We start from the raw sequence: 57671 nt of genomic DNA, 5'->3' as shown, positions 1-57671 counted from the left end.
TTTATTGGGTGCAGGTGATTATGAGCTGGCCAAGCAAGTACAGGAATATTTTTCAAAAATAGAACAAGGTGAGCAGCAAAGAATAGCTCAATATGAACGTTATAAGCCGCATATTGAAGGCATGCTGACACAAAAACCCTATGATTTATCACCATTGATTGAATTGATTAAAAAAGCAACGCCTGAGCAAGTAGCGGCATTGCTCAAGAAAGACATGACCGGCGACAATGAACTTTGTAAGGCACTTAGCCAGTTTCGCAAAGATTGGGCGCCTAAAGTTCTTACCAAACCCGGCATGCATTATAACTATGCGAGTCCTCAACATGCTTTCGAACTACTTGACCGTGAGTGGGCCAATTTATACAAGGCAAGCAATGATAATTATGACAAGATTCGTTTAGTGTGGAGGCACTTAATCGGTTTTGAAATGAGACGTTTACCGGGTATTGATAGGTGTGTGATGGCGCAGGGGCTCTATTATGTGATAGACGGAAAAGAGGCTGTGGGTCGGTCATATACACTTCGAGAGGCCGGGATGGCTGGGTCATTTCCTGTTACCACTTCTGATGATTCTATTGATGGGTTGGGGGCAGATTTTTCAGTCGATATATTTGGGGGGGCAGCCGCATCGCCGATGGCGTTGGCGGGGCGGTGGCGCACGCGGTCGGTATTGTTGGAAAACTTATGTCGAACAAAAACTTCAAACTTGCGGAACTTATACCCTTTCCCCAACTCATCAGCCGAGCCCGTGTGTAATAATCTAAGCTGATGTCGACAAGATAAGGCGGTCGCGTAACCGGTCACTTGTCCGTGCCAGCTCACATTAATAAAGTGCTGCAAAAGTTCTTGGTATTGCCAAGTGGTTGAAGTGTTTGTCCACCACATAGTCCAACGATGAAGATAATTTCTGATTCGGCAGGAAGAAATCCCATCAATCACCATATATTTAACTTGCTCTCGCGCTTTACACAGGGTTCTCGGATGAGGGACCATGCGTATCGGCTCACACCTTTGATGCTCAAAATTTGTCTTACCACCCCCCCATTTTCGTTCAAATTATAAACATTATTGGTGGTGGTTATTGCAACATCATTGATGTGAGATATGTTGGTGTTACCTTCCGTTCGTGTCGGAAGATAGTTAATACCGAGAAAATGAAAGCCACCACTGATGCAGCCCATGCGTGATTTTTTGCGCGAGAGGCTTAAGCGTCTTTCGTGTAATACGTCCATCATGCGCCGCCGGCAACGGCTCAGTTGGCGTTTTGTTTTTGCAAAAATAAGAATATCATCTTGAAAGCGGAGATAGTGCACGTCCATTTTGCTTAGTGCATCATCAAGTGGCTTAAGATAAATACCGCTAAAAAATTGGGATAGTGGTCCACGTAACGCAATGCCCTGTGAAGGATTTTTATATCCCCTGGGGGTATCAATAGGCTTTGTGATGATGTTTTCAAGCATCACATGCAACTTGGGGTCGTAATAATATTTTTTGACATCCTGTACCAACTGAAAATGCGGTATGGAAGCATAAAAAGATTTTATATCTGCGCGTAATACGTAATTAGGTTTTTCATCTCGCAGCACTAGTTTTATATGTTGCGTCGCATACTTGACGCCTGTAGGCCCGTCCAAATGGTAGCAATTTGGATTCATTACATACTTAAACGTAGGTTTCAATTGTTTCAGCAAAATATGCTGAAGGATTCTATCGGAGGGGTGTAGCTGGTCGACTACTTCATCAGAAAAATAATAACGTTTTAAACAACGAGGGTTATAGCTGCCATCCACAATGGACTGAATACCTTGCGGCAGTCAGTCATTGATTTCTCGTGCCATAAAGTGAATTTCATGGTTATGATGGGCATGATATTTTTGCTTGTGAATTTTTGCGAAAAGCTTCTTACCAATGCCCATCATTTGCCCATCATTTCCGCTACATTCCAACGCTTCATTTTGACCCTCGGTAGCGTTTACTGCTTCAGTCAAATATAGACTGTCAGATAATATCAACCTGATGCAACCTTGTAACTGTATTTATTGTGTGATTCGCAAGGTACCTTGTGAAGAGTAGTATAACAAGTTGGTGACAAGCCAAGGAGCACTAATATTTTATTTTGAACTGTTGTTAATGGTGTTATTTCAAGGTGTTTTACGCCATTAACGATCAACGCGACCAGTGAAATGCCCCGAAAAACCTTCAGCATCATTTCAGCTGTTGGCCTGACTGTTGCACGCTTTGGATTGCCTTTATAAATCCCGGACAATTTCTCTTGTTTTTGTTGTAGCGCCTCCCTGACAGAAAATTCAAGAAGACACAGTATCCGCAATCCAATACTGAGCAAGCGAATAAGTCCTTTGATGCGTGTTGTCGAGCTCAGGTATATCGGGGTGAGACCCAGTGTCTTTCCTTTGTAACGAGCAAATCCATGTTCGATTAAATATTCTTGCCGATAGGCCAATACTGCCTCCTCAATGCTTAATGCAGGGTCATTGCACGCATAAACCCGCCAGCCTAAATGGCGCACCTGTTTTTCCAAAGCATCCTGATTCAGGGTGGAGTGGACAGTAATGCGTGTTTCAACCAGGATATAAGCCTCGCGTTTGCGAGTTGCTTTGTGTAGGGTTTTCTTTTCTTCTCTACGATACTCAATTTGCAACAAGTTTTGAAGCTTGTGCTTTTTCAAAATAGCATCAACTGCCGCATGCAACTCTTTTTCATCGAGCATTTTGATGCCACGTCCTCGCTGATTAAGCTTGGCAATGGCTGTCTGCCCTTCATTGATATGTCCATGTAGCGTATGCTCTTGTTTTCTTGCATGATTAAGTGAGCGAACCACAAGCCGCTGTTCCTCCCATGAAAAATTATCACCGGCTTCATCTGATTCCAAGTGGATTGTATAACCGTAACCTTCTGCAATTTGTTCAGGACTATCACCTTCACCAACTGCCGGACGATAAATACTGGTTAGGACTTGTTCGTTATTCCATATTTTGTCCAGTAGTAATGACAGTTCTGATTCAGGCATTTGAACTGCAGATAAGGGACACAAATAAAAGTCATCACTTTTGGCTACGTAAGCACGAGTTGCAAGGGAAGCCATTTTGCTGTCACCCACTAAAGAACGCCATGTTCAATCAAGCTGTTTTGTACTTTGCGTATCTCGGTGATATACAATGGATCATCGGCCTTTTCACCACTGACAATGGTAGTCGTGAGCGGTATACCTAAAGGATCTAACGCAGACTGATTTATTTTTAACTGGGGTAAATCCGGGCGAGGATCTTTACTGTGACCAAATTGAAAAAGGCCATTCTCCATTACCGTCATATAACCTGATGCACTAGTGCTATCAACCCGAACGCGTTTTGCCCTTAAATCATAAACGCGTATGATGCCTTGATTAAGATTGCTCTCAAATGCCTCAAAATCATCATCATGGCCCAAGGAATCCAGCACTATCGCGAGGCGATCGTCAGTGAAATCCAAAGATCGCACTGGCCTTGCAAGACATTTTTCAAGTGTTATCAGTAAGCTGTCAGCCCAGCTTTCAACATGGTTCAGACGATGATCGCCTTCACTAAGTATATGGGCAAGCCAGACTTGGACAATATGACCTAAACCAAGTCCTTTCCAATGCCCATGCATGGGGAAGTGTTTGTCCAGTAATGTTGCCAATTGAATTTTTTCCATCTGCGCTAGCAACAGAGGTATATCGTCGATCCGCTCAACTGTACTGATAAGTCCGTTTGTCATTGTAGATAAATCTTTTCCGGCAATAAAAAATACCCGGATTATGATGGGATTATTGAAAATAGCAAAATTAATTTTTTTTGATTGGTTTGTTTTGAAGTGCACAGAGCGCTTTGGGGGAGTAAAATGGATATTGTCTGAACTCTAAATAAATTTAAGCGAACGGTGAGAATGAACTTAAAAATACTATATCGTTAGTGCATGGTGATGAGGGAAAACAATGGTGGCAGCGGTTGTCTCGATTTCTTGGGCATCTTGCTCATACACAGGAGCTTACTTTATTGGATCCGTTTGATCATTTAAGTTTCAACTACATGCTTCCAGTTTTAGGTTCAAAAGGTGAAAAATGGGTATTAAAAGTCAGCATTCTCCATGATGAATTTTCGAGAGAAATTCATGCATTAAAGTATTTTAACGGTAGAGGTTCCACTCGCTTGATTTCTGCAAATCATGAAGAAGGTTGGATGCTTATTGAGCGCTTTTTGCCTGGAACACGATTAGTTGATGTTCTGTATGAAAAACAAGCTATCCCCATCGAAGTCAGTGTCATGCAGCGCTTGTAGTCACCAGTTATTGAACCAAATAAAAAAGAGAATAGAGGAGGGGTTGGTGAATCATGTAGATGATTAATGCATGTCTGCCCATCATGGCGAAAACAGTTTTCCCGGGGAAATTGACCTGGTAATACAGATGAAGTTTTTTGCTGGATAAATAGATGCCAAAAAAAACAAAGGCAATATTAGGAAAAATGGGCTGAAAATCAAGCGTATGGATCATATGCTCATGATACCAATACACCCAATCATGCCAAATGAAAGCAAAAAGAATAAGCAGTAAGATCCCCATGGTTAAACTGTGCCTGGGGTATCGAGCAAAGGGATAGGTAATCACCATACAGACGGCTATACAATGCAGTATACCGAAGTAAATCCAATAATTGGGATAAATAAAATAAGTAGAAACACTGAGTAGTGCTGCGCAGACTCCAACCCTGAAAATTCGTTTTAAAAATTTTTTTGGCGATAAATCAGCCAATCCCATGGAATAACCCACTAATAATAAAAATGAAGAGGAAATGACGTTATTAAATACTATCCAGCCCAGGGTCTTGCCTATTTGAAATGAGGCATAGCCAAAAAGAGTGAGATCGAAAAAAAAATGAAAAATAATCATCCCGAAAACGGCTAAACCTCTTACTATATCAATCAATTCAAAACGATTTTTTTCTGGAGAAGCCATCTCTTATCACCGTTATTAATGACGCTCATTTAATGCAGTAACTGGCTGTATTTTGGTGGTTCTATAAGCAGGAAAAACACCCGATATTAAACCAATAAAAAGTGAGACCAAGCAGCAAGGTAATAAATAAAAATAAGAATTAATAAAACTGATAGCAATATAAGTACTGAAAATATAGACTGCAATAACGCCCAGTATACTGCCAAATACCCCTCCAATAAGCGCTAAAAAAGCAGTTTCCAGTAAAATTTGGATTAAAATACTTTCATCAGTGGCGCCTATTGCTTTGCGTAAACCAATTTCACTTTTTCGCTCTGAAACAGACATCAGCATCAGGGTCGAAATGCCAATACCACTTATCACTAAAGATACAATGCCAATGAGCATCAGCGCCCCGCCTATAGTCGCGAAAATAAAACGCAATGAGTTTACTTCTTTAACTCTATCCAGCACTTTAAAATCTAGTTTATTTTTATCTTTTATGCGGTGATTATTAGTTAATAAATCAACTATTTTAGTCGATATACTGTTGATTTCTGCAGGGTTTTTTACCGATAAGATAATGTAGTCTACTGCATTATTAGCCTGATAATTATTAAAAAAATTTTCTCGGGCGGTCGAAATGGGGATGACGATTACATTATCCCTATCTTTGCCATCAACACTTTGCCCCTGTGTTTCAATGACACCAATGATACGATAAGGTACATTATTTAGCTTAACGAACTGACTTAAGGGATCAGCTTGCGGGAAGAGTTTTTGCCTTATAGTACTGCCTATGACGGCTATTTTCCGATGATTTTTAATATCATCCAGGCTAAAGCTCACCCCATAAATAATATTTAAATTCATGACCGGAAAATAATCAGGAGAGGAACCCATCACTATGGTATCAATATTGCTGAAACTCGATATAGCGTGCGTTTTCTCGACAATCAGTGGCGCAGTATGATTCACCCCGTTGAGCTGGCTGATTTTATCGCCATCTTCCTCAGTTAACAGGGAAGTGTATCTGGAGGTGGTATTAACCCCATTAACTCTGGTCGTTTGAGGAGTAATGATTAACATGCGACTAATTGGCGACAGTTCTTTTTCCAGAGTGTGATTGATATAATTACTGATATTCAAGGTAAGGAAAACAGAACAAATTCCTATACTAATACCCAGTATGTTTAACAAGCTTCTTAGGCGGTAGTTATTTAAGGAAATAATAATTTCGAGTAGAAGGACATGCCATAGCATCAAAAATCCCTCCTGTTAATTAATTTTCCCCTGGCGTATGGTGAGAATGCGATCAGCATATTGGTTTACTATATCATCATGCGTAGCAATTAATAGTGTTGCGTTATAAACCTTATTAATTTGTTTTAGCACATCGAGAATAATAAACGTATTTTCCTCATCAAGATTCCCGGTGGGTTCGTCTGCAAGAATAAGCTGTGGTGAATTACTTAAGGCTCGGGCAATAGCAACGCGCTGTTGTTGGCCACCTGATAGTTTTTTGGCGGGCTTATAAAGCTGCTGAGTTAAATGCATGGACTCAATAAACAGGCTGGCTTTTTTATGGGCTTCTTTCAAGGTTAATCCCTTATACAACAGGGGCAAAGCGACATTGTCAAGCACACTGCGATCCCACATCAAATGGAACGATTGAAAGATTAAACCGATATGATTTAACCTGAATTTTGATAATTCGCTGGCGTTCATGCCAGTGACTTCAAAACCACAAAAATTATAGCTTCCAGAAGTAGCGCTATCAATACAGCCTAATATATTTAATAAAGTACTTTTTCCCGAGCCAGATTGTCCCCTGAGGGCCAAAAATTCCCCTTTTTTTATATCCAGACATACATCACTGATCCCCGTTTCATAATTGTTATTATCATAGCTATAATGTTTGCAAAGAGAAGTGGTTTTAATGAGGCTCATGGTCATCAATTCCTAAAATTATTTTTTGGTTTTTATTGATATTTCCACCCAATATTTGCGTATACTCGTCATTTTCAATCCCTGTTTCTATTTCGACAGGAACAATTTGTCCCTTTTCTAAAAGGTAAATGTATTTTTTGTGGAGATCTCTTTTTTTAAATTCAGGTGGGGTAAAGCGCAATGCATCACTGGAAACGTATTGTGCGTTGTCTATTCGTGCTAATTCAATCGAGATGTCAGCCGACATCCCTGGTCTCAGCAGATTATCTTTATTGTTCACTTTCATTAACACATCATAAGTAACAACGCCTTGTTCAATATTTGGATTCAGCATGATTTTTTCTATATAGGCTTGAAAAGTCTTCCCGGGGAATGAACTGACCGTAAATGTAGCTTTTTGATTTATTGAGGTTAAAGGGATGTCTAATTCAGATATTTTCACTCTAATTTGCATATCGGTCATGTTTTCGGCGATTTTAAATAAAACAGGGGTGGTAAAAGATGCCGCAACAGTTTGACCAGGCTCTACAAGCCGTTCCATCACTACGCCATCAATCGGCGATAGAATATCGGCGTACTTGATTTGAATTAGAGCTTGCTCAAAATTAGCCTGGGCTAAGGCGTAATCGGATTCTTCAATTTTCTGTTCGGCTATTTTTATATCCAGATCCTCAGCAGATATAAATTTGTTTTTGATAAGTTTTTGCATTCGTTCCAGGCGAATTTTAGTCAATTCCAGGCGGGCTTTCATTTTGTCGAGCACGGCTCTACGTTTTTGAACATCATTACTAAAGATTTTTTTATCCAACACCGCAAGCACCATATTTTTTTTAACGACACTATTTTCATCAACAAATACATCTTCGACGATTCCTGAGACCTGAGTTCCGACAGAAATCACTTTTTTGGGATTTATAGTACCAGTCGCGGTAATTTTTTTAATCAGTAGACCTTGCTTTAAAGTAGAAAGAATATAATTGTTTTCATCGACTTCTGTACGTTTATTATAATAAAACAGGACGGTAATAAGTATTGCAGTAGTTACACTAGCTAACCAAAAAGTCTGTTTGGTCTGGAGTTTTATCAATTTCTCGTTCCGTTAAATTGAATGAGATTTAGAAGCTCACTATTGCTTTGAGCTTCTAAAGTTTAAATACCCTATTTCATGCTCTGACTTGCAGTACTACCTGTGGGAACTGGACCACCACAACCTACAAGAGCGATTGAAGACAAACTAATCATTAAAAAACAAACAACTGATAATAAAGTTTTCATTATCTGTACCTCTATTAAGTAAAACCTACTTATGTTTAACCCATAATAATTATAGACTGCATTTGTAAAACTGTACAAATAAAATCCATTAATATCTGTTTTTTTCGTATTTGACTTATATTGTAACAAATGGTTCATTATAAATTCATTTTTCTAGGTGAGTGAGTAAGGTTGATGAAAGGCTTTGTTTCTTAGCTCATTAATATCCCATTAGCGTGTCCTGATTTCAGGGTCTTAAGCAAGCGACTTGGTGAGTTAGGTATCAAGGTTCCGCGGTACAAGAAAACAGGGGAGTATGGTCGACGAAATTACTCTGAATTAGGAGAGCATCGTTACCAACGAACTTTTGGTGATACAACATGCGCGTGATTTTTCCCGTCAACAGCAAGAGACTATGTTGGCTAGTGGAGTGCTCAATAAAATGACATCACTGAAAATGCCTCAAAGCCGTCGATCTGCCTAAGTTTTGTGGAAGAAGACTCTGCGTGGGATTAAGAAACAAAGTCATCATCGATTATTAATTGTATTCTGATTGAAATGCAATTAACATTTGTTTATATAAAATAATATGGAATTTGAATGAAGTTAAAAATAAAATTTTGTTTTTATCTTTTTTTGATATTGATAGGACTATCAGAAGCGAGTATAGCTAGCAATCTAATAAATCATCCTAACCTCAACTTATCAGAAAAGACAACAGAGTCAACAAAAAATATTCCTCATTTTTCTTCCTTAAAAGATAAATCTAAATCGAAAAATTATTACTTATCATTGCAATTAGGTGGGTTTATAGGTCATCAAGGAACTAACCAGGTTATTGAGATCAATGGAACACGTGGGGATTATTTTTCTATTTCTCGTCAAAATAACAGCAACGCTCTTGTTGGACTTGGCTATTATTTCAATACAAAAGAGTTGGAGTATGTTAGTTTCACATATGGCCTCAATGCTTTTTATTTGGCACGATCTAAAATTATAGGTACGGTTACCCAGGAGCAATTATTCACTAACCTTTCATACAATTATTTTATAACAAATTGGCCTATCTATTTTGCAATTAAGACTCTTGTTAAAAATCGGAACAATAATAACCACAATCTAACATTAGACATTGGTATTGGACCTAATATCATTCGTACCAGCAAATTTAATGAGCAGCCACTTCTTGGAAGTATAATTCCTGATAGTATTGTCGCAGGGCAAACAACTACAAACTTTACTGCTATGGCGGGGATAGGTTATAGAGTAAACCATTTCTTTGGGCCTGCTCCACTCGAGTGCGGGTATCGATTTTTTTACTTAGGTCAAACTAATTTACGCAATATTAATACTCAGATAATGAATCATTTCTCAACCGGACAAAGTTATGCTAATGCGCTGTTATGCACTCTAACAATATAATTTTTTAAATAGGATGAAGATGAAAGCCATCAAATTTTTACATGCCTGTTTAATTACGGGCTTATTATTAAGCAGCACAACCACTTTTTCAAATAGCCCAGGAAGTGTTATTGCGGTCACTTATTCAGGTATCCCTCTCGTTGTTGATATTGTTGTGTGTACAAATGTTAACGATCCCATCACCTGTGAAATACATAAATCAACACATAACGAGGTTATTCTTACACCAGTAGTAACAAATTTTTATTATAAATACATGGGGTTCAAAATAATGACCCCTGGATATCTTGCTCAAAATTCTCAAGGGACCTTAATCCCAAATAGTTTTGGTTATGTGCTCACACCAGGATCAGCTTCAGCTCCTGCAGTATCTCAAATAGGAGAAAGTGTCCCCTCATGCAATGGATTGACGGCGATTAACCTAGATGGTGTAAATTGGCGATGTTATGATTTGGCAGCAAACTCTAGGACAAGCTGTATGCTTCCCCCCAAAAATAACTGTGTAGCTGTTGCAGCTACAGTACCAACCAACAATCAAATAAACGACCTATATACAAGATTTAACGTGAACAACAGTCAGAGTATCTTTGCGCAACCTACTAATGCTCTTATCGCAAACCAGCCGAATAATATATTTTTGGGTAATGTTTTACAAATAAATACTCCTGCCACAATAAGTGCAGCAAGCTGGTCAACTGATTGGGGTACTCAAAATTTAATTTTTAGCGCACAGCAGCTTTGTCCTTGCACAATTTAAAATTATTTGGGCGGATCCAACTAGTTAACACAACTTTCGGTATGGTAATGGAGCACTTCTTTCTTTAAACGCTCTTTAACTCGTTGATGTTTATTTATTCCAGGAAATTGTTGATTACCCTAGCGCTCACAATCATGACAATAAAGTTTATAGGTTTATATCGTATCATCGGTACAAAGCCGGTAGAAAATTCTTATGTGATTTTTGCCCAGATGATAGGCAAACCTTCAGAGTAGCCAAAAACAGCGGCTATATAGACCATGGTCTTCATTTTAATGAATATGGCTATCTAATGAAAAAAGTGGTTGCCGTATCAGGCGATATCCTCTCTGTGACAAAAATTGGGATTTAGAGCTATAAAGAGCGAAATTAAACCAAAGATTGAAAAAATTGGGTTATGATAAACCCCTAATAAATCGGTTATAACATCAGTAACCCCTCAGGCCCATGACCAGTACCCAATTCATCAAAAACATTGTCAGTACTTATCTATTGCAATATAAACTATGGTTTTGGCATTGAGTTATTAACTATTGTTCTTGAATGGGTAGGCTTCTCTTTTGAGTTATCAAAAAAGCACATTGTGCGCTTCATATCTATGGCTTGGGATAATTCACTGTTTTTATCTTTTAGTAATTTATCTACATCCAAGTCATTATCTATAGCTTTTACAAGAGCATCAATAATTCTACTTAATTTTTTGCTACTGTTCACCCAACGAGGATTGTAGCTATTTGCACCTATTTCTAACCGATTTATGATTTCGAGCAATTTTTGATTTTTATTAAAATGTTCTTTAATTTGATCAATACCAGGAACTTCAGAAACCAACGTACTTAAATCATCCATAGATTTCTTAAAATCGTAGCCTCTGGATTGTTCTGGTATATGGCTGACTTGCATCTCACGCAAGTCATCAACTAGCTTTTTAAGCTTGTCTTTCTGATGCATGGGGCCTTCAAATACAAACCGAGCTAATCCATAATATCTGTCAATAAAATCGTTCGACCTCCATTTACTTGTCACACGCTCTTTCCAGACCCGATCATCTCCAAAAGCAGTTGCACAGCAAAATAGTTTTCGATTTTCAATCAAATACAAACAGAGTTCTGCTTGCTTTTTTGACATTCCCTCATGAACTAATTTTTCTAAGTTTATGGCTGGCTTTTCTACATAACGATTGTTAAGCCAATTGTTTTTCTTCAAAAGTCCTACTGAAGTCGAGTTAAGATATTCTTGGGGATAAAAGCTAAAGTGTGTAAAAGCATTAGCATCAAATATATATTGTTTTACCTTATCGATACTTAGTGTTAAATTAGGTTTTGGCATTGTTTACCCCATTTTGAACCATTAATACACAGAATTAATATAACTATATCAAATATAAATTAAGCTAATATTAAGACAATTTAATCGTTAATGATGGTTTTTTTAGGTCATTTAGTGCAATTTGACCACGAATTACCAATGATGAGTATCCAAAGAATTTAATACGACCACTTAAGAGTTGGCTGATACAATCGGTGTTAAAATGTGACTTTCAAGAATTTTCTATTTCTAATATTTACATAGCCTTATTTAATTTGATCTCTTAAAAGATTAAACACGTTTTGATGTGAGAGCTTCGCAGTTCTTATCGGGTAACAATTTACTGGTGGAAGATAACTCCAATTCTTGAACGGTTTTTTTTAAAAGATTTAGGCAGTCTTGAAACATCACCTGATGCTCAGTGCCCTGGCTTTTCAAAAGAGAATTGGTATCAACATTAGGACTTGAAAATTTTGAACCAGCAATATAACTTGGGTCTTTCAAAACCAACTCCATCTCTTTTTCAGCTCGAATATACTCGTTGACAAGTTGCTCAACAGAAAGTCCTGGAATCATATTAGAATCTTCAAATATCACAGGCATTAAATTTTCACGCATAAGCAAATATTGCATCAAGAGCATGGAATAGGTCCGTCCAACCCCATCATCAAATGGATGAAATAAAACCACGTGTTTTAAAAAAGTGAAAATTGAAACTAGTTTTTCCTGTTTGCCTATGGCTTTTTTTAGGGAATTTTCAAGTTGTTGAATGCAATCTTCATGTACTCTATCTAATAGACCTCCTCCATTTTCTGAAGTGACGTATTGAATATGCATGCCTTCTTTTGCAGCCATCCAAATCTTCTTTGCCAGCTCCCCAGGATCGTGGTTTTTAAATGAGGAATAGGTCGTATAAGAACGTTTTCCTTTCTCCTTCTGAACCCATATTTCGATTTCACTGCTGTTTTCTTTTGGGGACGATAGTTCTATAAACAAAGGGTCCTCCTCGAACATTCGGTTCTTATCAGTCAGGTATTTTCCTTGAATAGATTTCAAATAAACAATGTTTTCTAATAGTCCTTCAAAGGAGTCACATCGTTCAGGGATCAAATCCCAAGCCGCAACATTTTCACTCTCTCGAAAGCACCCTGGTTTAGTGCAGTTCCTTGTTTTTTTCACATTTTTAAGGCACGTGCCATGCAATTTTTTAATAAATTCCACATTAAATTGACTGTTTTGCCTGATGCCATCAAGTAGAAAACATAACCCTTTAGTCATTCCTAACAAATAACCAGGTTCTTTAGACTCAAAACCCACCCACCCCCTATGCATGTCTAAAAAATCTTTTAATTTTTTCTCTTCTTGTCCTTCTGAGTCTAGATTAAGAAAATCAAATACTGATGAGCTGCCGCGGCTAATTTCCCACAGAGTATCCTCATAATCTTCTAGAGTAAGCTCTTTAAATAACTCATGTTCCAATATCGTTTCTAAAGACGTTTTTATTAACTCATCCTCACTAATCCCCATCAGTTGTTTATACACAAAGCGGTACAATGATTCTCGGTAATCATAACGAGAGCGTTCAACAAAAAAACGCCAAAACTCTTGTACGGGAAATGCTTTTATAAATTTCACCGTATCGCTGCTCTTAATTTCATGATCCTTTGAGAAAAACATGATTATTTTCCGTCGTACTCTTATGTTAAAAATATATACCGTTAATTATGCATTTTATGTGGCCTTGAAAGTCCTTCGTTAACATGTTTTTTTTGATGCAAGCTTTTTGTGTGGGGCTTCTGTAGCTTCATCGTATTCATAGTCAGTGAAAGGGTCCTCATCCTCTAAGGCGGTTTCCTTAATGCCTTCAGCAAATGGGACGTCCATTCTTTCATTTGTCCATGCGCCGTGAGTATAGCTTACGTACTTGCCGAGTTTTCTATTGGAAGTGGGGGAAATATCAGTAGATGTTCTAATCCCTGCTTTTTTGAAACGCTCCTCAATTTTAACAAAAACGTCTATCCATTTTTCAGCATCGAACTCCGGGTTTGCGTTACCATAAATGACAAGCTCTCGCCCTATCATGGTTTTTACGTCATTATTTTGCACACGATTTGCTTGTGCTTGAGTCATGATTTTAAATGTCCCCAAACTCATTTGATTAGCCACCTCTGCAATGATAGGAAAAGCTTTTGAGACGTCGTCCTTATGAATGGATAAATTGAATTTCCAATCAAATTCGTCTATTTTCTTAACTGGCGGCTTGGTGCGTTCATAACGTATCCAACGGTCGCCTTCTCCAGAAAACGCATGAAATATCGAAAGTTTGAAACCGAGGGCTTCGTGATTTTCTTGTCTATAACCTTTTTCTCCACATTGCTCTTCAGGTTCTTTGGAGAAGTAGCTACTTACGATGTCCTGGATATTAGCGGATTTAAAAAATGAAAGGCTTTTCTCTAAAACGCTTTTTGTAACACTGTTTGCAGAACTTGAAAATTTTTGAAAGAATGTATTACTCTGACGTTGATGCTCTAAGTGTTCTTTTTCTGCTGCATCAAGCTTTACAATTGCTTCACGCGCTGAGGGAGAAAGAGGGCAATCTTTTTGCACCACATCTAAAATATCCAACAGTGTCCTTTTAAATGAGCCCCATTCTCTTGCAGCCAACATCTTGTCTTTTGACAATATTTTAGACAGATATTGGATATAAATTTCTCTTAAAACGAGTAAATTCATTTTGTTATTTAATTCTTCTGGCGAATAGGGAGCATATCCAGCTAGGGTGCACAGGCTATTTAAGGTCTCTGAATGCAAATTGTAACAGACTCGCTTCATTTGCTCATTATCTAAAAAAAGCTCTAACTCGGGGTTATCACCTTCTTTCTTAATTTGCCACATAACCGTTTCTATTATTTTTTTAAAATTTGTTTCATTGATAGGAATTTCTTTGAGCTTTGGATTAGTGTCTTCATGATAAAAATACAGTTTATTGTCTTCAGTAATAACGTAAGCTCGTGCTATTCTCCACTTTTCTGTTGATTCAATCAACCTAAGCATGGTCGCCTCATCCAGTCCTGATTTGACTTTCATTAAACTAGTGGAGGGCTCATGATGAATGCACTTGTTAAGACCTTTTCCTAGAAAATCAAGTATTTGCGAGTGAATAAATAGGTTTAAATCAACAGTGCCTCCATATTCTTTTTCGAGGGCAGTTAATTTTTCCATGATTTCAGCAGATTTAAGGCGATTATTTTCTTTAAACAATACAGCAAGCGGGTTTTTTATTTTTAAATCTTCGCATGAGTCATGTTGTTGATAATATCCTGCCACAAAATCCTTAGGAAAGAATTCTTTAAAGACGCTGGATAATGATTTTAAACCCTTTACGGAGGGAATTTTTTCACAATGCGTTTCGAGTTTGTAGTATAAGGGGGTGCCATAAAGACTCTTTTTAAAAAATTCCTCGTATTCAGTTCTTGGTTTTGATGCTACAAGTAGTAGATATTCGTTCCTTAATAAGAGTAAAGATTTTAAATAATGAGCAGGCACGCTTGAAATTGCTTCAAAAGAGTCAAAAGCTCCTCCAATTTTATACTTTTTAGTGATGACAAAAAATAATTTTTCAATGTAATCCATTTTTTCATCGACGCTCATGGCCTCATTATCAGTTATTTCTTTTTCAAAGTCAGGAACCGTACCCTCATCGATTAATCTCAGTAAAGGTAATCCCTTTAAAAGTTTTTCGTAGGACTTTTCCAGCATTGGTTTTATTGAGGCATCCAGTTTATCCACTATGTTTTTGCGTCTTTGATTGATGTATTTAGTTGATTGCTCCTTGGACTGGTCGAAATGGTATTTCTTTTTATGTAATTGAATAAATACATCCGGGTCAAGGTCAAAATCTTTGGATTTTTTAAGGGCCACTTTCATGGCCTCATAAGATTGCCCCATCGCGATAACTTTGGTAGGCATATCACATAACATCACCCAACTGATTTTATCCATATTATCCAGTTTGACTTTTCTCTTTTTTGTGTAACCTTCTTCTATTTCGATTTCTTTGGTTGACTTAAAGGACATCTCTTCTTCGTACTGCGCTGGCAAATAATCAAAAGCATGGTCGTATTTACTGAGTTCGCTAAGAACCGCCAGAGTGTATACCGAGCAGTTGAATTCGTCCTTTTGCAGTCGAGACTGACAAGATTTGATTTCGAATTTCAACCCTTTTTTAGTTAGTTCTTTATACAACAACTCCAGAGCCTCCATGTGTTTGGGGTCGGCTGCAGATTCAAAACAAAAAACTCTATAGACACCTGAGCTGTCTCTTTCTACATCAAAGCCAATCGTGTGAGCGCCATTCAAGTGACTGTACAAATACTGTTTCCTATCCCCCAAAGCCAAACCCGTGATGGCTTTTGCAAGTTTTCTTGCCGTGGCCTGTGAGGCATAATCAGTACATCGAATGGATATCAGTTGCCCAGAGCGTCCTATTTCTCGCAAGCGACGGTTTTTGGCTTTCAATATGGGTGTTATTTCTTGGGCTTCAAAAGGTTGTCTATCTCGTTTATATCGCACTGAATCATAAACCTTGCATAAGAACATATACTCATCGCTTGAAAAATCACCCGACTCATAGGTCGTCAATTTTTTCTTGTCCTGCAGCTCCCTTAAGTGTTTTGTTAAAATAAGATGGACGTTTTTGACCAATTCCTTAGAGAAATCGTTGTTGGTGTTGCATGATTGAATTGCTTTGCGTAATTGATATTTGATAGATGAGTTAAAATGTAGCCAATAAGCCAGACCCTTTTCGTCTTTTTTACTGATTAAACTAGCCAACTCTGACTCTGGTGGCTCTGTGAATAGTGCTTTTCTTTCATGGCATCCAATAATTAATTTTGCTAGCTCAATGGAAGATACCTCATTATCCGATGGTGCTGTAGATAGTATGAACTCTGTTTTTCCTGTACCCATGATCTTCAACCTTAAATTAAGTTATTAAGTTATTGTTTATTTATATAGCACATAAATAGTCATTTGTGTACAAAAAACACCCTTTCTTTGGAAGTATCCCAAGGAGGTGAAGAGGTCGGCAATGAGGTCCGTTCGTTTATATCCTCAGGATCATCGACGCCCTCGGCTGTTCAGTTCATTTGTTTGTTAATAGAGAGGTTCTGCATATGCGTTGGTGCACCCTGTCTTTACTTTAGGTTTCAGCTTCTTGTGATAGTCACTCGATTCAAATCATTCTTCCAGCATAATGCCTTTTTCACCCTTGTATGCTGCTCGGTAACGTTTAGACAAATTTTTAAGTAAAGCCCCATCGATAACTTCCCCACAACAATTGTCCGGTTTATTTTTTGTTTCGGTAACATTGCTTATGAGGCAATTCGTTAGGTAGGTCATGGCTTGATATTTTCTGAACATAATGTATACTGTATGTATAATTTGTTTGTATTAGTATTAAAATGCCTCTAATCCTAAGTGCATTTTCAGCCGTTAAAGAAGCCAACTTGGTAAAACTAAGTCCGAAGCAGAAAGAGATTGTTGATAAATACTCCGAAAAGTTACTGCGCGCTCAATACAAAGCTCATCAACCACGTACATTTGAGTTAGCAGTAAAAACCATGAAAGTGCAACTCGAACAACTATCTGTTTCGTTGAAAGAAATAAATTTAGAGAAGATGCCAGATAAAGACAATCGTCGCCGTGAAATGATTCAAAAAATCGAGAACGATATAAAATTCATTGAGAATTGTACTAAGGGAGATTTTGCAAAGAATTATCAAGATCTAAAGAAAGAGTTTTTGAAATATTTACAACACCCAGAAAGTAATAGCTCGCTTGATAAAACTGGAAAACTTTTAGAAAAAGATGATCCATTTACCCTGGCATATATTGAAGACGCATTGGAACACCACTACTTGGACAGTGGAGACCCTGAACAATTAGCCAACTTGTTTTTGTTGATGAAATTAAAAGTTGCTTATACATCAAGTCCAGTGGTTATTCCAAGTTTGCCACAGGACGTATCCCTGCTTCAATTACATGGAGAAGTTGAAAAACAACGCTTGTTAGCGATAATTGATGGACAAGAGGACTTGGCTCGTGCGTTAAAGTACTTATCGATTGGATGCACTACAGTAACCGCGAAAACAGAAGAATTACGGGAAGGGATCATTAAGCATGGAACAAGGTTACAGGCCTATCGACATCAAGAAAAATGCTGTGAACTAGGCGGTCGGGTTGTTCTACATTGTAGTCAAGCAATGCTTCCCGGAATGGGTTTAGAAAAAGGAATGTGTTATGGCTTAGCCTGTCGTTGGGCAGAGGATGTTATAAAGAAAGATAGTTTTATGGGCTTTCGAGGTAATCAAGAGGTATTTATTCAGCCAACCAAAGCAACGGATAGAATTCTACAGGCAATACCGAGTTTTAATGATCTTGTTCGTTTTGATCCTAAAATCTATGAAACTCATCGGTCTCAAAAAGAACATGTCGATCAGAGTTATGAGGATAATGTAGAACTCAACCCAGAAAAGCAATTCGAAAAATTCACCGATCGTATAATGCTTGAAGTAGGCAAATATACTAATACAGCCACCTTTGTTAGTTATTATAACAGCAAAGGTGCGGGACATGTTGTTGCTATTCATAAACGAACAAAACCGACGCCCCAAGGCTTCCTAATCGACTATTTCGATGCTAATTCAGGTTGGATGCAATTTAAAGACGATGAGAGTTTTAAAACATTTTTTATCTATTATTTAAATGATCGACATGAAAAAGAGAAACTTACGAGCATAGCTTTTGAAAACAAGTTTTATAAATCTTCCTACTCGCATATTTTCGATTCGCTCTCTGAAAAAGCACCACAAAGTACTCCTCAGAGACAAAGAGCACACAGCTTGTCAGCAAAAATGGAAAAAAGCACTAGCCAAACAAAGTCTGAAATAAGCGAAAAAGTTGAAAGCGTCAAAACAACTGAGAAAATCGAAAAAAACGATGAAGAGCAAAACAACGTTATTGTCAAACGCAGTTTATGACATTAATTGGGTGTGTCCATTTAATTACGCTATTTCAGTCTAATGTTAATTATTTAAATATTTTACTTTCCAAGATAAGGACTCAGATTCATTCAGCGACAGTGTTAATGAATAGAATATTTTTTTGGAAAGTCATATTCTTTGACAGTGATGCCGCCTCGGCAAAGGCGGCATCAGACTTTTATTTTGGATTAATTGTTACAATTTGCTCTTGGGCATCTTGGATAGACATTGGTTCAGTAAATCCATCATGGTCTTTTTTCATTTTGGCAAGAGTTACTTCTTTTAAGGTAACATATCCAAGATGAGGTTTTTCCATAACCAGTTCATAATCATTGGTTTTGGTTTCTTTTTGGATATAGCGTTGAGCATCCCCTTTTTTGCTAAAAAACTTAGTGTTTGAGTTGAATGACTTCTTAATATCATCGTCAGATACTTTTACTTCTTTGCCGTAAAAGACAGCGGCTCCATCAAAAAAAAGAGATGTAGCGGGCTTTTGATACACTACATTATCACCAACAGTAAAAAAATTGCTTCCCTTAGAAAGAGCCAAAACACCTAAATCTTTTGCCTTAGGATTATTCCCTAGGAAGTGAGTGACTAGGCTAAACAATTCTGTAGAGCTGAGTCGCAAGTTCAAAAGTGACTTTAAATCAAGAAACGGCAATAGTTCTTTTTGAAAAATGTCTGGGCTAATGTTTGACGTTAAGCCACCGTTATTAGATTGACTTACTGAAATTATTTGTTTGCTCTTTTTACTTTCTCCCGTTTTACCGTTTTCTGGATTGCTAATCGACTTCAAAAATTTCCACATATTTCACCTATTAATTTAACAAAAACACTAACTGGATTTATATTGTACATTAATTGCACTATAATTACAATAAGTATCTATATAAGCAAATTGCCTCATAACCAACCTCACTGAAGAATAAAAATAAACGGAACCATTGTCATGAGGAAGTTATCGATGGAGCTTTACTTAAAAATTTGTCTAAACGCTACCGAGCATCATAACAAGCGTGAAAAAGGCATGACTCTGGAAGAATGATTTGAGTCGAGTGGCTATCACAAGAGACATGCTATTCGATTGCTCAGTGCAGTTCTGTAGTATTCCAAAGTTATCAATGTTACAAAGAAGCCCCAGTGAAACTTTAATCGGCCGTAGGTAAACTCATTTTTTCAGATTGAGAACTAACACTTATACAACTTGAATATTGCGGCTGCCCCTGCTCAGGGTGAAGTTAGTTTGACAGTTCATTGAACTTTTTCGAAAAGAGGTATTTCAAATATTTTCCATCCGTCTTGTTTGAGGATTTGACTCGGGAAAACTTCTGCAAAAGTTGCTTGTGTACAAGCTTTCTTTGTCAGGATTTGGCGTAAAAAAATACTATGTCTATTATTATAAATAAGTAAACAACTATTATTTATTGTATGAATAATAAAGAAACCATCTCTGATGAGCTACGAAAAAAATTTTGTGAGAATATTGTTCCTGTATTATCGGTTATTCATGAAGTTAATGGAAGAACAATAAGGGATTGCTGTTTAGACACTGAAAAATTTGAAGATAGAATTAAAAGTTATTTCTCAAGTATTTCACCTGTTATGATTGATAAGACAGTAGAAAGAGTACAAGATTTATTTGAAGGGTCATTTATCATTGGTGAGTCCCATTCGCATATCAGCCCCAAACGAGTACTAATTGAAAACATGAAAAAAATGAAGGAGTACGGGTATGAAATCTTATTCATGGAACACTTGTTTTACGATACTGACCAAAGCGATCTAGATAAATTCTTCGAGACTGGTGAGATATCCACCTACTTAATGTCTCGTCTTTATGAGATGAATCGGAGTGGAATGAGACATTCTTTTGGTCCAGCTTCAGGAATTACATCTCCATTGTGGCAGCAAAATGATTATACATCAGTATTAAGAGCTGCTCGTGAAGCGGGTATTCGGGTTGTTGGAATTGATATAAGTACAGTCTATTACAGCCAAAAAATCGGCATTGATGATCAGCATCTAGACAATACTAGGGTCAGGTATATGAATTATACTGCTGCTCAAATCATGGAGCGTGAAAGTCACTCTCTATCTAAAGGTAAAAAATGGTGTTGTTTAATGGGAAATGTACATGTTAGAACCTTTGAAAATACGCTAGGTGTTTCAGAGTTATTGGGTGTACGCAATGTCTACATTTTTGATCTCCCCGACTGGAAAAACTCTACTAAACCTCTCAAAGGTGAAATAGAACTTGAGAGTGAGTTTATTCACTCTAATGGACAGCAGATATTTATAGGGGATGTGATTTATCAAACGGATCCGCGATTTAAAACATCATTATTTGATGCTCAACTTGAGCACCCCAGCTCAGTGTACAAGGAAAAATTAGCCAATATGTCGCAAGAAAAATTACAACTCACTGAAAAAGACGTTGAATTGGCAATCAGATATCTAGCCAATCTGGATATTATTGAATTAGGGAAAATATTTGGACTAAATGAGAAGGAATTAGATAAATCATATCATTTTGTAGAAAAAATAACACCCGTTAATCCCAAAAAGAAGATTGAACAAAATACTTCATTTAGTATCCTTCTGGAGAGTAACTATTCTACTCAAAAATCATACATTCTTTATGTTTCAAAAGATCAGTTGCTGCAATTCTCCTCTATGCAAAAAGAAATAAAGCTTAAGATGAATTAATTTTGAAGTCCCAAAAGAAACGGTAATTGCCCCTTAAAAGACTTCTACAGGGTAAAAAAGCATATCACCTTTAAATCAAATCACACAAGGAAGCCCAATATTTGACCAATTGTGACGCGCTGCGCTATAATGTATTTAATTCAATCATTTTGCGCGTTAATAGACAATATCATGAGTTACTTTAAAGGTTTTTTTAAGGGGCGTGCCCCAAGCTCTAAAAAAGTTTCAGTTTCATCTAAACAAAGTAATAATTCCTCAATAACAAAAAGAGGTGAAAACTCACTTTTCTCCAAGATAGGGAAAAAATTGAGTCAATTTGTGAATCCTACCGTTGGACAAAAACTATGGGAATTACAACGCTTTCGTATTCTGTTTCGTCTTGATGCTAGAGCGCCCCAAGAAATATTCAACAAAAAGGGATTTCAAGCGATTCATCCCGCAAAGGTTATTTTAGATATTACCAAAAGTGAGCTAGAGGATTATCAGGAGCGTAGTCTAAATGCACCAGGAATCGGTTGGTGTCCAGACCTAAAGACTCTCGTCAAATTTGCACAAGCGAATGCAGCCTTTTGGTCAACTAGATATCTTTACGTGGGTATTGGCTTCGCGTGTGACTTGACCGAAGCAAAAATTGAGATAGGAGGGACAGAAGTTTCCAGTTTTGACTCTGAAAAAGAGCAATTAACGTTACAAACGGTAGATCTTACGAATGTGCTAGTATGTATCGCTCCAAAAGACTTTAAGCGCTTAGGAAAGGGCTTTCCAGTAGATAATTTGATGGCAAAAATCTTAAACGATGGTTCTGTACCTGAAAAAATAGAGGTACAAGATCTTGAGGGGGTTAAAAATATTTTAGTTTGGTTGGTAAGTAATAATTGCATACAAAAGGCTGTGGAAGTTGTATTACAATATGCCGCGGGTAATTCTTCTATACCTCTAAAAAGAGAGCTAACTCACTTGAATAAAGAAGAACCCGAATTGTGTAACTTATTAATGGAAGGAGTGTATAATGCACTTAAACAAGAGTCTATTGTAGGGATAGATGCATCGAAAGTTGAAGAAATGCTTAGTGAAGAGCTGCCATTAGTAACGAATAGGGAGAAAACAAAATATCCTTGATATACAATCAAGGTAGTTTGGGAATCCTTTTATAAGACAATCTAAGGATGTGAGACTTGTTTTTATTTTTTGTATTATAAATAAATTTTTGTTTAGTATAAACAAGTAGGAGACTGTCATGGAATCAAAAAACGAAAATTCTTCCATTATCTTTTCAAAACACATTGATGCAAAACAAGCAGACCTGATGCTGGACGCTGCGGGAGCAAGGCAAAAACCCAGTAAAGAAAAGTGGCTCTTAAGGGAAAGCTCTGTTGATGGGCTGTTGACTATTTCCTATTTTAATCAAGAAAGGAATAAATATTACCATCTGCGAATTGGATTTAAAGACGAAGAATGGCAATTAGCCCCTAATGAGGATAAAGAAGCTGAGGAGTTTATGAAAGAAGCACAAGCTGTTTTCAAAAATGCACTTCCTGAGAATAGTCATGAAAGTTGGTAGTGTTTAAATAACTGTGTCATCTCTTTTAACTTGTTATAATTTCAACACTTAAAAGAGGTGCCCATGAGTAAGAATAAAAAGATAGATTTATCCAATTTTGATTTCAATGAATTTAAGGCTGAAGCCTTAACGCAATTAAAGTCTGGCCAGTCCCTTACTGGTAAAGACGGTATCTTAACTCCTCTTATCAAAGAGCTACTTGAAGCAGCCTTGGAAGGTGAAATGGAGGCTCATATTTCTGATTGTCATGATTCAGGCCTAACCAATCGTCGCAATGGCAAAACATCCAAGTTAATGAAATCTACAACTGGTGTTTTTGAATTAGATACTCCACGGGACAGAGAAGGACTTTTTGAGCCTGAAATTGTTAAGAAGCGTCAAACAGTATTGAATGAGTCATTAGATAATAAAGTGCTGGCGTTATATGCCCTAGGTATGAGCTATGAAGCCATTAGTGAGCACCTGGCTGAAATGTATGGTCTAGACGTATCTTCATCTAAAATAAGCCTAATCACGGATAAATTGTTGCCTATGATTACCGAATGGCGCAATAGGTCTTTAGAGTCTATATATCCTATTGCCTTTTTAGACGCGATGCATTTTAAAGTACGTGTTGAGGGCAAAGTCACAAGTAAGGCATTTTACACGGTCCTTGCCGTTACTCCTGAGGGCAAGAAAGATATTTTAGGGCTTTATTTGTCAGAAACTGAAGGCGCGCGGTTTTGGCTTGGTGTCTTAAATGACCTTAAGGCACGAGGGGTAGAAGATATTCTTATTGCGAGTATCGATGGACTTAAGGGTTTTCCCGAGGCTATTGCTGAAGTCTTTCCTAAAACAGAAATCCAACTGTGTGTCGTTCACCAAATACGAAACTCCCTGAAGTATGTTGTTAGTAAAGACCAAAAGGCATTCATGGCTGATTTAAAGCTTGTGTATAAGGCCTCTAGCAAAGATTTAGCTGAGCATCATTTGCTTGAACTAGAGGAAAAATGGGGCAAGAAATACCCAGCAGTTATGAAGTCATGGAATAATAACTGGGAGGCTTTGTCTCAATACTTCAAATACCCCGAAGAGCTAAGACGTATCATTTACACCACGAACATCGTAGAGGGCTTCCATCGCCAAATTCGCAAGTACACCAAAAACAAAGGTGCTTTCACTAGTGAAAACGCACTGATAAAGCTTATTTATTGTGCCTGCCAAAAAGTACTGGAAAAATGGAGTCAGCCCATGCACAATTGGGCGCTTATCGCGTCTCAGCTCCATATTTATTTTGAAGACCGTATGAACCTGAAACTTAGATAATCAATGAGGTGACACAGTTAGATGAACACTCTCTGAAAGTTTGCTTGATTTGTTAACTGAAAATGGTTTTGACTTAAATAAACAAGTTCGCCCAAAGCCTAATCAGTCAACACGCACCTCCCGATACTCTTCATACGTTGATGATGCTTTTGATGAGTCATCCCATAAGAATAGATACTCTAAATTCTAATTTTCAACTACCACGCGATGGAAGTAGTCCTTCTTAAGTACTTGATTTAGGTACGAGTGGTAGAAAATTAAGTTGATTTAATTTATTCTCAAGTGTCATTACCCATTTACGTAATGATTGGCATGTTTCAATTTTACGAATCTCAAAAAACTTGCTGTTTAAACCAGTTTCCATTAATTTTGCTCTCAAATTTTCATCTATTCCTGCCAATAAACAACGCTTAGCACTATTTGCGCAATTATTAAAAACAATCGAATACTTTTGCCCACGCTCTTCTTGCATTGCCTTTATTATAGCGATTTCGTCCATATAACAAGGTAAACCACTTTCAGCCGTTGGCAAAGTTATACTGTAGTCAGCATGTCTGCCCTCAGTAAGGTCACGCCCTTTTATAAACTCTTCTTTACGGGAAGTATATTGCTTGCGGTGATGAGCTTGTTCTTGTAACCGCTTTAAATCATTTTCATTACGTCCATCGATTATAATATCTAATTTTCGCAGTTCTTCAACATGATGATTGATTGCAAGCTCAACTTGTTGCAGATTTTTCTCAGCTTTCTGCATGTCGTCATTATAGGCAAGCTCCGATTTTGAAATTAATTCGCTTACCTCAAGTTGGGACTTTATTTCAGTTTCACGCTCTTGTCTCAATTTAACTAGTTTTTCATTAAGTCGAATGGTTTGTTCTTTAGTTTTTGTATCAGGATGCTGTACTTTATTTAAATAGCTTAAAGTTCTTTCTGTAGCAGTAATTTGACCTTTTGTTTTATCTAAACCAAGTTCCATCTTGACTAATTGCTTTTTTAGATCTTTTAATTGGGCTTGGTGAGAACTTGTTAATAGCTTTTGTTGCCTTATTATATTCTCTTTTTCCAAACGTAGCTTGTTCAGTTCATTTGTAAAAATTGTACGTTTCTCTAAACTAATTTCCAAATCTGAAACTTCAAGAAAAAAATCAATATTTTTTTTCTTTTCGTCCTGAACATTATTTAAATCAGATTTGCGGTGTGAAATTTTCAGCGTGGTTAGTGAATCCTCAGAAACCATATCTTCTTCATGAGTACTAAATTCAGGCGTAACTCTTTTGCCTTTGATAGTTTCTGTTTTAGTTGGCCTATCTTCTGGCCAAAAACTGTGTGAGATCAGATCGCTCATTACCGTGATCGGTTTCAAATGAGATGATTCTGCGTTTGAATAGGTTATAGACGTTGTTTTAGTCGGAACAGCACGCAAAGTTTTTTTAACTTTAAGTGGTGCTGCATGTTGCTCAATAAAATCAAAATTTTCTTTATTGCGTTCATCAATTTCTATATTGAAATTGACATGCCCCACATTTTCTCCTTTTTTGTGGGATGCTAGAAGCGGTCCAAAAAATTTGTGCTTAATGCGCTTCTTTAACAAAGTTGCTGTCGACAACCAAATATTTACCTCAATCATATCGATACTTCTTGTAAAATTAATAAAATAAAAACACAAAAAAGCCAAGCATTAGATGAATGCCAATCATGTTAAATTATAGTGCATATTTTATTTTTTTAGAACATATCGAGAGCACTAAAACTTACTATTTTCGGTATAATATTTTTTGAGCACTCTTTCTCCAGAGACATTATGAAGACTAAAGCGTACATACCTGGAGAGTATCGCAATAATAAACCATTTAACCCACAAACAGAGCTCAAATTTGACCCAGATTAAATGCAAATGAACCGACTTTATTTGCTATTATAATGCTTACTAATTCGTTCAAAGAAAACTACCCTCATTTTCTAATTTATGTCTTTATTTAATATGAAACATGAAAATATTCATTGCATACGAATCGGGATTTTCAGGAGTTTTTAGTTCATCTTCTGTTTTAAAAACCTCGGTATAGTTTTTCATCGTAACAGCAGAAATCACTTTGCGCCAAAAATTGACCGCCTTTATATTTTCGGGCATGACGGCGACAGACCACTTTCCTGAGTATTTTTTAAATAGGTCATGAGCAACAAGAGTAGCAACTCCTTTACCTTGAAATTTTCTAAGAATAAAAAACTCCCCCATATTCCAATCAACTGCTTCAATGAGATGCTCTTTATCCAACAACACAAATCCCGCCAACTCATCATTGACTTTAACAATAAAGGCTTTTTCATTTGGAGTTTCAAAGTAGTGTTTAAAATCAATACATTCAAAAATCCCGTTTTCAGAACATGACCATCCCATATATCCAGTTCGATCATAAACATAATAGCTTGCCAGATTTTGTACAATTAGATAATCACTTATTGTTGCTAAGATTATTTCAATCTTCATTGTATGCCTTAACTTTAAAAAGTGAGAAATTTAAACTAATTCGTTGAGTCGCGTTTCTTCATCCTGTAAAGACTGATCGACATTCGTTAATGATCTTGCCTTGAATAATCCAAAGAAACTGAATATACGATGATCGCCCAATGCTTTGCGAACTTCTGCATCCTTACGAACGTCAACAATCAATGCAGAGCATTGTGCCTTCAACAAGGCTGCTTTAATAGCTTGTGCTTTTTTATGGGCGCTGTCGCTAAAAAAACCGGTTTTGCGCTCTAATCGATCAACTTCTTTAAGCACATCATTAATCCCCTTTTTTGAAAGATTCAGAACTGGTTTGCTGCTAGTAAGAGGATTTGCGAAAGGAACTTCAGATTTAGAGCTTGTTGTTGCTATCAAAGACTCTTTCCTAACCTCTGGGTTTATAAGCGGTCTTTTATCTTCATTATGTCTAACGATTTCTTCACCTTCTTCATCATTCTCGGCTTCTTCATCATTTTCGTTTTCTTCATCTTCAAGGTCTTCTAGATCTTGCTCTCTTTGATGCTGCATCCATACGTCTTCCAAATCTTCATCTTTATCCTCGTTGGAGGATTGAGAAGTTTTCGATGCTTTTTCTAGTGCACTGAGGGTGAACTTATTTCCTTCTATATAAAAGTCCTCAATACGCTGTTTGCTTAAATCCTCATCAGAAACATTGCTCAACAATTCGTAATGAGATTGCCTTATTTTTTTTATTCCCTCCACATAGTCTGTTAAGCCAGCATTTTTATAAAACAATAAAAACTCAGGTATACGAAAGTCATCGTCTAAACTATCAACCCAGTCTGGGTTATTCAAGGCAAAGCCCACAAATGCTATACTTAAGGGACCGCAAGAAACCAGCTTTGTTCCATCTTTAACAGGGCTTTGTACTGTATGAGGAGACATCACCAACTTCATATCACCTATGGCGCTCGTACTTTCTAATTGCAGCCTTTTTTTCCCTTTAATTCTGGCTTCTTCGTTTGGATAACCTAATGGATTAAATAAAAAGAACGTTACGCGATTATCTTTCTCTTTACGAAGAATACCAGCCATATAATGCGCGCCTCCTAATTCGGGCTTAAATATGATGGGCAAATAGAGTTTATTGGATTGCAATAATCTTTCTTTAGTTGCGTTCATAACTTCATTAAAAGGCGAACGGTCTGTAAAAGAACAATGGTCTATCCCATCAAAAAACACGTAGGGTTCCAAATATTTTTGTTTTAATAGAGGTGCTCTGTCCTGTTTCAAGGCCTTCTGGTAAAGGGCCCAGACCAATCGCTGAGTATCGTCGTTATGATACCAAACATTAAAGTCTCGGCTGTCCTCTTTATCACGGCTTACAAATTGTTCTTGCGCTTTAGTCATAATTTATATTGCTCTTTAATTTAATCATTCCGAATAATTTATAACACTTTAATATGAAGAATACCTTAACTAAGTAACCTTTATGCAAAATTTTGTTACATTAATTTCTAAACATTCAGGTTATTGGTTAGAACATCGTTAACTGACTGCAACGATTTTGCGTTATTCCATCCTAGTCGACCAAAAAACGTCATTGGTGACAAACGTTGAATATTTAAAGCCTTATACAATTGAGTGTTAGGATTTTTAACAATTAACTTCAACTGAGCCTCATTTATTTGAGGTGGTAATTCGTTAAGGGCACTAATAATCGCCTTTAATTTTTTAGAACTGTTCATCCAATAGGGATCATGGCTAATGGCTCCCTTTTCTAATCGTTTAATTTGCTGCGTAATTGTTAATCCAAGTAGCGCACATGCTTCTAATTTATTTTGATAGTTAATATTCTGAGTAGTGGTTACTGGTAATTCATATGAAACATCCTTTGAGGCCGCGTCCAGAGTTGGGTCTTTGATATCCTCAGCATTTATAGAATAATCTTGCTCATTGACGCCATTAGTATTTAGCCTCATAACAGTTATCTTTTTTTCCATTGGCACGTGCGATCTTGAAAATGCGTTTAATGCGAATTGTAGTGAATTAAACGACGGTCTAAAATCACCACTTTGGTGGTTAATAACACAAAGTTTGTTATTTTTATCAAAAAATGCATTTCCTGCTGAAATACATACAGCATCAAAAGGGTTCATACTAGCCATTTGGTAGTGCGCAGGAATATGTGCAAAAGGATATCCTTCTGCTGCAAACACTAACTCTCCATTAAATCGCAAAAGAAATCGCACAACTTTATAAGGTTTGTCTAAGGTTTTAATTAAACAGTCGGGTCGTGATAATAAGACGTGAAGTTGATCTGCACTAACAATAAGAGGATTATTCTTAAAAGGTCTAATTGCTCCCACCACGCCTATGGGTTGAGCCTTATCCATAATATTAAAAATATCTAAGAGTAATTTTGGCATAACACAAGCACCTAACAAACATAAGATAAGTATAGTTTTATCAAATCATTATTAACAATTTATTAAAATATGATGGCTTAAGATAAAAAAGACCCATGTGACTAATTTTAATTAAAATAATTTATATATTTTCCATATATTAATTACTTAGTTTTTTGAGTTCACATTTGGGTGAGTAGACCGGCGGAACTTCCCCGCCAGCCCCTCTCAGAACCGTACGTGAGCCTCTCGACTCATACGGCTCCCATCAAGCAAAGCTTTTCCCTATACCTATTCGCCAATGAGGAAAAAGAGTTGGCTGTTTTTGTTGAATTGATTCCAACATCTTCGCTGATCTCGTTTTGCCTCTAAGCTTTTTGTACTTTCGCATGCCCCATTTCACCAGGACAGCATTGAATTGAGTCCATACTGGCTCAAGGCTTGAAGGGGAATATTTACCATAGTACTCCATCCATCCTCTGAGGATTGGATTGCAATAAATAGCTATTTCTTCAAGACTTAACTCCACTCTGTACTTTAATTTCCACTGCCTGATTTTGTCTCTCATTGCCTTGCTAGCTGAGCTACTCACTGCTGGAGTAAAACTCACAAACATCTTGCTGTCGCGACTTCTAACTAATCTGGGTTGAAAGGTATAACCCAAAAAATCGAAAGACGTTACAGAATATTTCCCTTTACGGTTGCTGTCTTTGCAATAGACTACCTTTGTTTTATCAGGATGCAGCTCCAATCCACATTGACTGAATCTTTGTGCAAGCTGGTTTAACATCGTTAAAGCCTGCTTCTCCGTTTTGCAATGCACAAGTCCATCATCAGCATACCTACACCACAATGTTTCAGAGTGATGGTGCTGCATCCATTTATCAAAGACATAATGTAAGAATAAGTTACTCAATACTGGACTGATTACCCCGCCTTGAGGCGTGCCTTTATCTCGCAGAATTGTGTTGCCATCTGGCATGACAATTGGTGCAGTAAGCCACCGCTTTATGTACAAGGTGATCCATTTTTCTTGAGTATGCTTTTCTACTGCCTTCATAAGTAGATCATGCGGAATATTGTCAAATAGCCCCTTGATGTCAAACTCTAAGATCCAATCATATTGCCAACATCTCTTTCGAGTGACACCTACTGCATCAAGCGCCGATTTATTAGGCCTGTATCCGTATGAGTCTTCTAGGAATTGCGGCTCCACTTTGGGTTCAAAAGATAATTTGACTACCATTTGTGCTATACGATCACTTACCGTTGGAATACCTAAGGTTCGCGTGCCTCCTGATTTCTTTGGAATTAAAACTCCCATCACGGGTGGCGGAAAATAGCTACCCGATGATAATCGGTTCCAAATTTTAAAAAGGTTGTCTTTCAGATTTTTCTCAAAATCCGCGAGACTTTGCCGATCAATACCAGCTGAGCCTGCGTTAGCTTTCACAAGTTCGTAAGCTTCTACAACTTGTTGTTTAGGTATATTGAACACTTTTGTCATCTTTAATATTTCCTCCCAACTTTCGTCGGTTGAATATCCATTCAGACCGCTTGACCCAACCCCTTTGCTCCGCAATCATTACAATTGTTTCAACGCTACTACGAGTTGGTCCGTCCCAGTGCCTTGCCTTGGTACTCTAATCCTTGTGGAGTTTCCACTTGGACGTCTCCCTTATCATCAAGACGACTGGTTCCCGCAGTTCCATGGAAAAGCCCAGATTAGGATCACGCCACCTCTACGCCGAACACCACTTACCCAGAATCCAGATATCCGGTAAATTTATCCCAAAGTAACGGGAAGACCTTGGTTTTGATGTTGATTATGATTACTTTACGACGCGTCAACAGTGATTCGCTAGCACTCGTCTTCCTAATCCATACCTCGCCAGGTCATTGCCTGACTTTCCTCATCACTCACGACCATTGCTCTTAACAACAGCCGCATGAGGTGGTTTGAGACCTATCGCTGGTGATCGATCTCGGTGGGTCTACCACCATCTCTTCCGCAGCTTGCTACGGCATACCCCCGTTTCTGTAATTTAAGCCAATACGGCGATCGCTTCAAGCAAAGGCTTGTCAACTTCGCAAACAAATAGACTATAATAGAATATGCTTATTTAATCATTACATTTAATTTGTTTGAGTAAATGATTAAACATATTTTGTTGTAAGCGTGTTAAGAGAACAAAATATTTCGGGATCAGTCAAAGCCTACCGCAATAAGAAAAAATAAGAGAATTACCTATGCAAAATCTTTAAACCTGAGCTTTCTTCTAGATCGGATCCTCTACTAAATTCAGTACTGTAATCTGCTTTTATTTTAACTCCCACATGATGATTGGGGTCCAAAAGCAGGGGGTTTGTATGAGGATTTTGGTCTATTCTTAATGAGGTATTATTCCCAATCATCGCCTCAACGCTTCCATACCCCCACTCATTTCCTGTGTATGCAAATGCATCGGAAGGATTTAATATGCAAGGAGTATACTTTTTAATTTCTTCTTCCGTTAATTTAAGTACATCTCGTTCACTTCTATACACCTTGATTGGTCCCTTATAGTCCTCAAATACTCTATCGAACTGCTCCTGCTGTGCTTCATCAAATATTGGAAATTCAATTTCTGCTATCCAAGGATAAGATTGCTCTACAAGGAGCTTCTTATAAGCTCTTAAATAATAAGGAAATAGTAAATGCTGTATTCCATAAGATGTATCTATTTTTGCATAAAAGCCCATTCCAACTGCTGTTGCTTTTAATAAAGCTGGCTTTCCTGCTTCGAGACCTTTCTCGTTTACAGCGCTAAGAAGCATAGAGACATCTTCTAGTTGATGACGAAAATAAGGGCTTGTTAAAAAGATAATAGAGCTGTCTTTAAATAGCGTCGGCCGATAACTACCGTCAGTTCTTCTTCCTAGCAATGTAAATAATCCAACCCTGATTCGAGACATAGTCTCATGAGTATCGTAATCACCGATGGCCTTTTTGGCATCGCTAAAATTTGTTGGCACACCATCGTACAGATGAGAAAAGTGGGTACTTTTATGTAGAGATTGATTAAACTGATCCAGTGTAAAAACAGTAGCATGTTGATGAGGAACTTCAAAATTTGCTCCAGCTAATGAGAAAATAGAGGCAAAAAAAGGTTTGTTGTACTGCTTCAATGGATTTGTATTCGGGTATCCTCCTGTCGCAAAAACTAGACTGTCTGAATAGACAATTTTTTTAGCAGCAAGAAGCCTTTCTCTTGGGGACAGTAGATATGGATGACCGTTGGGTATTTTTGCAAAATAATCCGGTTTGCCCTCATTTGCTAATCCATCCTGAAAAACAACCGCCCTATCACCCGCTACGTTTATTGCAGGAATTTTAATTAAGGCATCATGAGGGCTCTTTAAATAATGGTTGTTATAATAAACTCGAACTGATGGTAAGGATTTTTCTAATTCTTTTTGTGATATTTTCTTAAACAGCCCAGAGTATTCCAATTGCTTTTTAAACCATTGCTCAGAAGCTTTTGTTCGACTATCACTGCTCAATTGTCTAAACATGTTGCTACCAAAAAAATTACCAGCACCCTTTGAAAACATATAAATCCCTCGCCACCAATGATTCTATTAGGTACATTTTGGCACAAATTAGAACCAAATATCAAATATTTTTTGATTGAGATGCTGTCTTGAGATGATGTGTAAAATATTGGGCTTACGAGCGGGTGCCCCCTTGACCTAGCTTTTCAACTCAGCCAGAAAAATCTTTAGAGTTGAATCAACTGTTACCGGTGCTTTTCGCACAATCATAAATACCCAGTAAGTTTCAAGATAATCATCTTTCAATTTCCAAATTGGTTTTGGTGAGAGGCGACAGAACCGAATTCTAGGCTAGACGAATTAGAAAAAGCATTTTGAGCATACCAACTAGCATATTCTTCTCGACTCGCGGTTGTTAATGCTTTCCAATCCCATCCGATTTTTTCTTTATAAGAAAATGGGCCTAAATCAAGCCCTTTAGACTCTGCTAGTCCTTTAATTAACAATTCAACGCAACTTGCATTTCCTAGTTTAACAGGTAATACATGAGCAAGAAGATGAGATAATCTACCTGCATTTTCCAGAAACGTTTGTACGCTTTTCTCATCACATGCGTGTTCCATTTCAGAATAATATTTATCGGCCAGTAATAAATCACCTTTTATCTTATCTTTATTAACTAGTGGGTATGATAACTCTATGACGCTTTTATTTCTTACATAACCATGCTTTTCTGCAACCTTGAAAACATGATTTTGATCGTCCTTTGTCAGATCTTTATTTTCAGATAAACAATCTTCTATAGATTTTAAATGCTCCCCAAACTCTTCATTTTTGATTATTATCTTGCTATTTTCACCAAATTCATTTTTAAATTCCAACACCATGTTTTCTTCATCTTTGTATAGATATAACATTCCCATTTGAATTCTTGTATTTTTTGGCGGCCTACCTAAGGCAATAACATACCAACCATCCTTTCTGTCACTTAACATGATGGTAGAAAGATATACCGAATGATCTTGTTCCTTACCCTGAAATTTAACTGTCTTAGACTTTTCTGGTGATTTTATCTTTATCGTGTATTCGTCAGATACTCTTTCCTTAAAATTAAAATCAGGGATGTGGCCAGTGTTTTTTGTTATCAACGTCTTAATTTGATTACCACTAAGACGCAATACGTTTTTTTTCTCTTTGTTCAGGTCATTGAGATCCTGTTCAAATTGGACAAGATCATCAATCACCACTTCTTTATCTATTCCTTCTGGTGTAATATAGTACAGCTTTTTTGTTCCATTATTACTCAAAAAAATATAACTCTCTTTATATTCTTTAAAATTTTGAGGCAGTTCAGACATCAAACGAATACAACCTTCAAATTCAGTAGTTCCATAACATTCAACGAACCTTCTGTGTAAGATGGAATAATCTTCAAAGTCAACTTCTTGATATTCAGGTAAATTTGCCTGAAGAGCCTTTTTCACTAGATTATGACAATTTTCAAAAATCTTATCTTTTTGTTGTTCCCAAGCCGTAACATCGTCTGAATAAATCATTTCAATTGATTCAAAATCTTGAGGTCTAATTGCTCCATACCACTTTGTTCTCTTTTCTTGTTTTGCATGCTCTAACGTTCTTGCTATTTCTGCTCTCTTGTCAGCTAAAAATGCATAAGCACACCCAACTTTAGTGTCTAAAAAATTATACTCATTGAGCAAGTCTCCATTTTCATCAAGAAATGATTGGCTTAGGTTTGGTTTGGTTTGGTTTTCGGAAAATCAGGTAATAAATTCATCAAAGAGTATATTGTTTTTTCACAATGAGCTATCCATTTTTTTTGGTTCTCCGACGTGGGGGATCCGAAATCTTTAAATCTATCAGGAGATGATGCGTATCCATTAGGTGTATTAGGTTTAGAAAAAAAACGTCCAAACATTATTTTTTCTCCTCTCTATTTAAGTTAATAAACACAATAACTAGAGAATTGCTTCAAAATAAAATGTCGCCTAGCTGAGAAGTTGTTAAGAAAAAACTCCCCCAAGTATACTAGCTCGGTAAAAGGTCACCAACTAAACCCCTTCGACTTTATACTTTCAAGGTCATTGACACTCCTGACCACAACTTATACTGTATTTATAGCACAAATACGTCGCAATATGTTGCAAATACAGACACTTAATTCTGGTAGTAGTAAGGACAAAATGAGTGAAGAAACGCTGTATGCTTCTGCATCCAGCCCATGGCTGTTGTTGAAAAAAGTGTTTGCGTCCATTATAGGACATGAATTAGGACATTTCCGAGGCTATGACACCTTTTATATCATGCGATTTTCTACTGTTTATGTTGGTTTACTGATCATGTCTGAAATTTTCTGTTTAAACTTGATGAAGGCCTCAAATCAGCTTAGGAGAGACTCCATCTTTTAGATAAATCCCATCTTTAATTTGAGACTAAACCTAAAAATTGAGTCATCTATATACTGTCTTTAGGTGAGCTGGTTTAAGATTAGCGCCCCTTGAGCGCTCATGATTTGAATGAATAAACTAGCTCAAAAAACTAGACTAGGTTGCGTAATAAGCTGGTCAACGCTGCTATACACGTTCTTCAAATTTGATTTTTTTGTTTCACAGAATTTTTTAACTCCTTCAGCGTGTGCCTTAGGAGAGCCATGCCCTGAAGGCTCCGAACAGCCTATAACTTCAACGCCAAAGTCGCCTCCAAGGCCATCAAGAGAATTATCTGAATCAGTAATAGGAAAATCACCCTCATTATTTTTAAATTTATAGGACCTAATCACATTCTCGTTTTGGTCCATTATCGTGAGAACACTCTGCGCCGTTACACATCGATCAATGCCAGGGAGGCGTCTCATTTCAAAACCGATTAATTGCCGCCACACTAAACGAATCTTGTCATAATCATTACCGCTTGATTCATATAAATTATCCCATTCCCTGTCAAGTAATTCGAAAGCATGTTGAAGGCTGGCATAATTGTAGTGCATGCCGGGTTTAGTCAGAACTCTAGGCGCCCAATCTTTGCGAAATTTAACAAGTGCCTTACACAGTTCATTGTCGCCAGTCATGTTTTTATTAAGTAGTGCTGTTACTTCTTGAAGAGTTGCTTTTTTTATCAACTCAAACAATGGAGATAAATCATAAGGCTTCTGGTCCAACATGCTTTCAATATGCGGTTTATATCGCTCATATTGGCGCATCATTTGCTTTTCACCATCGTTTATTCTTGAAAAATAACCCTGTACAATCTCTGCCAACTCATAATCCCCAGCACCTAAGGCAAACTCATAAATAGTGACACGCCTTATTTCATCACCACCAGGTGTTTTTACATTGCCTGTTTCAAGCAGAAGACGTGGATTATCCTCTAACATGTTAATGAGCTCACGCACATCTTCTTTTCGGGCATAGGCGGCATATTGCAATGCCTTGGCAATATCACTATTTGGGCCTTCATGGAAATCACCAATTTCTTGAATTAATTCCATGGGTAATGTAGAAAAAAGGTTTTCTTCGCGATTACGTAACATGAGCATGGCGTAAACTTGGTCTCGGCTTGGCATGGATTTTATACCTCGTTGCTTTTCATTATTTTTTAATGCATCCAATAACAAATGCCTTTTTTATCGTCACATCGATTTAAAGTCAAGTCAAAATAAAAAGAAATTAAAAATTCATTTCAAACTATACTGAAGTTATTTGCAAACAAAGATGACGCTGATGCACATATAAAAAAGCATACTCAAAAATCCGAGTTTGATGCTCTTGAGAGCAGACCTCATCAAACGATAGCAACTGTAAAAAATACGAATACTTTATTTCGAATTTTAAGACCGGCTGGGAAAGAAAAAGGACTTGTATTAGATGTTCGTGGTAATGAGATATCTGAAAAACTTACATTTAAATAGTTTGTTGTAATTTCGGGTTGCGCAAATGGCTATGATTAAAAATGCTTATAACCAATTCTGAATAATAGCTCTGGTTTAAGCTTTGCCTATAATTATGAAATTAGTTAAAAAGCAAATTAAATTCTTTTGTATTATCGAGCATATAACTCCCAAGATGAAGATGTACCACTTGATATCGAAGATTGAGATAGTCTAAATCAAAGAATTAGTCTAGATTTCAACTTTGTTAAAAACACCCACTTATTGCGACAGCTTGGCATAGAAAAATACAAAAAAGGATCCTCATCTTGATGAAAAGTTGAGCCTTCGTCAATCGTACAAAGAACCATTTCGATTCTTATGTTTTTTATTTTAACCTATTGTTAAATAAAGAAAATCTATGTTAGATTGAAAAACTTATTATCAAAAGGAAAAGAACATGAAATATTTATTATTGGGTTTGGGAGTACTGACGCCCTTTTCATCAACAATAATCTATGCCTCTCCTCCTTCTCCAAATATACAACCTGTATCATGCATTACTTCCCAGTTTACTTCGACTGGCAACCAACATTGGAAATCCATCAACTTAAAATTGACCAATAACTGTGGACAAGTCGTTGATTTTCAAAATTCGACCATCACTTTTCAGACCACAACAGCTCTCAATACGTCTTTTTGGGGTGATTTTGGGCCATTGTCTTATCCTGATAATGCATTGAACATTAGTTCGCAGACGCAACCTGAAGGAAACTATCTGGCGGCATTAACGATGCATTTCCCAACGTTCCCCGGCGCCAACAGTAAATTACCAGCTGGCAGCTCAATCACCCTTAAGTACGGTGATTCTACTGACAGTCATATTGAAAATACAGTCAATATATATTTAGGAACGCCTGTTAATACTGGAAGTATACAACTGACGAATAGTGCTGCAAAACCTTCTAACGTAACCCAGAATTATGCCTTGGTCCATGTCACCCTTAATGGACAACCTCTCAGCGATGTGCAATTACCCTGGAGCGGTTCAAAATTAATAAACGGACTTGCCGCCGGCACTTATGGACTTGCTGCTGAAACTGTGACTGGTACGGATGGTAATACTTACCAGGGTACGGCAGTCCCCAATACTCTAACGGTCACGGCCAACCAGACGGTCAATGCAACCATCAGCTATGCATTGACACCTCAGAATGGAAAAATCACCATCAATACGCAACCACTTCCTGCTGAATTGACTGGTTACACAAATAATCCTTCGGTGCTACTGACTCGTTTACAAACGGGTGCTTCTCAATCACAAGTGGTAACTTGGGGTAATCCAGTCACGGTGAACCAACTCAAAGAAGGAGCATCTTATCAGTTTTCAACCCCTCAAATCAGTTTCAACAACACCACTTGCCAGCCTGTATTTACGCCAGCAACTGTTATTGCCAGTGAAACGAATGCACCAACCACTAATCTAGCTTACCAATGCGTTCAGGTTGTGCAAGACTCTGTCACGGTGAATGTTCAAGGAGCCCCCTCTTCATTAACAACGCTTAACTTTACCTTCACACCGAATAACAATTCTGCGCCAATTGTACAGACTATCGATTTGGTGAATGGAAGTGGCACTGCTGTTGTGTCTCTGATTGATGGCGTCATTTACACTGTGTCAGGTCAGTCGGTAGCAGGTTACACCATGACTTTCTCGCCACAGCCTTTAACTGCAACAACGAATGCGATTGAAACGGTGACGTTTACGGCTAATCCAGTCAGTAATGGCCGTATTATTGGGTACTTGCCAGGCTGGAAAACACCTCCAACAGCGCAATCACTAGCTGATGCGGGTTATACCCATATGATGGTGTCCTTTGGAGTATTCAGCACCAGTACCCCTGGTCAGATTACGCCCGCATTTGATACAGTCACTAAAGCCTACATTCAATCTTTGCATCAAAAAGGTATCAAAGTTATCTTATCATTAGGTGGTGCGTTGACGAGCTTGCCGAATACGACTGTTGATTTTCACCAGGTCCTAACTGCTGCGACATCACCCGATGTCTTTAAACAAACCTTCATGGTCTCTTTGCTCGGGTTGATGAATGAATACGGATTTGATGGCTTTGACATCGACATTGAGCATGGTTTGAATGGAGGAGGAACTTTTGCCAACCCGCAAGGCGATATTGCCGTTTTAGCCAGCATTATCAATACGATGTATAGCCAGAATCCCAATCTACTGATCACTATGGCACCGCAGACAGCCAATATGGCCGCAACCAGTTTGTTTGACGGGGTCTGGGGTAACTATGCCTCATTAATTATGCAAACCCATAATTCTTTGGCTTGGGTGGGTATCCAGCTATACAATACTGGCTGTATGTTCGGCATTGATAGAGTGTGCTACGGTCCAACACCGGTAAGTAATCCTGATTTCAGTGTTGCTATGGCCACTGATCTGCTGGAAAACTGGCCTGCTCAAATTCCTAATGGTGGCAATACTGGTTTTCAACCTTATGTTAGTTATTTAAAACCATCCCAAGTAGTCCTCGGTTACCTAGCGGCCAATGCAAACGGCGGCGGTGATGGTTCCCCTGTTATCCCGACAAGCACTATAAAGCGCGCCATCCAGTGCTTAAAAACAGCAACAGCTGGCATTACAAGTTGCGGTACGTATGTTCCTCCACGAGCTTATGGAAATATTGGTGGTGTGTTTAACTGGGAAGTGACTTTTGATCAAAGTAACAACTTCAGGTTCGCTACTGACCTCAAAAATTGCGTTGTCAATGGTGTATGTAACTGATGTAGTGAGCGCTTCTTAAGAAGCGCATATCTTTCTTTAATGTCATAATAGGATGAATGATGAAAAAGCTAGTAGGAAGTATTAGTCTTGCAATGGCCAGTTTTTCGCTATTTGCTCATGGGGCTTTGGAAACACCTATTTCCAGAACCTACCAATGTTACAAAGAGGGTCCGGAAAACCCAAAATCTGCGGCCTGTAAAGCTGCGGTGCAGGTGGGGGGGACGCAACCTTTATATAACTGGCATGAGGTGAACCAGGGGACGGCCAATGACCAACATCGTGAACTGATTGCCGATGGGCAGTTATGCGCTGGTGGCAGAGATTTTTTTAAAGGATTTAATTTAGCACGTAGCGATTGGACCACCTCTGTGGTTCATCCCGACGCTAATGGCCATTTTCAATTTGTGTTTGTGGCGACTGCACCTCATAAAACCAAGTATTTCAAGTTTTATGCCACGAAAGATGGTTATGACTTCAATACTCATTTAAAATGGTCTGATCTTGAAGCAAGTCCATTTTGTACCATTACTAACGTGACCTTGGTTAATGGTCGTTATCAAATGGATTGTCAATTGCCAGCCAATATGTCAGGAAAGCGTATTTTCTACATGATTTGGCAACGCGAAGACAGCCCTGAGGCATTCTATGGATGCAGTGATGTTTTCATCGACGGAACAACGCCGGCGTCAACCTGGTATGAGCTTGAGAATTTTTATGAAACTGGCGATATTCCAGTTAATACCAAAGTCACTTTACGAATTTTTAAACACGAAACCGAAGTAGAAAGAAAGAGCATTACCGTGGATGAAAACAATCGGAAGAGCGGTCAATGGCCTCTAGCTTTAGGCACACTAGTCAATAACTCCTCTTCACTGGTACGTATCGGCCAGCTTGATCCGGAAAGCGGCCAAGTCGTACTAGTAGCCAATCAGGCCAATAAAATCTATCTCAGCGATGTTGATAAAGACAGCTACCACGTGATGGTTGATTTTACTGAGCCATCTAACAGCACGGATATAGTATACCCTGACGGTATTAGCAACTATAAAGCCGGTACGATTGTTGTAGGCCGCCTTGATCACAAACGCTATCAATGCAAACCTTGGCCTTATTCAGGTTGGTGCTCTCAGTCAGCGGCTTATTATGAACCCGGCGTTGGTCTTGCCTGGTCTCAAGCTTGGACTTTACTGGGTTAAACGTATTAATCCCCGCCTAGCGGGGATTTTTGAGCAAATTTAACTTTACTCTGTTCTGACAAAAAATCATTGAGGGCCTCTCAAATCGTTAATAAGAAGCGGTTATGCGTTCAAACGTGACTTTACCTAAACAGAGCAAACCTTAGGGACTAAAGCCAAATGCGACGATCGCACAAAGTATATTGACGCGGATATTTAGGAAATTAAGGCGATCCGGTTTTTCCTTTCGAACTTTCAAGATGTGTATGAATTTCTTCTTTTATTCTTTTTTCTGCTGAAGCAAACAGCCTCTCTACCGCTTTGTGAGAATCGGTTTTCAAGTGAAATCTGCTTGTCCATTGGCCTTGAGCTTTATCAAGAATTTGCATTTCAGGGGAGCGTAGGAACTGGTGTTTCAATTGTTGCAGTTCTTCAAGATTGTCCATTTGGTCTAAAGAGTATTTCAATTCACGAAGAATAGTTCTTTTCAAAGCATCGCCTTTTATGCTCTGATACTGCTTTTTGAAACTGGGGGATTGGAAATCATCTGAACTGACTTCGTGAAAAGTATGGGCCCTACTTTCTCGACGCCCAGATAGATACTCGCTAACTTCGATATCACTATGTTGTATGCGCATTTCATGTACCATACGAGGGGGTAAAGTAATTTTGCCTTGATTGTGAAATGCTAAGAGCACTTCAGGATAATCTGTCAACGCTTTCCCTGGGTTGTTGGTGTACCATTTGTCAATTGTCTCTCGCCATTGATTACGCTTTTTGTTATCCGGTGGAAATTTATAGTTATAGACATAGAGCCATTGATCTTTACCTGCTACTTTTGCGTTTGCTCTATCCTGATAAGGGTAAAAACCCGAATCCAAATCAATTGCTCTTATCCCTTTTTCTGTTGTAATTAAGTTTTGCGGGCTATTGTGTGTATGACTATTGGCTAAATCTGGATGTAGATAACCTAACTGATTGAGCTTTTTTAATCCGATAACAAAATCTTCATACATCAACTGCATTTGCTCTGCAGCAACATTCTGTTTTTCTTGCTTTGGCATATTAAAAACAACATTACCTCTGTCTTTAATATTCCACAATCCTAATACAAAGTACTCATCAATATTGTTATCTTTAAGCAAAAATTTTTGCCTTAGAATATCAAGGTTAGTGCCAATCTCATTACCCTTGTATTTTCTATCGCCCACCTGTTTAAAGGCCTTGTTTTCTGTTTTTTCATAAACATCTCCAAAGGTACCGGAACCAATGTATACTTTTTTGGTTTTCCCCTCACCCTTGTTACTTGTCCACAGAGATAAGAAATCAACGGGCACTGCTCCATCGTATCGAACTGCATAAACATCTTTATTGTGGCGAAAAATTTTAAATTCTTTGTTTGCATCACCAAGATAATGAGTTGTTATATCCGCGCTCTTGATAACGTCATTAATTGATATTGGCATAAAAAAAATGGATTAATCTCTTTGATTAAATTGTAGTAAATTAAATCAATTAGTCAATTAAATACCAATAATCGTTATTTTTAGTCGTTATTGGACAAATAAAATCACTAACAATCCTATGAATGAAATTTTTTATACAAAAACAGCAAGATGCACAGCCGTTAGAGTGATTTAATTAATGAGGTGACACCATAAAACCATTCATTGTAATGACACTCAAAAGTACAAGCGGTTAATTTATTCCTCATTAAAGTTTTTACTAAAAATACACCTGTTTCCGCAAAACTTCTAGGCTGGTATTTTGATTTAATTTTCCATTCTTTTTTACTGCGATCTCGTACTAGTTTAAACGCTTCATCTTTCATGCGTACTTAAGCAACGCTTTAAACAAGGCTCAGGCTGATCTTTTTTCACCAGCATAACTTTTAATCGTAGCTCCTTAACTGAACTAATAAACTTAATTTTCCTGACCACTTCATTATTGCCCTGCCAACTTAACGACCCTTGTAATCATCAGGGAGTTATTTTTGATTGTGTGAAATACCCCTGTTCCGATACTTTCTGGATCTCTTGAAATGATCGAATTATGTCGGGTAATACTTTCATTGCTTCAGCAAAACCATTGCCACACTTGCCTTCGTTTAACTGCTTTCTTAGATCTTCTTCTAACATTGAGGGCCCAGTTGGAGGCGTTCGTGATACCGAACGCATTATCTCATAATTATAAGGCATGATGTCCATAAATAATTTTAAAGATAATTTCTCAGCAGGAGTCATTTTATTCACTGCCTCATTTAACGCTATCATGGACGGAGACATGAGTACACTGTATTCACTCTCGTTGGCTCGCTTTTGGAAAGGGATAGCAACTCCTATTTTGTGAACTTCATACATGGCATCAAGAACTTCTTGAGGAATGTTATTTGCTAGCTCTGCTAGTTCAATAAGCCTGTCCTCCTGCTGATCTTTGGGACTACATAATTTATAAACTGCTTCCTTGATAGAAGGAAAATCTAACAGTTGCTGTATATCATTAGTAGTAAAATGAATTGTAGATTCTTGGCTATCCGGATTTAGGTAATCAACAAAGATAACTGGTCCATCAAGTTTTCTGAAATTTTTGATTATGTCGTCGACATTATACGCATATCCGCTCTCAGAAATGAACAATTTATCACTTGATATACCCCCTATAGAGTTTTTAACCTTTACTGCAACAGGTTGTTCTAAAGCTCTATTATTATTGCTCGTATTTTCTTCGGGCTCAGAGATTACTATGCCTAGATCATGCTTTTCGGGGGAAATAGATAACTGTTTCACGACGACCTCAGGCTTTGACCTTAAATCAGATAATATTTTCTTGGATTTTTCATAAAAAATCTGCGTGGTTTCTCCTCTTCTATTAAAAAAGCCATGCTCGTTTTCTTCAGCAGATTTTTTGAGTATTTCCTCTATATTTTCAAATGCTTTATTCCAAGTCGAATCTCCATTTTGCACCTTATCAATTTCCTGTAATATTTTACCCATCCCTTTTGGTACGGTATTTTTGATGCCTGTCTCTCTGTCAATAACTTTAAGTCCTCCAAAATAACCAATGTCCCACCTAGTGTTCAAGATTAAATAACGAACGCCTTCTAAGACTTGCTTTAGGGCTTCTTCCTCCGAACCGAGCTGAGTTTTTTTGAACTTTCTACAGATAATATATTCTCCTCAGACAATATTTGTTGTTGCCATAGTTTTACTTTATCTAAGTTATCTAATTGAAAAGTTAAGAGTTGCTTTTTAAATTCTTTTTTTACAGTACCGCTTTCTTTTGAATTTTTAATAGCCTCATGAATCTTACTAGATGGAATAGTGCGAAGGAGTGTTTCGTAAAGGAAAGCATTACCTTCAACACTACCAGGCTTGGCTTCTCTAGATACATTAACAAATATTTGTCCAGCTTGTTTGAGGGATTGATTATATTCATCAGAATCATCAATAAAAATGATACCATCGGAGTTTACCTTTTGAAAAATCTCATCAACTTCCCTTAGATAAGGCCTTTTTTTTCCGAAAATACGGTCAAGGCCTATATAAATATTCTTAATATATTTTCCATAAACCTTATCCTCTTCATTTCTCTGAACGCGTTGTGAGCCCATCACTGATGTAATATTATTTTGATGTAGGATGTCAAGCGTTAGCTTTAAAAAAGGCTTATTAGCTATGATAAAATCTGCGGGGTTGTCACTTTTTGGTAAATCTTCATTAGATTTAAATACAACAGGATTTATAAGGCTGCCAACACCCCACACTGCAATTTTTATACCCATATAAAACTCGAAATGTGAAATATGATTTTATTTTAGACTATTTTTTCAAAGAAAACCATCTGAGAGATCGATATCAGTCACTATGGATAAAGAATACATAAAATGCGAACAAATCGCGCAATACTATTACATTTATGAGATGTATAAATGAGTAAGAGAAGTTCAAGAAGTTATGATAAAGAATTTAAGCTTAATCCGGTTAAATTATATCTGGAAAGTGAACACAGCTATAGGCAAATTGAAGATGAAATAGGAGCTCCTGAAACTAAATTATCAATTATTACAACGCATACATATTCAGTTTATTAGGTGCATTATCCTGCAATAGCACTTGACCTCATCCGGTAAGCTGCAACAAATCGTATTTTGACAAATTTAACAAGCTATTGTGATCTTTTGCTGGCGACCCTTGTCTAATATTGAAAGAGTTGGGCTTTGTGCTGCCCTATCCATTTTCAGCGGGTATTCCAGCAACCTCTTAGCCTCATGAAGTTCTTCCTCGATGGCTTTGTCCATTTGATCGTGATTGTTCATGGGATTTCTCCTGTTCAAAATTTGGTTTTTGACGCTGATTTTCCAAATCCAAATCAGCAAAAGTGATTGGCATTTGATATTGAATAACTATCTGCAGGATAATCTTTTTAAATAATGGAGACCCATTCACACAAATACAGTCACCATAGCGCTGCCTTGCCATTTCCAAGGCTCTTTTAAGAGTAGGAATAGACCCGTCTTTAGAAATGATAATTTCCTTTCCATTGTCTCTAATAACACTGTTATCTTTTTTATAAATCTCAGTACCTTCTTTAGTAATAGAGTCGATTTGTCCAAAATTTAAAGAAGAAGAAAAAGTAGAGCCTAAACCTGATATGCTGTTTTTATGCGTATTTTTACGATTACGACACCGCATTGCCATTAAAGCATCCTGGTTGCCACCTTGTGCTTGTTGTTTCAGCCAATCAGCCCAGGTTTTTTTTTGATGAGAATTTAATAACTGACCACGTTCTTTTGCATAATTTTTCCTTATGTTCTCAATCTCATTATGCAGCGTTTTATTTATGTGTTGATGTAAGTACTTTCTCTGTGCTTTAGAAAGGTTCATTAACTTCAAAGCCACTCGTTTAATTCGTCCTCGCTTTTTCGCCTTTTCAATAAGTTTTGTTCTGGCCTCACGCAACTTTTTAAGTTGGTCTGAAACAAAACATTTATTGTGTGATTTTTCGTACTGATATTTAGCATAGAGATTGGTGCCAAGTACCTTTTTATTTAATGGCTCATAATGATAAACATTTGATGCAGGTCTATCGTCTTCTGGGTAAGATGGTACAAATGAACCTAGCTTGGATTCGAGATTTTTTTTAGAAAAGGTTCTGGAAATTGAACTTGCTTTAACAGTAAGCCCTTGGATATTGCAGAACACAAAACCATTGGCTTTAATACGAATTATCAACCCATGTTCTGCCAAAATACTATGTATTTCCTTCCAACTACTGGCTGCCTCGATTTTTTCTTTACAATAGCGTTTCATCCAATTAATTAAGCTTTCAATACCGGAGTGATGCTCCATATCGTCAGCAAGATTTTCTGAATGGTTTTTACGGGTTTGATGATTGGTTATTTGAAGACCTAATTCAATTTCTAGCTTGGATGCAGCCTGCGCAAAAGTCTTATATGCTCTGTAAGGTTCAATCATATTAAAGGTTTGAGGATGAATTTTATTAATCGCAACATGAATATGTAGATTGTCTGTATCATGATGAACAACGGAGATTCTTTGGTGCTCTTTAAATCCAATCGATGAAGCCACCGTATCTTCAATTTCCTGTAAAACTTGAGCCGAAGGGTTTTCTCCTGGAGCAAAGGAAATAAGCATATGGTAAGTTTTATCTCCAGTGGCTCTTTGATTTTTAGCTTGCGTTGCCAATACTTCCTGAACGGCCCAAATGGGGTCGAAACTATTACAGTTTGATAATCTGATCTTACCCACTCGCTCCTGCTTGTTCTGTGTATCAATAATGTACCTAACCAGAGATGAAAAGCTGCTTAATCTTGCTGATTTCATGGGAATATGGCGAATTATCATAGCTTTTTTACCACATCAAGCATTGCATCTTGTGTTAACCGAATCTTGCTTAACAGCGACATGACAAGTCGCTGGTCAAAATGTGCAACACGTTTATCTTGGCTAAGCCAAAGTTTTAGCAAGCCCCCAAGCCGTCCCATATCCGCATTAATTTTGGATAACTGAAGGATGCAGTCTTTATCAACAGTACTTTGAATTGGATATCCAAGGCTTACACGCCTTAAATACTCAGCAATCGATAGACCAGCCTTAGCCGCATTGGATTTGATTTGAATTTCTTCGGAGGGCAAAACAGGAACACGAAGGTGTCGTCCGTTTTTTCTGGTGGGTGTTTTAAGTTTTTTATCCATAAGGATGCTGACCTCTTCATTAAAGTGGTTTGCAATCCTTTGGGTATCAGTTTGTGAACTAGAAGCATCGATTTTTCGTTGAGCACCGAAGGTGCGAATAATACTTGTGAGATTTGATAACCAGCTTGCTGGTTAGCTAACTTCACCTATCTTGCCCTGCGTTTTAAGTTCATCTAATGGCATACTATCAGGTAATTTTATGTAATTTCAAGGCTATTTGTTTTGAAACAAAATTAATTTCTAATAATTACCAATAATTACGATAAATTACATATTTATGCGCTTTAGAGAAGGTTTAATTACGCCAAAAGGAAATAAAATAACTCCACTCATTGCACAGCAACAAAATAGTTTGTACCATCAGAAAGAGAACAATAATAAGTTGATGGTATGACATGGGAAACTCCCTCAGCGAACGAATCGCAGCAAAGCAAATGTTAAGAAAAGCCTCTGCTAAATCTGTAAATAAAGCCGCATTTCTTGCATTAAAAAATGATATCGCTTCAGCGCTAGCTGACGGCTGGTCTATAAAGCTTGTCTGGGAAACCTTAGTTGAGGAAGGCAAAATTTCATTTTCATATAAAACTTTTTGTGGCTATGTAGCACGTTTGATTGCTGCAGAAAAAAAGCCATCTATGCAGGAAAACACCAAGGATGATGAAAAGGCTAAAAGTAAGGCAAAAACCGAAATTCGCGGCTTTACTTTTAATCCCAAACCCAACTTGGAGGAACTCTTGTAATGGCAAAAATACATATCACACTGCAGGGAAAAGGCGGTGTCGGCAAATCATTTATTTCAGCAACCACAGCTCAATACAAACAACACAAAGGCCACACTCCGCTGTGTATTGACACCGACCCCATCAATTCGACCTTTCATGGCTTTAAAGCCCTAAACGTCGATCATATTCAAGTTATGAGTGGTGATGAAATCAACCCCCGTCTTTTTGATGCCCTCATCGAAAAAATTGCTTCAACAACTAATGATGTAGTCATTGACAATGGAGCTAGCTCTTTTGTACCGCTATCTCATTACCTCATCAGCAACCAAGTTCCAGCTTTGTTAAAGGAGTTAGGCCATGAAATGGTGATTCATACTGTAATCACCGGCGGCCAGGCTTTATTCGACACCATAAATGGTTTTGCACAACTGATTGACCAGTTTTCAAATGAAGCACAATTTGTTGTCTGGCTTAATCCCTATTGGGGAGCCATAGAACATGAAGGCAAAGCATTTGAACAACTGAAAGCCTATCGAGATAACAAGGACAGAATATCAGCCTTAATTCAAATCCCCGATCTGAAAAAAGAAACCTATGGCAGGGATCTAACAGAGATGCTTCAACAGAAACTGACCTTCGATGAAGTTTTGGGTATGCCAGAAAAAAGCATTATGACCCGCCAACGCTTAAAAATCGTGCGCGATCAACTGTTCGGACAGCTGGATAGCGCCAGGGTGATCTAATGTCAGAAAAACTGGATAAAATCATTCAAGACATCAGCATCAAACATGGTGTACTTTTGGGTAAAGACGATCCAATCCTCATGCTTCAGACTATGAATGCACAACTGATTGAGGAACATCGGAAAGCCCAACAGGATTTGCTGGTACAGTTCCGAGAGGAAATGGAAGGCATTTCCTCACAATGGAAAGATGATGCCAAAGAAAAAGCTGAAAAGGTTCTCAATGCAGCATTAGCTAGTAGTAAAGAAGCTATAACCAGATTGCTGAACGAATCTACCAAAGAATCGGTCCAGGCTATGCAGAAATTGATCTTGAACTCATTGACTGAGGCTCACTCCTTGACACGAAAGACACAAAAATTCAGTCAATTTGTACTGGTATTATCAGCCACATTGTTTGTTGCCTCATGTATGATTTTCTTATTGTTTTATAAATAAGGTCCTTCTGTTTAAGAGGCCCTAAATTGGGCTTCTTATTTTTATCTACTAAAATTAGGGTGTGTTGACAAAGAATATGGCACTTGAATCAAATTTCTGATCACAGCAATAACTTCAGTTAATGATTTCTGCTCTAGTTCATTTTTTCTCAAAAAGGCTTTCCACATTGACTCCCTGCTTGGGTCATTAGCAAACTCATCGGTCAGGCCAATAGGTAGCTCTTCAGGAAGATCCATACTTCGACGATTAAATGTAGCATGTATCGCTTTAGCCAAGATTTGATTATCTATCTGTTCATTACCTAATAATACATAAAGATCCAAGTAGTCTTTTAATCGACTATTAGTCATGCCCAATAATGCAATTGCGTGCAGTTTTTCTGCAATTACCGTATAAATTGGATAAGTACGGATTTTAGGGGCAGGAAGATCACTAAGAAGTACGGGATAATGGGCATCTATTGGCCCAGGGGTAACTGCATCACCATACCCTATATCAATTTGTATTTTAATCTTTGCTTTCGCCAATTCCCCAAATAACTCAACTCTTGCCCCAGTATAACCTCCATCTTTTTTGATAGTATCGGCCGTCACTGATTCAGACAGGAAACTTATTCCATCATCTGCAGAGATTCTGCAAATTTTACTGAATGTTTGTTTAATATACGCTAGATCATTATCACCAAACCCCAATAAATCAATATCTTTAGTTGGGCGATGAGGCATGTCATACCACAAGTTAAATAGTAAGGCACCTTTCAACAAAAACTGTTTAGAGTATTCTGATTCGCCAATTCGATATAACAAACGCTCTAGACCATAACGAGTCAATACCGCATTAAAATCAGAACCTTCTTTAACAGCTATATTCTTCAAACGAGAGCGTACAGACTCACCAATATTTTTTGTCATTGAATTGCCTCAATATAAGGACGCATTACGTTTGCAACGCGACAAATTTTCGCATAATGCCATAGTTCATCAACTGTGACTTTATTTTTTGTATAAGCCTCTTTGAGCGCTTCAATAGCCACATCAAGTCCAATTTTATTGCGATGTTTGAAACAATCTGCAATTGTCTTGGCAAAGTTATACACCCTTAGCTTAATATTATCTGATTCTATAATTTCAATTCCTTCACTAAAGGCTTCATCTGAATATTGCACCATTTTTAGAGGAGGATAATCCATTTTTGGCGCATGACTCCCTTTTGGCATAGCTATCCATACTTTTCGAGGTAGCTGTGTTGTTAGATCATGAATCTGCAAAGCAGTTAGCAGGCAAAACACTGCTTGGGGTACTCGGCTTGCTATAATAACCAGGCTTTCTTTTTCTGAAAACTCCGTCTCGGGCAAGCAATAGAGACCAGAAGCGAGTTTTTCAAGTTTGTTTTCGCTAACAAGCCTCGAAATGGTCGCTCTAGTGATCCCCCTTTCGGTTAGATCGGACATTCGAACAATGCCCGATTTACTAGCCATCTGGAGTACTTTTTGTTTATAGGTAGCTTCTGTCTTCATATTTAATATTATGATACATAATTTCGTTAATTACAAATAAATAACGAACATTTGTATCAAGCGACTTACATTTTACCTTATCCATCATTACGTCTCAAATAGTCATTTTTATGAAAACCAAATGGCTTTTTCAGTAAAATGCCAATAAAGTAGCTAAAATATCCTTGCGTGAGATTTGCGTGTTTGAGTACGACACTGTTATACTCTGTACGACAATTGTAGTGGTATCCCGTTGCAAATTATTAATTTAAAATCAACGAGTTAATTTTAAGGCTGGGGGCTCATAATCCGTTGGTCCTAGGTTCAAGTCCTAGTGGGCCCACCAATAAAATCAAGTAGTTACGGTAGTTTTCAGAAAATAGAAAAAAGTCATGTAGACGCAATGTAGACAGAATGAACGCGCACACTGCTGTGCTGTGCGATGCTTTCGCATGAGTAATCGATATAAATCGCTGTTTAAAGTAATAGATGGCAGCCAGATTTTTAGGGGCTCTTCCCCATTTCCGGGGGCACTAATCAAGAACATTGGTTCTCAATGCCGCCAAGAGACCTCTCTGAGTATTTCCCATGCGCCCTAGTAATAGATCACATAATCAACTACGACCGTCTCTGTCGTATAAAATTTCCTGATCTGGTGGATTTTGAGAATTTTTCTGGAGTCTTTACTATTCGCAATTTCAAGCAAGATATCCTATTTATGAATAAAATAACCAAACACAAGGAGAGTTTGAAAGCTTTTCACTACAATCTGTCGGCACTGTCAGGGTAATGTTCGAATTATTACTTGTATCAAAGATGAAAGTGTTATTGGTAAAATTTTATCACATATAAATAAAAAGTCTGGGAATCAAGCCGCAATCTTCAATACACTTACCATTCGGGGGCCGCCGGAGCGAGTTTCATTAATAATAGCCCCTAGAAAGCGAGTTCGGGTATTTTAAAAAGAAGTGGATTTAAAGGATACTGATTGAAATATAAAAAGTACTTTTGTCCCATTTGCCCCACAAGCATATTATGGAGTGGGGACGTGTCTAGCCGAGTATTGGTGCGGATGCCCCACTTGTCCCCTTCGTCCCACCTTTTCATCATCAAAAGCTAAGTGGGTTTTTATTAACTATCGTGCAAAATTCTCTTATATTCCATTTTAGACGAGGTTATATTCCATATTAGACGGATGTAACCGTATGTTTAATAATTATTTTTACAATCTTTACAAAAATCATGACGCAATAAACTATAATTTCCACAACCGAATAAACTATAATCTTAACAACATTATACACTATGATTTCCACAACATAATATACTATAATTTCTACATGCAACTATAAATTGAAATATTATGAAACCATCAGAAAAGCTAGCGCAATCACTAGAAGTTTTACACAACCTACAAAAGCAAGGTAAGTACGCTATCCAATCAAAAGATATAAGCCGTACTCATAGAGAACGACTTGTAGAAAATGCATTTTTAGAAGAGGTTGTAAAAGGTTGGTATGTACCGATAAAACCTGATGAACAAAAAGGCGAAAGTACGGCTTGGTATGCTTCTTTCTGGAGTTTTTGTGCTTCCTATTTAAATGAACGATTTGGTGATGAGTGGTGCCTTTCCCCAGAACAATCTTTACTTCTTCATTCAGAAAATTGGACTGTGCCTAAACAACTAATGATACGCAGCCCCAACGGAACAAACCGTAATATGGAGTTGCCTCACAACACAGCCTTATTTTCAGTACAATACAAAATGCCAGCTGCTCAGGATATAGAGATTAAGCAGGACATGCGAGTTTATGCAATAGTCCCAGCATTGATCTATTGTTCACCTAAATTTTTTTCTCAATATCCAACTGAGGCACGCTCTGTTCTTTCAATGTTTAATAGTGCATCTGATCTTCTGCATTATTTATTGGAAGAAGGACATTCTTGGATAGCAGGAAGGATTTGTGGCGCACTTCAAAATATTGGCAAATCTCACGTGGCAGAAGAGATCAAAAAAACCATGGAGAGTGCCGGTTATCAAATACGAGAAGAAGATCCATTTTTAACAAATACACCGATAGATTTTTCCGCAACTTATAAGCCAGCTTATCGCAGTCGTTTGGAAGTTATGTGGCATGATATGCGCGATACAGTTCGAGAAAACTTCCCTAGCCCACATCCTACAACAATTGATATTAAAAGATATCTAGAACAAGTTGACGCAAATTATGTTTCAGACGCCTACCATTCTCTATCTATTGAAGGTTATCAAGTAAGCCCTTACTTAATTGAAAAGGTTCGTTCTGGACAATGGAATCCTGATGCTACAGAACAAGATCGAAATCACCGCAGTGCATTAGCTGCCCGTGGATACTGGCAAGCATTCCAAGTAGTAAAAAAGAGCCTTATGGAAATATTGAATGGAGAAAACCCCGGAAAAATAGTACAAAAAGAACATGGGGATTGGTATAGAGAATTATTTCAACCTAGCGTTGCTGTAGGTCTTTTAAAACCAACTGATCTGGCAGGATATAGACGAAGCCCTGTATATATACGTCAATCAAAACATATTCCTCCCCGTTGGCAAATTGTTAGTGAACTAATGGAAGAATTTTTTCAGTTAATAATTCAGGAAAAGGAACCTTCTGTTAGAGTAGTTCTCGGACATTTCTTTTTTGTTTATATCCACCCTTATTCAGATGGTAATGGCAGAATTGGACGTTTTCTAATGAATGTTATGCTAGCAAGTGGCCATTATCCATGGACTATTATTCCTGTGGAGAGAAGAAACGAATATATGGAAGCACTAGAACAAGCTAGTATTGATCAAAATATTATTCCCTTTACTAAGTTTATTGCTAGTTGTATCAATTCATAAACATAGTCAGAGATAGGAAAGGTGTGGATATCGTGGTTTTTGGTGTCTTGCACGATAATGGTCAGAGAAATTTTTTACTACATCAAAATTCTATTCCCTCTTTGTCACGAATTAGGGTATAAAACGTAACAAAATTAAGTTTGAAAAATGCTCCTAGTCCCCTAAGTCCCAATTTGAAAAATCAGGTAGGGACGGAATTGGCCCAGTAATAACATAGATGCCCCACCTGTCCCTATGGTCCCAGATATATTCTATATTTTTGCACTTAACAAAAAGAGATTAATCTTTTTTATCAAAATAATAAAATGAAATGTCAAAATCTGATTTTTTTTCATTAAAGGGATCTGCAACGATAAAATACTGATAAGCATTAGATGCAGTACCCGTATTAGATAATGGTGACTCGATACATAGATAAGTTTGTTTTCTAGAGTCTACTATTTTCCACCATCCCGCAACCTGGGCGATGGCTGTTGTTGATTTTATGGATGGGTTAGTGGAATAATTATTAGCTGATTCCACTTTAATCTTATGATCTGCAATGATTAAGTAGGGTTTATCATCACATGTTGCTGATCCATAAAGTTTACCATCAATTTCCGTATCAAACTGATTTTTGCAATTAGGCTCTGAATCTTTATTATAGCCAATACCTTCAATTTCAGTCATAAGGACAGATTTATTTGCTGGATTATTGTTTTTACATGATTGAATAACTTCAACGGGTGGCATCGCATGTGATACTCCGTATATAGATAAAAAAACTAGATACATGCTTATTTTTTTTATATACATTGCTTCGCCCCGGTAGCTAAAAATTCTTTACTTAATTTCCAAAAAATTGTTTTATTATGTCCCGCAGTCGATACATAAGTATGGCTAAAATACTTACCATTCCTCCCTTTTTTATGGAATGGTTTAGGCTCAGTAACATCAAGTACATTGTGTTTTGGGTTTGAAAATTTAAATCCGTATTTATATCTATAGGCAAATGCTCCATTTGTTTTTACATCTACCCCATCCCAAAAACATCCGCCATTTGAATAGTCTGCCCCATTCGACAAAGCGTTCCTAGCAGCTTTATAGGCTAATTCTACTCCATTGCTGTTAATATTACACATCAAATTATAGTACCGTTCATTTTTTGTCTTAAGGGCTGTGGCATAAGCAAAGTTAGGATCTTTTGAAATTAGTTCACTGACTGATTTATATCCATATGCTTTCATTCTTCGCAAAGTAGCACTCGCAATTCCTGCCATTTCTTCATAATCATTGCTCCAATGTGATTCGCCATAAGCAACAGCAGCTAATAATTGTTCTTCAGAAACACTATCAGGGTCAGGAATACAAGGTCGATTTTCACGAGTACAAGTTGATTTATCCGCAGCTAATGTCCAGCTTTGATCTTGGCACGAGGGAAAATCATCGCAAAAATTATGAGGCTTATTGAAATAACTAATTGATCCATTCGCACAGAACCATGTATCTGCTCCAATTATCATATTATATGTTGGTAATGAATAGCAGGCAGGATCTACACTTTTGGAAGGAACAATACCCCAAAAAAAACTATCTCCCATTTTTTTGCAGGCTTCTTCATAATCATGCCCCCAAGAAATTTCTCCAGCCTTGGGGTTATTAATCAGGTAAATGGCTTCGACTGGATAATTAAATACCATTACTGGCTTAGTTGTCTCAGCAAATACCTGACCAGAGAATATGGTTAATAACACCAAAACTGTTTCTGTAATTCTCAACTAATTAACCAATATTGAATGGAAATAAAATCAATGTGAATCATATTTTATCACAGATAATTCTCTATGGCGCACAATGAATATTTATTCTGCAAAATTAAAGGTAGATTAAAAAAACAAATTTGCTTAATTACATGTATCTATTCATAATTGTAGGTAACACACCCGCCAAGCCTATGAAGACTTCAGTCTTTAAGCTCAAATCGTGCGGGTTTTTAAACCGTCAACACCTTCTGATTTATTTTAAATTCTAAATTTTGTAGTGAAGCAATGATTGCTGAGAATGATGGCGGTGTTTGGTAAAACATATCTGCATCACTCATATGGGCATAGTCTTTTGCCAGAGCGTCTTGATTTTCTGAAGATGGAATCAAGCGCAATTTGCCTTTTTGACAATCATCATAGTTGGCATAACTTGCGTTAAAAAATGCTCTTTTATACTCCAAAACGCTATCTAAAATATCCACACGATCTAATGCCTCAGCCCCGATGTGTGAATGATTCAACATGTATAAATCATACCAATGTCTCGATAAGCGTTCTGGCGTTTGATGCAGTCGTTCTCGATGGCATTCGACATGGATCAATGTCACTTTTTCCCAGAACGTTCGTATCGGCGAAAGAGTATTAATCAATGGCTTGGGCACGTGGATATCAGAGCCAATTGAACTCGTTAAATAAGGTAAAATCTGATGCTTTTCACAAGGCTCCGTACTATTTCTAATACCAAATTCGACCAACACATGGTCACGAAGATAGACAATTGAATCAGTCATGATGCTTGGGTAATAAAACTCCAATGTTTCACCATCTTCGCTTAATATTATCTCAAATTCTTGATTAGGGAATTGATTTTCAAGCTTCTCTGCCAGTAGTGGAAGCACGGTATCATGTACATAGTGTTTCAATTGGCCTTTAAGTTGTTCACTTATTTTTTTTAGCTGAGATCGACTGGTTTTTTTCAAATCAATTTCTTTCTCAGCAAAATCTCGGTAATCAATCGTGATATCGCAATCTTCTGAAAAACGCTTAATAATATTAAACACCTTGGAGAGTGATGTTCCTCCTTTGAAAACCATCTGAATTGGTAAGGTGAATATTTGCTCTAACAACCAGCAGACCCATAGATCCTTTTCAATAACCACCTCTGAAACATCCATATGATCGGCAGCCTTGGAAATTATTAGTTGTCTTTCTTCTAACGTTAAATTGAAAAAGGAATTATGCATTACAGCTCTCTTTTTGATATCTGAAAAAAATGTCTGCTAACCATGCCGGCATCCGGCTTATTAAATTTATGGTTTTTTTAAAATCTACTTCTGGGATACGTTTTTTAATTAAATGGATCGTTGACGGTGTAACATTCTCTTGCCCCAAATAGATAAGTGCTGTAATCACTAAACCAGCGATCGAGCCAGGTTCAATCATTCTGCTGGGGTTAACGTGCTTCAGCCTGACAGTTCGATTGGCTATGGTCAACGTTCTTGAATTTCCATCCGTATAAAATACCTGACGTGTAGGAACTTGAGTTGTTAATTGCAATTGCCTTGCCGCTTCAGCACCATGCACCATAATTGTTTCACCGGTAGCCTTGGCGATAGCTTCAGCAATTTCTGATGCCAACGGCAACTTTTCCCCTAAACTTAACGTTTTTGGTTTAACATAAATACCGCGAGCGACTTTTTTAATTTCGTTTGACTTAACCAAGCGATTTAAAATTTGTCGAATATTATCTGTTGAAGCAAACTGTCGGAACTCACTGGAAGCAAAGGGCTGTCCTTCAGGCAGGTTAGAAATATATTCTCGAATATTAGCAATCGCTGTCATAATTTTGTTCCTCATTTGTCACGAATTATAGTATAAAACGTGACAAAATTGAAATTAAGTTTGAGAATGCTCTCCGTCCCCAAGTGTTCTGTTAGTACACTGATATTTATAACTCAGCCGTCTCCATCATATGCGTAAGTATAAAATTGGCTACTTGTTGCATGGGTTTTCGTAACCGCTCCACATCTTTCATAATATACCCGGCTGTAACATCATTATTCATTTTATGATTGAGCAATCGTTTTAAAGCATAAGCCGGTAAGTCCAAACTATCGGCAACAGTAGCAAACGTTCTTCTCAAGTCGTGTAAGGTAAATGGCACGCTAGATAACTCCACCACCCTATTTACCGCTTTTTTAGGCTCATAGATATAACCAGTTTTACTTTCCGCTGGGAATACAAATTCACTGGTTTTATTCCTGCTCCTGCGTTCCATTAACTCATAAACAAAATCGGACATTGGCAGTGTGTGGATTTCATGGTTTTTGGTATCTTGCAAAGTGATTGTTTTGGATTTGAGATCAATATCCTCCCAACGCAAGGAGGCAGCTTCCATTTTTCGCATGCCGGTGAATAAAAGTAATAAAAAATAATCATGCCATTGTAAGGCATTGCGATAGTTATCAGTCTCCACCAATACGATGACTGCCTTATACCAATCAGCTAATTGATGCGGTTTGATGACGGTTTGTTTTCGATCCACTCTATACCATGCCCGGGTATGTGATAAGTATTTGACTGGGTTAATAGTGATGATTGGATGCCCATTGCCGTCTTGATATTCATACATCGCGTAATTAAAAATAGCTCTTAATACTCTCATGGCATTATTGGCACGTGCTTTACTGTTTGCCTGACCATGCTTGGTATGCCGTTTGGCAATCATCTCTCGGGTAATATTCACCAGCGGTTTATCAAGCCAGTCAGGCACAACTTCATGCAAAACGCATTGATATGTCATTCAGCACCCTAATCGGACCACTTTGTCATCACCTAAAGGGACCACCCCATTAGCACTTAATGGGACCACCTAGTCATCACT

Annotated in this window: 49 protein-coding genes and 1 pseudogene (1 of these 50 running past the window's edge); 17 read left to right on the top strand and 33 right to left on the bottom strand. The window is 37.6% G+C overall.

The genetic code is table 11. The features are described 5' to 3' along the window. On the top strand, positions 1-769 hold the 3' portion of the coding sequence (locus Lwal_RS05545) for a hypothetical protein (RefSeq protein ID WP_028378570.1). The gene continues 281 nt to the left of window position 1, outside the view; the window shows 769 of its 1050 coding nt (coding positions 282-1050); its start codon lies off the left edge, out of view; its stop codon occupies positions 767-769. 166 nt (positions 770-935) lie between these two features. On the opposite strand, the gene Lwal_RS16780 is transcribed toward Lwal_RS05545, so the two are convergent. From Lwal_RS16780 to Lwal_RS17800, 3 genes are all read right to left on the bottom strand, one after another. Continuing rightward, entirely contained in the window at positions 936-1790 is an 855-nt protein-coding gene (locus Lwal_RS16780; protein ID WP_065235651.1) for a reverse transcriptase domain-containing protein, read from the bottom strand. Positions 1791-2008: 218 nt separating this feature from the next. Beyond that, positions 2009-3103 (bottom strand): IS1634 family transposase, encoded by a 1095-nt coding sequence (locus Lwal_RS17805; protein ID WP_201785600.1) that lies wholly within the window; start codon positions 3101-3103, stop codon positions 2009-2011. 14 nt (positions 3104-3117) lie between these two features. Next, positions 3118-3756: an IS1634 family transposase gene (locus tag Lwal_RS17800; protein WP_197697699.1), complete on the bottom strand. Its 639-nt coding sequence runs from the start codon at positions 3754-3756 to the stop codon at positions 3118-3120. Between the two features lie 230 nt (positions 3757-3986). Between Lwal_RS17800 and Lwal_RS05525 the strand changes: the two genes are divergently transcribed. Beyond that, a complete protein-coding gene (locus Lwal_RS05525) occupies positions 3987-4316 on the top strand; it encodes an aminoglycoside phosphotransferase family protein (protein WP_229309755.1) in 330 nt (109 codons plus the stop codon). A gap of 7 nt (positions 4317-4323) precedes the next feature. Here Lwal_RS05525 and Lwal_RS05520 read toward each other — a convergent pair whose 3' ends face one another. From Lwal_RS05520 to Lwal_RS05505, 4 genes are read right to left on the bottom strand one after another with little or no spacing between them, the layout of a single operon-like run. Continuing rightward, a complete protein-coding gene (locus tag Lwal_RS05520; RefSeq protein WP_028378571.1) occupies positions 4324-4992 on the bottom strand; it encodes a heparan-alpha-glucosaminide N-acetyltransferase in 669 nt (222 codons plus the stop codon). Positions 4993-5007: 15 nt separating this feature from the next. Next, a complete protein-coding gene (locus Lwal_RS05515) occupies positions 5008-6234 on the bottom strand; it encodes an ABC transporter permease (RefSeq protein ID WP_019234660.1) in 1227 nt (408 codons plus the stop codon). 15 nt (positions 6235-6249) lie between these two features. Continuing rightward, a complete protein-coding gene (locus Lwal_RS05510) occupies positions 6250-6921 on the bottom strand; it encodes an ABC transporter ATP-binding protein (RefSeq protein WP_050598487.1) in 672 nt (223 codons plus the stop codon). Then, complete coding sequence (locus tag Lwal_RS05505; protein WP_028378573.1) at positions 6908-8008, bottom strand: efflux RND transporter periplasmic adaptor subunit; 1101 nt, start codon at positions 8006-8008, stop codon at positions 6908-6910. The genes Lwal_RS05510 and Lwal_RS05505 overlap by 14 nt, the downstream gene beginning before the upstream one ends. A 767-nt stretch (positions 8009-8775) precedes the next feature. Between Lwal_RS05505 and Lwal_RS05495 the strand changes: the two genes are divergently transcribed. After that, positions 8776-9597 (top strand): hypothetical protein, encoded by an 822-nt coding sequence (locus Lwal_RS05495; protein ID WP_050598488.1) that lies wholly within the window; start codon positions 8776-8778, stop codon positions 9595-9597. A 19-nt stretch (positions 9598-9616) separates the two neighbouring features. Continuing rightward, entirely contained in the window at positions 9617-10354 is a 738-nt protein-coding gene (locus tag Lwal_RS05490; protein WP_028378576.1) for a hypothetical protein, read from the top strand. Positions 10355-10858: 504 nt separating this feature from the next. On the opposite strand, the gene Lwal_RS05485 is transcribed toward Lwal_RS05490, so the two are convergent. The 4 genes from Lwal_RS05485 to Lwal_RS05470 form a co-directional block, all read right to left on the bottom strand. After that, positions 10859-11683, bottom strand: a complete 825-nt coding sequence (locus tag Lwal_RS05485) for a hypothetical protein (protein WP_028378577.1) — start codon at positions 11681-11683, stop codon at positions 10859-10861. Positions 11684-11953: 270 nt separating this feature from the next. Next, positions 11954-13339: a hypothetical protein gene (locus tag Lwal_RS05480; protein ID WP_028378578.1), complete on the bottom strand. Its 1386-nt coding sequence runs from the start codon at positions 13337-13339 to the stop codon at positions 11954-11956. A 78-nt stretch (positions 13340-13417) separates the two neighbouring features. Further along, a complete protein-coding gene (locus Lwal_RS05475) occupies positions 13418-16630 on the bottom strand; it encodes a hypothetical protein (RefSeq protein ID WP_028378579.1) in 3213 nt (1070 codons plus the stop codon). 270 nt (positions 16631-16900) lie between these two features. After that, positions 16901-17083: a hypothetical protein gene (locus Lwal_RS05470; RefSeq protein WP_028378580.1), complete on the bottom strand. Its 183-nt coding sequence runs from the start codon at positions 17081-17083 to the stop codon at positions 16901-16903. Positions 17084-17124: 41 nt separating this feature from the next. Here Lwal_RS05470 and lem8 point away from each other — a divergent pair, with 41 nt between their 5' ends. Continuing rightward, positions 17125-18702, top strand: coding sequence for a Dot/Icm T4SS effector Lem8 (gene lem8 / locus Lwal_RS05465; protein ID WP_028378581.1), 1578 nt, complete (start codon positions 17125-17127; stop codon positions 18700-18702). Positions 18703-18883: 181 nt separating this feature from the next. On the opposite strand, the gene Lwal_RS05460 is transcribed toward lem8, so the two are convergent. Beyond that, entirely contained in the window at positions 18884-19516 is a 633-nt protein-coding gene (locus tag Lwal_RS05460) for a hypothetical protein (protein WP_028378582.1), read from the bottom strand. Positions 19517-20136: 620 nt separating this feature from the next. On the opposite strand from Lwal_RS05460, the gene Lwal_RS05455 reads away from it, so the two are divergent. From Lwal_RS05455 to Lwal_RS05440, 4 genes are all read left to right on the top strand, one after another. After that, positions 20137-21414 (top strand): membrane-targeted effector domain-containing toxin, encoded by a 1278-nt coding sequence (locus tag Lwal_RS05455; protein ID WP_028378583.1) that lies wholly within the window; start codon positions 20137-20139, stop codon positions 21412-21414. 171 nt (positions 21415-21585) lie between these two features. Next, the gene (locus Lwal_RS05450) at positions 21586-22533 is read left to right on the top strand and encodes a hypothetical protein (RefSeq protein WP_028378584.1); all 948 of its coding nucleotides are present in this window, start codon (positions 21586-21588) and stop codon (positions 22531-22533) included. A gap of 118 nt (positions 22534-22651) precedes the next feature. Continuing rightward, positions 22652-22975 (top strand): hypothetical protein, encoded by a 324-nt coding sequence (locus tag Lwal_RS05445; RefSeq protein ID WP_050598489.1) that lies wholly within the window; start codon positions 22652-22654, stop codon positions 22973-22975. Positions 22976-23038: 63 nt separating this feature from the next. Then, positions 23039-24280 carry an IS256 family transposase gene (locus tag Lwal_RS05440; protein WP_028378824.1) on the top strand — a complete coding sequence of 414 codons (1242 nt, stop codon included), beginning with the start codon at positions 23039-23041 and terminating at the stop codon, positions 24278-24280. 223 nt (positions 24281-24503) lie between these two features. Here Lwal_RS05440 and Lwal_RS05435 read toward each other — a convergent pair whose 3' ends face one another. From Lwal_RS05435 to Lwal_RS05405, 7 genes are all read right to left on the bottom strand, one after another. Then, positions 24504-25907, bottom strand: a complete 1404-nt coding sequence (locus Lwal_RS05435) for a hypothetical protein (protein ID WP_028378758.1) — start codon at positions 25905-25907, stop codon at positions 24504-24506. A gap of 345 nt (positions 25908-26252) precedes the next feature. Beyond that, positions 26253-26768, bottom strand: a complete 516-nt coding sequence (locus Lwal_RS05430) for a GNAT family N-acetyltransferase (RefSeq protein WP_028378759.1) — start codon at positions 26766-26768, stop codon at positions 26253-26255. 30 nt (positions 26769-26798) lie between these two features. Continuing rightward, positions 26799-28157 (bottom strand): hypothetical protein, encoded by a 1359-nt coding sequence (locus tag Lwal_RS05425; RefSeq protein WP_028378760.1) that lies wholly within the window; start codon positions 28155-28157, stop codon positions 26799-26801. 107 nt (positions 28158-28264) lie between these two features. Continuing rightward, positions 28265-29176, bottom strand: coding sequence for a hypothetical protein (locus tag Lwal_RS05420; RefSeq protein ID WP_050598500.1), 912 nt, complete (start codon positions 29174-29176; stop codon positions 28265-28267). A gap of 247 nt (positions 29177-29423) precedes the next feature. After that, complete coding sequence (gene ltrA, locus Lwal_RS05415; protein ID WP_019232354.1) at positions 29424-30662, bottom strand: group II intron reverse transcriptase/maturase; 1239 nt, start codon at positions 30660-30662, stop codon at positions 29424-29426. A gap of 737 nt (positions 30663-31399) precedes the next feature. Further along, a complete protein-coding gene (locus tag Lwal_RS05410) occupies positions 31400-32749 on the bottom strand; it encodes a hypothetical protein (RefSeq protein WP_028378762.1) in 1350 nt (449 codons plus the stop codon). Between the two features lie 242 nt (positions 32750-32991). Next, positions 32992-34407: a hypothetical protein gene (locus Lwal_RS05405; RefSeq protein ID WP_028378763.1), complete on the bottom strand. Its 1416-nt coding sequence runs from the start codon at positions 34405-34407 to the stop codon at positions 32992-32994. Positions 34408-34890: 483 nt separating this feature from the next. On the opposite strand from Lwal_RS05405, the gene Lwal_RS05395 reads away from it, so the two are divergent. After that, positions 34891-35115: a hypothetical protein gene (locus Lwal_RS05395; protein ID WP_028378764.1), complete on the top strand. Its 225-nt coding sequence runs from the start codon at positions 34891-34893 to the stop codon at positions 35113-35115. A gap of 122 nt (positions 35116-35237) precedes the next feature. Here the strand turns inward: Lwal_RS05395 and Lwal_RS05390 are convergent, their stop codons facing one another. Further along, positions 35238-36314, bottom strand: coding sequence for a hypothetical protein (locus tag Lwal_RS05390; RefSeq protein ID WP_050598501.1), 1077 nt, complete (start codon positions 36312-36314; stop codon positions 35238-35240). Between the two features lie 718 nt (positions 36315-37032). Between Lwal_RS05390 and Lwal_RS05385 the strand changes: the two genes are divergently transcribed. Both Lwal_RS05385 and Lwal_RS05380 read left to right on the top strand, forming a co-directional pair. Continuing rightward, a complete protein-coding gene (locus tag Lwal_RS05385; RefSeq protein WP_028378765.1) occupies positions 37033-39381 on the top strand; it encodes a glycosyl hydrolase family 18 protein in 2349 nt (782 codons plus the stop codon). 59 nt (positions 39382-39440) lie between these two features. Next, positions 39441-40577 carry a lytic polysaccharide monooxygenase gene (locus Lwal_RS05380; protein ID WP_028378766.1) on the top strand — a complete coding sequence of 379 codons (1137 nt, stop codon included), beginning with the start codon at positions 39441-39443 and terminating at the stop codon, positions 40575-40577. Positions 40578-40780: 203 nt separating this feature from the next. Here Lwal_RS05380 and Lwal_RS05375 read toward each other — a convergent pair whose 3' ends face one another. The 4 genes from Lwal_RS05375 to Lwal_RS05360 form a co-directional block, all read right to left on the bottom strand. After that, positions 40781-42022: a hypothetical protein gene (locus tag Lwal_RS05375; protein WP_028378767.1), complete on the bottom strand. Its 1242-nt coding sequence runs from the start codon at positions 42020-42022 to the stop codon at positions 40781-40783. Between the two features lie 161 nt (positions 42023-42183). Next, positions 42184-42387 (bottom strand): hypothetical protein, encoded by a 204-nt coding sequence (locus Lwal_RS05370; protein ID WP_028378768.1) that lies wholly within the window; start codon positions 42385-42387, stop codon positions 42184-42186. Positions 42388-42535: 148 nt separating this feature from the next. Next, entirely contained in the window at positions 42536-43636 is a 1101-nt protein-coding gene (locus Lwal_RS05365) for a hypothetical protein (protein WP_058479877.1), read from the bottom strand. 32 nt (positions 43637-43668) lie between these two features. After that, entirely contained in the window at positions 43669-44337 is a 669-nt protein-coding gene (locus tag Lwal_RS05360) for a hypothetical protein (RefSeq protein ID WP_028378770.1), read from the bottom strand. Between the two features lie 147 nt (positions 44338-44484). Here Lwal_RS05360 and Lwal_RS17300 point away from each other — a divergent pair, with 147 nt between their 5' ends. Next, positions 44485-44646 (top strand): hypothetical protein, encoded by a 162-nt coding sequence (locus Lwal_RS17300; RefSeq protein ID WP_157066268.1) that lies wholly within the window; start codon positions 44485-44487, stop codon positions 44644-44646. 175 nt (positions 44647-44821) lie between these two features. Here the strand turns inward: Lwal_RS17300 and traI are convergent, their stop codons facing one another. Both traI and traJ read right to left on the bottom strand, forming a co-directional pair. After that, positions 44822-46420, bottom strand: a complete 1599-nt coding sequence (gene traI / locus Lwal_RS05355) for a TraI/MobA(P) family conjugative relaxase (RefSeq protein ID WP_080274386.1) — start codon at positions 46418-46420, stop codon at positions 44822-44824. After that, positions 46417-46770 carry a conjugal transfer transcriptional regulator TraJ gene (traJ, locus tag Lwal_RS05350; RefSeq protein WP_028378771.1) on the bottom strand — a complete coding sequence of 118 codons (354 nt, stop codon included), beginning with the start codon at positions 46768-46770 and terminating at the stop codon, positions 46417-46419. The genes traI and traJ overlap by 4 nt, the downstream gene beginning before the upstream one ends. A gap of 395 nt (positions 46771-47165) precedes the next feature. Between traJ and Lwal_RS05345 the strand changes: the two genes are divergently transcribed. From Lwal_RS05345 to Lwal_RS05335, 3 genes are read left to right on the top strand one after another with little or no spacing between them, the layout of a single operon-like run. Then, positions 47166-47510, top strand: a complete 345-nt coding sequence (locus tag Lwal_RS05345; RefSeq protein ID WP_028378772.1) for a TraK family protein — start codon at positions 47166-47168, stop codon at positions 47508-47510. Further along, positions 47510-48235, top strand: coding sequence for an ArsA-related P-loop ATPase (locus Lwal_RS05340; RefSeq protein ID WP_028378773.1), 726 nt, complete (start codon positions 47510-47512; stop codon positions 48233-48235). Before Lwal_RS05345 ends, Lwal_RS05340 begins: the two co-directional genes overlap by 1 nt. After that, the gene (locus Lwal_RS05335; RefSeq protein ID WP_028378774.1) at positions 48235-48672 is read left to right on the top strand and encodes a conjugal transfer protein TraM; all 438 of its coding nucleotides are present in this window, start codon (positions 48235-48237) and stop codon (positions 48670-48672) included. The genes Lwal_RS05340 and Lwal_RS05335 overlap by 1 nt, the downstream gene beginning before the upstream one ends. Before the next feature lie 41 nt (positions 48673-48713). Here the strand turns inward: Lwal_RS05335 and Lwal_RS05330 are convergent, their stop codons facing one another. Further along, complete coding sequence (locus tag Lwal_RS05330; RefSeq protein WP_028378775.1) at positions 48714-49583, bottom strand: nucleotidyl transferase AbiEii/AbiGii toxin family protein; 870 nt, start codon at positions 49581-49583, stop codon at positions 48714-48716. After that, positions 49580-50149, bottom strand: a complete 570-nt coding sequence (locus Lwal_RS05325) for a type IV toxin-antitoxin system AbiEi family antitoxin domain-containing protein (protein WP_229309780.1) — start codon at positions 50147-50149, stop codon at positions 49580-49582. Before Lwal_RS05325 ends, Lwal_RS05330 begins: the two co-directional genes overlap by 4 nt. A 1381-nt stretch (positions 50150-51530) precedes the next feature. Here Lwal_RS05325 and Lwal_RS05320 point away from each other — a divergent pair. Next, the gene (locus tag Lwal_RS05320) at positions 51531-53045 is read left to right on the top strand and encodes a Fic family protein (RefSeq protein WP_058479876.1); all 1515 of its coding nucleotides are present in this window, start codon (positions 51531-51533) and stop codon (positions 53043-53045) included. Positions 53046-53324: 279 nt separating this feature from the next. Here Lwal_RS05320 and Lwal_RS05315 read toward each other — a convergent pair whose 3' ends face one another. From Lwal_RS05315 to Lwal_RS05295, 5 genes and pseudogenes are all read right to left on the bottom strand, one after another. Then, positions 53325-53840 carry a hypothetical protein gene (locus tag Lwal_RS05315; RefSeq protein ID WP_065235649.1) on the bottom strand — a complete coding sequence of 172 codons (516 nt, stop codon included), beginning with the start codon at positions 53838-53840 and terminating at the stop codon, positions 53325-53327. Further along, positions 53831-54802 carry a hypothetical protein gene (locus tag Lwal_RS05310; RefSeq protein ID WP_058479875.1) on the bottom strand — a complete coding sequence of 324 codons (972 nt, stop codon included), beginning with the start codon at positions 54800-54802 and terminating at the stop codon, positions 53831-53833. Before Lwal_RS05310 ends, Lwal_RS05315 begins: the two co-directional genes overlap by 10 nt. A 215-nt stretch (positions 54803-55017) precedes the next feature. Next, positions 55018-56031, bottom strand: a complete 1014-nt coding sequence (locus Lwal_RS05305) for a nucleotidyl transferase AbiEii/AbiGii toxin family protein (protein ID WP_058479874.1) — start codon at positions 56029-56031, stop codon at positions 55018-55020. Beyond that, positions 56024-56629, bottom strand: a complete 606-nt coding sequence (locus tag Lwal_RS05300; protein ID WP_058479873.1) for a DUF6088 family protein — start codon at positions 56627-56629, stop codon at positions 56024-56026. The genes Lwal_RS05305 and Lwal_RS05300 overlap by 8 nt, the downstream gene beginning before the upstream one ends. 106 nt (positions 56630-56735) lie before the next feature. Beyond that, positions 56736-57584, bottom strand: a pseudogene (locus Lwal_RS05295) (tyrosine-type recombinase/integrase); the annotation flags it as partial. Between the last annotated feature and the right edge of the window lie 87 nt (positions 57585-57671).

Source organism: Legionella waltersii, assembly GCF_001468085.1.
Taxonomy (GTDB): Bacteria; Pseudomonadota; Gammaproteobacteria; order Legionellales; family Legionellaceae; genus Legionella; species Legionella waltersii.
This window is presented reverse-complemented; position numbering and strand designations above follow the sequence as displayed.

Bases quoted from the DNA above. Each gene is read 5' to 3' on its own strand.
- Lwal_RS05360 (WP_028378770.1), bottom strand. From the start codon at position 44,337: ATGGGTATAAAAATTGCAGTGTGGGGTGTTGGCAGCCTTATAAATCCT.
- Lwal_RS05510 (WP_050598487.1), bottom strand. From the start codon at position 6,921: ATGAGCCTCATTAAAACCACTTCTCTTTGCAAACATTATAGCTATGAT.
- lem8 (WP_028378581.1), top strand. From the start codon at position 17,125: ATGCCTCTAATCCTAAGTGCATTTTCAGCCGTTAAAGAAGCCAACTTG.
- Lwal_RS05420 (WP_050598500.1), bottom strand. From the start codon at position 29,176: ATGCCAAAATTACTCTTAGATATTTTTAATATTATGGATAAGGCTCAA.
- Lwal_RS05325 (WP_229309780.1), bottom strand. From the start codon at position 50,149: ATGGCTAGTAAATCGGGCATTGTTCGAATGTCCGATCTAACCGAAAGG.
- Lwal_RS05315 (WP_065235649.1), bottom strand. From the start codon at position 53,840: ATGTATATAAAAAAAATAAGCATGTATCTAGTTTTTTTATCTATATAC.
- Lwal_RS05455 (WP_028378583.1), top strand. From the start codon at position 20,137: ATGAATAATAAAGAAACCATCTCTGATGAGCTACGAAAAAAATTTTGT.
- Lwal_RS05330 (WP_028378775.1), bottom strand. From the start codon at position 49,583: ATGACAAAAAATATTGGTGAGTCTGTACGCTCTCGTTTGAAGAATATA.
- Lwal_RS17805 (WP_201785600.1), bottom strand. From the start codon at position 3,103: ATGGCTTCCCTTGCAACTCGTGCTTACGTAGCCAAAAGTGATGACTTT.
- Lwal_RS05470 (WP_028378580.1), bottom strand. From the start codon at position 17,083: ATGTTCAGAAAATATCAAGCCATGACCTACCTAACGAATTGCCTCATA.
- ltrA (WP_019232354.1), bottom strand. From the start codon at position 30,662: ATGACAAAAGTGTTCAATATACCTAAACAACAAGTTGTAGAAGCTTAC.
- Lwal_RS05380 (WP_028378766.1), top strand. From the start codon at position 39,441: ATGAAAAAGCTAGTAGGAAGTATTAGTCTTGCAATGGCCAGTTTTTCG.
- Lwal_RS05425 (WP_028378760.1), bottom strand. From the start codon at position 28,157: ATGACTAAAGCGCAAGAACAATTTGTAAGCCGTGATAAAGAGGACAGC.
- Lwal_RS05320 (WP_058479876.1), top strand. From the start codon at position 51,531: ATGAAACCATCAGAAAAGCTAGCGCAATCACTAGAAGTTTTACACAAC.
- Lwal_RS05520 (WP_028378571.1), bottom strand. From the start codon at position 4,992: ATGGCTTCTCCAGAAAAAAATCGTTTTGAATTGATTGATATAGTAAGA.
- Lwal_RS05475 (WP_028378579.1), bottom strand. From the start codon at position 16,630: ATGGGTACAGGAAAAACAGAGTTCATACTATCTACAGCACCATCGGAT.
- Lwal_RS17300 (WP_157066268.1), top strand. From the start codon at position 44,485: ATGAGTAAGAGAAGTTCAAGAAGTTATGATAAAGAATTTAAGCTTAAT.
- Lwal_RS17800 (WP_197697699.1), bottom strand. From the start codon at position 3,756: ATGACAAACGGACTTATCAGTACAGTTGAGCGGATCGACGATATACCT.
- Lwal_RS05495 (WP_050598488.1), top strand. From the start codon at position 8,776: ATGAAGTTAAAAATAAAATTTTGTTTTTATCTTTTTTTGATATTGATA.
- Lwal_RS05450 (WP_028378584.1), top strand. From the start codon at position 21,586: ATGAGTTACTTTAAAGGTTTTTTTAAGGGGCGTGCCCCAAGCTCTAAA.
- Lwal_RS05300 (WP_058479873.1), bottom strand. From the start codon at position 56,629: ATGACAGCGATTGCTAATATTCGAGAATATATTTCTAACCTGCCTGAA.
- Lwal_RS05345 (WP_028378772.1), top strand. From the start codon at position 47,166: ATGGGAAACTCCCTCAGCGAACGAATCGCAGCAAAGCAAATGTTAAGA.
- Lwal_RS05460 (WP_028378582.1), bottom strand. From the start codon at position 19,516: ATGTGGAAATTTTTGAAGTCGATTAGCAATCCAGAAAACGGTAAAACG.
- Lwal_RS05440 (WP_028378824.1), top strand. From the start codon at position 23,039: ATGAGTAAGAATAAAAAGATAGATTTATCCAATTTTGATTTCAATGAA.
- Lwal_RS05370 (WP_028378768.1), bottom strand. From the start codon at position 42,387: ATGAAAGATGAAGCGTTTAAACTAGTACGAGATCGCAGTAAAAAAGAA.
- Lwal_RS05490 (WP_028378576.1), top strand. From the start codon at position 9,617: ATGAAAGCCATCAAATTTTTACATGCCTGTTTAATTACGGGCTTATTA.
- Lwal_RS05385 (WP_028378765.1), top strand. From the start codon at position 37,033: ATGAAATATTTATTATTGGGTTTGGGAGTACTGACGCCCTTTTCATCA.
- Lwal_RS05335 (WP_028378774.1), top strand. From the start codon at position 48,235: ATGTCAGAAAAACTGGATAAAATCATTCAAGACATCAGCATCAAACAT.
- Lwal_RS05480 (WP_028378578.1), bottom strand. From the start codon at position 13,339: ATGTTTTTCTCAAAGGATCATGAAATTAAGAGCAGCGATACGGTGAAA.
- Lwal_RS05445 (WP_050598489.1), top strand. From the start codon at position 22,652: ATGGAATCAAAAAACGAAAATTCTTCCATTATCTTTTCAAAACACATT.
- Lwal_RS05305 (WP_058479874.1), bottom strand. From the start codon at position 56,031: ATGCATAATTCCTTTTTCAATTTAACGTTAGAAGAAAGACAACTAATA.
- traI (WP_080274386.1), bottom strand. From the start codon at position 46,420: ATGATAATTCGCCATATTCCCATGAAATCAGCAAGATTAAGCAGCTTT.
- Lwal_RS05375 (WP_028378767.1), bottom strand. From the start codon at position 42,022: ATGCCAATATCAATTAATGACGTTATCAAGAGCGCGGATATAACAACT.
- Lwal_RS05435 (WP_028378758.1), bottom strand. From the start codon at position 25,907: ATGATTGAGGTAAATATTTGGTTGTCGACAGCAACTTTGTTAAAGAAG.
- Lwal_RS05340 (WP_028378773.1), top strand. From the start codon at position 47,510: ATGGCAAAAATACATATCACACTGCAGGGAAAAGGCGGTGTCGGCAAA.
- Lwal_RS05515 (WP_019234660.1), bottom strand. From the start codon at position 6,234: ATGCTATGGCATGTCCTTCTACTCGAAATTATTATTTCCTTAAATAAC.
- Lwal_RS05410 (WP_028378762.1), bottom strand. From the start codon at position 32,749: ATGTTTTCAAAGGGTGCTGGTAATTTTTTTGGTAGCAACATGTTTAGA.
- traJ (WP_028378771.1), bottom strand. From the start codon at position 46,770: ATGGATAAAAAACTTAAAACACCCACCAGAAAAAACGGACGACACCTT.
- Lwal_RS05430 (WP_028378759.1), bottom strand. From the start codon at position 26,768: ATGAAGATTGAAATAATCTTAGCAACAATAAGTGATTATCTAATTGTA.
- Lwal_RS05485 (WP_028378577.1), bottom strand. From the start codon at position 11,683: ATGCCAAAACCTAATTTAACACTAAGTATCGATAAGGTAAAACAATAT.
- Lwal_RS05395 (WP_028378764.1), top strand. From the start codon at position 34,891: ATGAGTGAAGAAACGCTGTATGCTTCTGCATCCAGCCCATGGCTGTTG.